Below are 55,791 nucleotides of genomic sequence, written 5' to 3' on the forward strand. Positions count from 1 at the left end.
CAAACCGCCGACCCGCTGCGCGATCTGCGATTGCCGCTTGCGTTATTTTTGACAATGCGGGCAGAAGAACGTGGAGCGCTGCCCTTGCACGATCTGCCGGATCGGGGTGCCACACACGCGACAGGGTTGCCCGGCACGATCGTAGACGAAATATTCCTGCTGGAAATAGCCGCGATTGCCGTCGCTGCCGACGAAGTCGCGCAACGTGCTGCCGCCCTTCTCGATCGCCGCGGCAAGCACGTCCTTGATGGCTTGGGCGAGCTTCTCGGCCCGGGGCCGCGAGAGTTTGCCCGCCGCCATGCGCGGCGCGATGCCCGCGCGGAAGAGGCTCTCCGACGCATAGATGTTGCCCACACCGACAACGATGCTGCCCGCGAGCAATGCCTGCTTGATGGCGACGGTCCTGCCGCGCGTACCTGCGTAAAGCCATCGGCCGTCGAAAGCGTCCGTCAGCGGCTCGACACCGAGACCGGCCAGCAGGGGATGTGCCAGCACGTCGCCCGCCGAGCGCGGATGGAACAACACCGCGCCGAAACGACGCGGATCGCGATAGCGCAGCGCGCATCGCTCGAAAACGAGATCGATATGGTCGTGCACCCCGGCCGCCGGCAGCGCCTGCGGCTCGGGCAGGACACGCAACGTGCCGGTCATGCCCAGATGCACCAACAGCCAGCCGGGCGCGTATTCCAGCAACAGGTACTTGCCGCGACGGGTCACGCCGACGAGCGTTTCGCCGCGCAGGAGCGTGTCGAGTCCGTCGGGCACCGGCCAGCGCAATGAGGCGTTGCGCACGTCGATGCGGGCAACGCGTGTGCCCGCCACGTGCGGCGCAATCCCGCGACGGGTGACTTCGACTTCTGGGAGTTCAGGCATGCCTGCGAACGTTTGCTGAGGATTTAGACTCTATTGTATCGGGCGCGCTACAATCGCTCGAAACCTGTCGTGGATCCCTATGCCGAACACCCGATTCCAGTCCATCCCCGCCGCGACCAGCACGGCGCTCACCGTGGCACCCGTGGTTTTGCGCCTGCGCGGCGCCCTGGCACGCGGGGCGTGGGCCGGCGCAACGGCGCTTGGCGTAACCTGCGCCAGCGCCATCATGGCATTCCTGCCTTCGTCGAACGCGCATGCACAGTCCCGGCCGACGGCGCAAGCCGCGCCAGCGAGCGCGCCGGCAGGCGCGAGCGACGCCAGCGCAGACGTCGGCAGCGAAGCCGGGGCGTCCGCGGCGTCAGATGCGAGCGTCCCGCGCGAAAAGCTTCCGAACGTCGCGCTCTCCAGCGAGATCGTCTTCGAGGTGATGGCCGCCGAGTTGAGCCTGCAACAAGGCAGCCTGGCGCCCGCCTTCAACACCTATGTCGCACTGGCCAATCGCACGAAGGACCCGCGCATGGCCCGCCGCGCGGTCGAGATCGCGCTCGGCGCCCGCCAGCTCGGAGACGCGCTCATTGCCGCCCGACTCTGGCACGAACTCGATCCGACCTGGCGTCCTGCATCGCAGTTGCTCGCGAGCCTCGAGGTCGGCACCGGCCATCTGTCCGACGCCGAACCGCTGCTCGTCGACGAACTGAACAAGGTGCCGGAAGCACGCCGCGGCCAGGCCATTCTCGAACTGCAGCAGATGATTGCGCGCAGTCCGGAGCGCGCCACGGGGATCGCGTCGCTCAAGCGGATGCTGGCGAACGACATGCAACGCCCCGAGGCGCAACTGGCCATCGCCCGCTCGCAACTCGATGCCGGCGACACCGCCGGCGCACGCGCGTCGCTGGAAAAGGCCCTCAGTCTCAAGCCCGATTACGAGGCCGCCGCACTGCTTTACGGTCAGATGGGGCCGGAAGAGCGCAGCAGCGCCATTGCCGGATTGAAGACGTTCCTCGATCGCAATCCGAACGCCAAGGAAGCGCGCTTCGCCTACGCCAAGCTCCTGCTGGCCGACAACCAGCTCGACGCGGCACAGAAGCAGTTCGAAACGCTGGAAAAGCGTTACCCGCACGAACTCTCGACGCTCATGGCGCTCGCGCTGCTCAACCTGCACGCCAAACATCCTGAGCAGGCCGAACAATATCTGCAGAAGTACGCGTCGGAAGCCGAACAGCAGAACACCGACGGCGCGCAAGCCTATGTCTATCTCGCGCAGATCGCCCAGGACCGCAAGGATTACCCGGCCGCCGACAAGTGGCTTTCGAAGATTCGCGAAGACAGCAACGCGTATCTGCCCGCGCAGATCGGGCGCGCGCAGCTGCTCGCCGATCAGGGCAAGGTCGACGAAGGCCGTGCGCTGCTGCACAGCATCAGCATCAAGACGAGCGATCCGCGTGAGCAACTCGCGCTCAAGCGCGCCGAGTCGGATCTGCTCGTCAAGGCAAAACGCTACGACGAGGCGGAAAAGCTGCTCGCGGTCGAGGTAAAGAATCATCCCGACGATCCGGACCTGCTGTATCAGTACGGCATGGTGGCCGAGTTGAACAAACACTACGACGTCATGGAAAAGACGATGCGTCGTGTGATGGCGTCACAGCCGGAAAACGCACAAGCCTACAACGCGCTCGGCTACTCGCTGACCGTGCGAAATACCCGTCTGCCGGAAGCGCTCAAACTACTGCAAAAGGCGTCGGCGCTCGCGCCGGACGATCCGTACATTCTGGACAGCCTGGGCTGGGTGAAGTATCGCCTCGGCGACAAACCGCAGGCGCTCGAACTGCTGCGCCGCGCGTATGGCATTCAGGCGCAGGCCGAGATCGGCGCTCACTTGGGCGAGGTGCTGTGGGAATCGGGCCAGCAGGACGAGGCACGCAAGACCTGGCGTGAAGCCCTCAAGCTCGACGGCGACGACGACACGCTGCGCGCGACGATGAAACGCTACAACGTGACGCCGTAATGCATATGAGGTCGCCGTTTTCGCTCGTGGCGTCGCGTTCGGCTCGCGCCACGACCCTGGTGCTGGCCTGTGCGCTCGCCGGGCTCGTCGCCGGCTGTGCGAGCCTCGCGCCGCCCACCGCGGTGACGTCGGCGGCGGGCGCCAGCGTCGAACACTACCGTGGCCGCTTCTCCGTGCGTTACGAGCAGAATGGCGAGACGCGCAATACCTACGGCAATTTCGACTGGCAGCAGAATGGCGACAACGCGATCGTCCAGTTGCTCGACCCGCTCGGACAAACCCAGGCGATCGTGCGCGAGAATCCGCGTCGTGCGTCGCTCGAATTACCCGGCAAGGCACCGTTGAGTGGCCCGCGCCTCGAAGATGTCATGCACGACGCCCTGGGCTTCGCGCTGCCGGTGGGCGGCCTGCGCTACTGGCTGCAAATGCAGGGCGCTCCGGGATCGCAGGCGAGCATCGAGCGCGATCCCCAGACACAACGGCCGACGCATTTGAAGCAGGACGGGTGGACGATCGACTATCAGGCCTTTTTCGACGGCGCGCCACTACGCGTCAAGCGCATCGACCTGTCTCGCGATCTCGACGGGTCGCCGCTCGCTGTGCGGCTCGTGATCGACGAGTAAGGTCGAGCGACGCCGATTGGGCCGGGCACCGCCATCGCTTTGGCGACATCGGCGGTATCGACGGCCACTTGGGCGCGCTTGTTGCGACGGTGCTATGCTTGGCGCCGCCCGCTCCAGCGCACGTCGAGTGCCACGCGCGCCTTGCGCAAAGGGATCGAATTGCGCGGGGAAGTCCCGTCTCCAGACACCGACGTTGCGACAGTGCCGCGTCGACGCTCGTTATCCATCGTTTTGCATCGCCATGTACGAAATCCTGCGTGACTGCCCGGCTCCGGCCAAGCTGAACCTGTTCCTGCACATCGTGGGACGCCGGCCGAACGGCTATCACGAGCTGCAGACTGTCTTCCAGCTGATCGACTGGGCCGATACGCTGCATTTCGCGCGTCGCGACGATGGACGGATCGTTCACACGAACCCGCTGCCGGGGGTGCCCCCTGAGACGGATCTGACGGTGCGCGCCGCCCGCCTTCTGCAGCACCATTGCGGCGTGCGCTTCGGGGTGGAGATTGCCATCGAGAAGCGGCTGCCGGCCGGTGGCGGCATCGGCGGCGGCAGCTCCGACGCCGCGACGACGCTGCTCGCACTCAATCGCATGTGGCAACTCGATCTGCCGCGCGCGGAACTTCAGGCGCTCGCCCTGCAACTCGGGGCCGACGTGCCGTTTTTCGTCTTCGGCCGCAATGCGTTCGCCGAAGGGCTGGGCGAGGAATTGCACGCCGTGGATTTGCCGCTTCGGTACTTCCTCGTGGTCAACCCGCGCGTCCACGTCGCGACCGACAAAATATTTCGCGATCCACTGTTGACAAGGGATTCGAAGATCGTCACAATGGCGTTCTTTCTCGAACACACCAGCAAAAACGTGTTAGGAACGGATGAAATTTTCCGTAACGACATGCAAGCGGCAGTGATTCGAGAATACGCGGAAGTCGCTGCGGTGATTGACTGGTTCAGCACCTTCACCACCGCACGTATGACGGGCTCCGGCGCCAGTGTGTTTGCAGCATTCGACACGAAGGCAGAGGCGGAAGCGGCATACCAGCGATTGCCAGAGCGCTGGCTGGGTCAAGTGACCGCCAGTCTGGCCGAACACCCGCTGTTCGCCTTCGCGTGAAGGGTTTTACTTTGTTGCGTTTCCTACGACGCGGCAAGGGCAACGGTTAGTGTAGGGGAGTCGCCAAGTTGGTTAAGGCACCGGATTTTGATTCCGGCATACGAGGGTTCGAGTCCTTCCTCCCCTGCCAATTTCTCTGTCGTGCAGTCTCAGCATCCCAACGTTCCGCAGGTAGCCAGATGAGTAGTGATAACCTAATGGTATTCACCGGGAACGCCAATCCCGCCCTGGCCCAAGCGGTCGTCGACACTCTCGGCATTCCCCTCGGCAAGGCCATGGCGAGCCGGTTCTCGGACGGTGAGATCCAGGTCGAAATCCAGGAAAACGTGCGCGGCAAGGACGTCTTCGTCCTCCAGTCGACGTGCGCGCCGACCAACGACAACCTGATGGAACTGATGATCATGGTCGATGCGCTCAAGCGCGCGTCTGCCGGCCGGATCACCGCTGCCATCCCGTATTTCGGCTATGCCCGTCAAGATCGCCGCCCCCGTTCGGCGCGTGTCGCGATCTCGGCGAAGGTCGTCGCCAACATGCTGCAAATCGCGGGCGTCGAGCGCATCATCACGATGGACCTGCACGCGGACCAGATTCAGGGTTTCTTCGATATCCCTGTCGACAACATCTACGCCTCGCCGCTGCTGCTGGCCGATGTGCGCGCGCAGAACCACGAAAACCTGTTGGTGGTCTCGCCGGACGTTGGCGGTGTGGTGCGTGCGCGTGCGCTCGCCAAGCAACTGCATTGTGATCTGGCGATCATCGACAAGCGTCGTCCGAAGGCCAACGTCGCCGAAGTGATGAACATCATCGGTGAAGTCGAAGGCCGCACCTGCGTCATCATGGACGATATGGTCGACACGGCCGGTACGCTGTGCAAAGCCGCGCAGGTGCTGAAGGAGCGTGGCGCACAGAAGGTCTATGCGTACTGCACGCACCCGGTGCTTTCCGGCGGTGCGGCGGCGCGCATCAACGCGTCGGAACTCGACGAAGTAGTCGTGACGGACACGATCGCGCTGCGCGACGACTCGAAGGGTGGCAAGATCCGCCAGTTGAGCTGCGCCAATTTGCTCGCCGAGACGTTCTCGCGTATCCGTCGTGGCGACTCGGTAATGTCGCTGTTCGCGGAATAAGCGTTCGGTAAATTTTTGCGACGGCGCCTGTGTGGCGCCGTTGTTGTGTCGGCGGGGAGCGTCTCCCCGCCTTTGTCATTCCTGAAGCCGATGTTTTTTGCACGGCATTTGGGAAGCTATCGCTGCCTGGTCGCGGGCAGTCCAAGGAGTTGTTATGAAAGTCGTCGCTTTTGAGCGTAATCTGCAAGGTACGGGTGCGAGCCGCCGCCTGCGCAATGCCGGTAAGACCACGGGCATCGTGTACGGTGGAAACGTTGATCCGAAGATGATCGAACTCGATCACAATGCGCTGTGGCATGCCCTGCGCAAGGAAGCGTTCCACTCGTCGATTCTCGAGCTGGAAGTTGCCGGCCAGACCGAACAAGTGCTGCTGCGCGATGTGCAGTACCACCCGTTCAAGCAATTGGTTCTGCACGTGGATTTCCAACGTGTCGATCCGAACAAGTCGATTCACGTGAAGGTGCCCCTGCACTTCCTGGGTGCTGAGAACGCCCCGGCCGTGAAGCTGGCGTCGAACGTGATCAGCCACACCGTGAACGAACTCGACGTGAACTGCCTGCCGGGCAAGCTGCCGGAATTCCTGGAAGTCGACCTGTCGACCCTGGAAGCGGGCAAGACGGTGCACGCCAAGGACGTCAAGCTGCCCGCCGGCGTGACGCTCACGCTGCACGTCGAGCAAGAAAACCCGGTGGTCGCGCAAGCCGTCCAACCGGCAGGTGCGGCTGCTGACGAAGCGGCTGCTCCGGCTGCCGAAGGTGCAGCGCCGGCCGCCTAAGGCCCGCGCGTTAGCCTTCAGCGGCGACGCTGGACGCAAGACCCGCCGCGACGTCATGTCCGGCGGGTTTTTTTATGGCGGCGCGCATGCCGATTCGGCGCGCGCCAAGATCGTGATACCGAAATGATCAAGCTGATCGTAGGGCTCGGCAATCCGGGCGCCGAATACACAGCAACGCGTCACAACGCCGGTTTCTGGTTCGTCGACGCGTTGGCGCAGCAATGCGGTGCGTCGCTCACGAACCAGAAGAACTTCCACGGCTATGCAGCGCGCACACGCATTGCCGGCCAGGAAGTCTGGTTGCTCGAGCCGCAGACCTTCATGAACCGCTCGGGGCAGTCGGTTGTGGCGCTCGCACGCTTCTACAAGATCCTGCCGGATGAAATCCTCGTCGTGCACGACGAACTCGATCTGCTGCCCGGCACGGTGAAACTCAAGCGTGGTGGGGGCAGCGGTGGTCACAACGGACTGAAGGACATCGCCGCGCATCTGACGACGCCCGAGTTTTGGCGTCTGCGTCTGGGCATCGGCCATCCGCGCACGCTTCAGCCGACGGGCAGCCAACAGCAGGTCGTGGACTTCGTGCTCAAGCCGCCGCGCAAGGAAGAGCAGGCGCAGATCGACGACGCGATGTCGCGCTCGCTCGACATCGTCGATCAGGTCGTCAAAGGCGAGATGGAAAAGGCAATGATGCGCCTGCACGCCGCACCGGGGAAATAAGCGGCGCTGCCGCGCACAGTGCGCGGCTGGCTTGGCCGGCACGCCGCTCAGGCCGTCTTGGCCGCTTGCAGATGGGTGTACTTCTCGAGCAGTTGCTCGGGCGTCTCGACGTGTTCGGGGTTGATGGGAATGCACTCCACCGGACACACCTGCACGCACTGCGGTTCATCGAAGTGCCCCACACATTCGGTGCACTTGTTCGGATCGATCTCGTAAATCTCGACCCCCATCGAAATCGCGTCGTTCGGGCACTCCGGCTCGCACACGTCGCAATTGATGCATTCATCGGTAATCATCAAGGCCATACGGCACCTCCAGCCGTATCGCAACGCCGGTCAGCCGCAAGGGCCGGGCCGGCGTACGCGATACTCATCCGTTCGTCGGCAGGCTGCCGACTTTCGTCATCAGCCATTTTTCGACGGAAGGAAACACGAACTTGCTGACGTCGCCGCCCAGTTGCGCGATCTCGCGCACGATCGTGCCCGAGATGAACTGGTACTGGTCAGACGGCGTCATGAACATCGTTTCCACATCGGGCAACAGATAGCGGTTCATCCCGGCCATCTGGAACTCGTACTCGAAGTCGGACACGGCGCGCAGGCCGCGCACGATCACACGGGCCTGGTGCTTGCGCACGAAGTCCTTGAGCAGCCCGGAAAACCCTTCCACGCTGACGTTCGGATAGTGACCCAGCACTTCGCGCGCGATGTCGATGCGCTCTTCCAGCGAGAAGAACGGCTTCTTGTTTCGGCTATCCGCCACGCCAACGACGAGCTTGTCGAAAATCCCTGCCGCACGGCGGACCAGATCTTCATGTCCTCGGGTCAACGGGTCGAACGTCCCCGGATAAATCGCCACTACCATGCCAACGTCTCCTCGCGGCTGGGGACCTGTGCTGCGTACTTGTTCATTGTGGTCTCTAGGTTTTCGGTATCGATTCAAGCAAATGATAATGCACGGCCCCGGCTTTCGCCCGTCGCAGGCATGCGAGGTCGAGCACCGCCAGTGCGTCGTCCTCCAGCGCGATGTCCGATTCGGCGTAGATCACCCCGCCAGGGGCGAGCAGACGGGCCGCAGGCGCCAGCAGGTCGTTCATCCAGCCGCTCGCAAACGGCGGATCGAGAAACACCACGTCAAAAGCCCCGGGCGGGAGTGTGGTTATCAGGCGACGGGCATCGGCCTGCACGATCTCGATCTGATCGGCCCCGAGTTTGTCCTGATTGGCACGCAGTTGCCGAACGGCCCGCGCGGCGTGCTCAACCATCAGCACGCGGGCGGCACCCCGCGAGGCGGCCTCGAATCCCAGCGCGCCGCTGCCCGCGAACGCGTCGAGGCACCGCATGCCGCCCAGATCCTGACCCAGCCAATTGAACAGGGTTTCCCGCACACGGTCAGGCGTGGGCCGCAGGCCTTCGCCCGACGGCACCGGCAGCGGCGTGCGCTTCCACTGGCCGCCAATGATGCGCACCTGCTGCGGCGCGCCGCGTGCCACGTTTCCCGAACCGGACTTCATCGTGTTCCCCGCAGGACAGCCTTGCCGGAGACACCGTCACCCGTGCAAAAATGAGTTCGCGCGCGCGGCTGCGCACGCCAGGAATCCAAAATCATGACAATTCACGCTACATTGTTGAGGCGAAACATACCACATCGCCCGCAAGACCTGCCCCATCAAGGCATACGATGGCAGACGATGCGTCGATCCCGAGCGGCGAGCGTCTGCCTCGACGCCAATGGCACAACGACGACGCGCCCGGCAGGACATCACAGGAAACCGCCCGATTCGCCATGACCGACGCCGCCATCGAGGTAATTGAGCTGTGCAAGGCCTATGACGGCCGTCCCGTGGTCGACCATCTTTCGCTGCGCGTCGCGCCGGGCGAGTGTTTCGGCTTGCTCGGGCCCAACGGGGCCGGCAAGACCACCACGTTGCGCATGCTGCTGGGCCTGGTCACGCCCGACAGCGGTGAAATCCGTCTCGGTGGCCTGTCCGTGCCGCGACAGGCGCCACAGGCGCGACGCCGCGTCGGTGTCGTGCCGCAATTCGACAACCTCGATCCCGACTTCACCGTGCGCGAGAACCTCGCGGTCTTCGGACGCTATTTCGGACTCTCCTCTGCCGAGCTTCGGGAACGCGTGCCCGCCCTGCTCGCGTTCGCGCGACTCGAGTCGAAGGCAGATGCCCGCGTCAGCCAACTCTCAGGCGGCATGAAACGACGTCTCACACTCGCCCGGGCGCTCATCAACAATCCCGATGTGCTTGTACTCGACGAGCCCACGACGGGCCTCGATCCGCAAGCTCGCCACCTGATCTGGGAACGGCTCAAGTCGCTGATGAACGAGGGCAAGACGATTCTGCTCACGACGCACTTCATGGAAGAAGCCGAGCGCCTGTGCCATCGTCTGTGCGTGATCGATGCCGGCCGCAAGATCGCCGAGGGCACGCCGCCCGAACTTGTTGCGCGGGAAATCGGCTGCGATGTCGTGGAGGTGTTCGGCGACGTGCCGCAAGCCCTGCTCGCGCGCCTGACGCCACTGGCCGACCGCATCGAGACGAGTGGCGAGACCCACTTCTGCTATGTGCGCGACGCGGTGCCGGTCGTTGCAGCGCTGCAAGAACAGCCCGGCGTTCGATATCTGCATCGGCGAGCCAATCTGGAAGACGTCTTTCTCAAACTCACCGGCCGGGAGATGCGCGATGACTGAGCGTGACCATCCCATGCCCGACACACCGGAAACACGCGACACCGGCGATACCGGTGATACCGGCGACAGCGCGGCAGTCGCGACGGCGGGCGCGCACCGCGCTGGCCCACCCCACGAACGCACCCCGGAGACGCCTCGCTACCTGCCCGGCATCTCGCCGTGGATGGGCGTCTGGCGGCGCAACTTCCTTGTCTGGCGCAAGCTCGCCATCGCGTCGCTGTTCGGCAATCTGGCTGACCCGATGATCTACCTCTTCGGGCTGGGGTTCGGCCTCGGCATGATGGTCGGCGAAGTCGACGGCACGTCATACATTGCGTTTCTTGCCGCCGGGACCGTTGGCTCAAGCGTGATGTTCTCCGCCAGCTTCGAATCGATGTACTCGGGCTTCTCGCGCATGCATGTGCAGCGCACGTGGGAAGCGCTCATGCACACGCCGCTTACGCTGGGCGACGTAGTGCTCGGCGAAGTCGTGTGGGCTGCGAGCAAGGCCGTACTCTCAGGTGTCGCAATCCTGCTGGTGGCCAGCGCGCTCGGCTACGCGCGCATCGACAGCATGCCTGTCGTACTGCCGGCGATCCTGCTGGCGGGGCTCGCGTTCGCCAGTCTGGCGATGGTGATGACGGCGCTCGCGCCGAGCTATGACTTCTTCATGTTTTACCAGACGCTGGTCATGACACCGATGCTGCTGCTCTCGGGGGTGTTCTTCCCCTTGGCGCAACTGCCGGCGGCAGCCCGTCACGTCACTGAATGGCTGCCCCTGGCCCACGCGGTAGCGCTGATCCGCCCCGCCATGCTCGGACGCCCCATCGACCTGCCATGGCTGCATGCAAGCGCGCTCGCCATCTATGCGGTCGTCGGGTTCGCCGCGGCACTCGTACTGCTGCGCAGGCGCATTCTTCGGTAACGCCGCGTCGTACCTTTCGGCCCGCTCACGCAAGCCAACGAAAAACGGCACCGAAAGCTGTCGGTGCCGTCTGTCGTATGTCGTATGTCGTATGTCAATACGTCGCGTCAATCCCACGACGATGCGATGATTATTTCGTTTGCGTGCGTACCGAAGATTTTCCGCTGGGCGCCGCCGCGCCTGCGCTTGCGCCGCCGAAGACGTCACTCGGCCCCACGACGACCGTGACGAGCCGGTCCGGCGCCACGTGACGCGCGAAGGCGCTCTTTACCTGCGCAGCGGTCACGGCCTCAACGTTGCGGGTCCACGTATCGAGGTAGTCCAGCGGCAGGTGATAAAAGCCGATAGCGGCCACGTTCGCCAGCAGCTTTCGATTACTGTCGAGTCGCAGCGGAAAGCCGTTGGTCAGGTTGTCCCTGGCGGCCTGCATCTCCGCGTCGGTCGGCCCGTCCTGGACGAACTTGGCGAGCGTTTCACGCACGACCTTGAGCGCCTCCGGTGCCTGCTCACGGCGCGTCTGCAAACTGATCTCGAACGGCCCCTCCTGCAACTGCGGCATGAAGCCACTCGACACGCCGTACGTCAGACCGCGTTTTTCGCGCACCTCCGTCGTCAAGCGCGACACGAAGCCCCCGCCGCCCAGGACATAGTTACCCACGAGCAACGGGAAGTAGTCGGGATCACTGCGCGCCACCGACGCCTGCCCCGTCACAATGTGCGCCTGCTCGGCCGGGTGCGGCAGATCGATCTGCACGGCACTGCTCAACGACGCGACCGACGGCATCGCCGGCGGCGTCACGCCCACGGGCATGGCGTCGGTCAGCGTGGCGACGAGCGCCTCCGCCTGCGCTCGATCGATGTCGCCGACGATCGTCACGACCGCCCGCTTCGGGCTGTACATGTCGCGGTAGAAACGCACCAGATCGTCGCGCTTCACGGCGTTCACACTCGCCACCGTCGGGCTGACACCATACGGATGGCTGCCGTAGATCGCGCGGCGAAATGCCTTCTCGGCAATCGCCTCGGGCTTCGTATCGGATTCCGCAATCGCCGCCGACAGACGCGCCGCTTCCCGCTTGAGCACCGCATCGGGGAACGTAGGATGTTGCAGGAACTGCGCCATCGCGCCGACCGCCGCATCGCGTTCGGTCGCTGACGACAGCGTGCGCAGGGTGACGGTCGCGGCATCGCGTCCGGCACTTGTCGCTTCCATCGCGCCCACGTCGGCAAAGCGATCGGCAATCTGCGCCTCGGTCAGCGCGGGGCGCCCGGCTGCGGCGGACGCGCCCGCGTCGAGCAAGCCCGCCGTGAGCATCGCCAGACCGGACTTCCCCGGCGGATCGTAGCGACTGCCGGCATCGAAGTCGATGTTCAGGTCGATCATCGGGATCGAACGACTCTCGACGAACATCACCTTGGCGCCCGACGGCGCCACCCAGCTTTGAATCGGCAGCGCCGCGCGAGCACTCAGCGGCGTGACGGCAATAATCGCACCCGCGGCAACGGCAGCAACGCTCGCCGTAAAGCCCGTGCGCGCAGGCACAGAGAACGCACGCAACAGTGCGGAAATTTTCATCATCGTGTGGCCCTCTCAGCGCATGTTCTTCAAGTCTTCCGCCCCTTGGGCGCGGCGCTTTCGTGTCGCTTCGTCGATGGGCTGGGGAACCAGCGTCGCCACAGTCAGGGACGCATCGCCGAAGTACTTGCCGGCCACCGCCTGCACCTGTGCCGGCGTGACCGCCTTCACCTTGTCGAGCATGCGATCGATCTGCCGCCACGAGATGCCCGACATTTCGTTCAGACCGATCTCCATCGCCTGGCCGAACACCGAGTCGCGTTTGTAGATTTGCGAGGCAACGACCTGCGCCTTCACCCGCCCAAGTTCCGCCGCGGTCACACCATGCGCCGCAATATCGGCCACCTGCGCGCGAAGCGCTTTCTCGAGCTGCTCAGGCGTCTTGTCCTTCGCGGGGGTGCCGTCGAGAAGGAAGAATTGCGGGCCACGGCCCACGCCATCGTAGTTGGCACCAACATCGTTCGCGATGCGTTGCTCGCGCACGAGACGGCTCGTCAGACGCGCATTGCCATAGCCGTCGAGCACGGCAGCGAGCACCTGCAACGCATAGACGTCGTCGTCCTTTTCGACGTCGGTCAGACGGGGCGCACGCCACGCGAGCATCACGTGTGGATTCTCGGCCGGCGCTTTCACGAACACCCGGCGCACGCCGAGTTGTGCCGGCTCGTTCTGAGGACGCCGATCGGGCAACGCATGCGGCTTGAGCGAGCCGTAATAGGTCTCGGCGAGTTGCTTGACCTGCGCGGGATCGACATCGCCGCTCACGACCACCACCGCATTGTTCGGCGCATACCAGCGCGCATACCAGTCGCGTGCGTCCTGGACGGTCATGTGCTGAAGGTCGTCCATCCAGCCGACGATTGGGCGACGATAGGGATTGGCAACGAGCGCCGAGGCCATCAGTTGCTCGTAGAGCAATGCGCGCGGCTGATCGTCCGTGCGCAGCCGGCGCTCCTCCATGACCACCTGAATCTCTTTGGCGAACTCGTCGCCGGAGAGCGTGAGGTTGGCCATGCGGTCGGCCTCGAGACGCATCATCTCCGGCAGACGCGACTTCTCCGTCTGCTCGAAGTAGCCGGTGTAGTCCTTGCTGGTGAACGCATTTTCGCGGCCACCCAGCGCCGCCACCTGACGCGAAAACTGGCCCGGCCCGACAGCCTTGGTGCCCTTGAACATCATGTGTTCGAGCACGTGGGCCACACCTGTCGTGCCGTTGAATTCGTCGAGCGAGCCCGCGCGATACCAAACCACATGGGCCACCGTCGGTGCCCGGTGGTCTTCGCGCACGATCAGCCGCAACCCGTTCGATAACGTGAATTCCGACGTGTTATCCGCCGTTTTGCTGCCGGCGGTGTCGGCCGCCTGGCTCAGGCATGCCACACTGGCCAGGATGAGTCCGGCCAAGGTATGTCGCCAGCGCATGGTTCCCGTCATGGATCCCCTTTCGCCCGTCACGGACGTTGATTCGCGTCTGATAAAATACGTCGCATTTCCCGCGTCGGAAATCACGACCCGCCCATTGTAGGGCGTTTTGTGCGACGCGAATGGCAAGACAAATCACAGACGCACGCTGACCGCGTGCGCCCACGTCGAGTTCTTCACCCCATGTTCAGTTTCTTCAAGCGCTTCAAGTCGGGCGGTAACAAAGCCGCCGAGACGAGTCCCGCATCGACCGAATCCCTCGCGTCCGACGCGCTGGCGCCATCGCCGGAAATCCCGGAAACGCCCGCTTCGCCAAGCTTGCCGGTCGAAGACGCTGCAGCGAAGGCCGACATCGCACCGGCCGTCGTGCCCGCTAGCGTGCCGGCCGAAGCCGCGCAGGCACCCACCGCACCCATCGACGCCGCGCCCCCGCCCGTCACCCCGGTCCAAAATGCGGTGCCGTCCGAACCGGCGCAGGCGAATGTCCCATCGCTCATCACGCCGGCGCAGTCCGCGCCCACGTTTGCGCCGCAAATCGCGCCCGAACAGGCGGAACTGGCGGAACCCGTCGAGCCGATTGAGCCCATTGCGCCGATATCGTCGATCGAGCCGGCCGCACCGCCCCCGGCCGTCGTTGTCAAGGATGCCCACGGCGACGCCATCGGCGAGATCGTCGCGGCCCCGGCCCAAGCCCCGGCCGCCAAGCGCTCCTGGCTCACGCGCCTGAAGGCGGGACTGTCGAAGACGAGCGCCGGTCTCACGGGCATCTTCATCGGCGTGAAAGTCGACGAGAACCTGTTCGAGGAACTGGAAGACGCGCTGCTGATGAGCGACGCCGGCGTGGAAGCCACGGCTTTCCTGATCGGCGCCCTGCGCAAGAAGGTCAAGACTGACCGGCTGACCGAAGGCGAGCAGGTCAAGCGCGCGCTGCACGATCTGCTGGTCGAATTGCTGCAGCCGTTGGAACAGAGCCTGGTTCTCGGTCGCGAGTCGCCGATGGTCGTGATGATCGCGGGCGTGAACGGCGCAGGCAAGACGACAAGCATCGGCAAGCTCGCCAAACACTTCCAGCACTACGGCCAGTCCGTGCTGCTCGCCGCCGGCGACACCTTCCGCGCGGCGGCACGAGAACAACTGGCGATCTGGGGCGAGCGCAACAACGTCGCCGTCGTCTCACAGGAGAACGGCGACCCGGCCGCCGTCGTGTTCGACGCTGTGACTGCCGCACGCGCGCGCAAGATCGACATCGTGATGGCCGACACCGCTGGCCGACTGCCCACACAATTGCATCTGATGGAAGAGTTGAAGAAGATCAGGCGCGTGTTGGGCAAAGCTGCCGAGGGCGCACCGCACGAGGTGCTGCTCGTGATCGACGCCAACACGGGACAAAACGCGCTCACGCAGGTCAAGGCGTTCGACGACGCGCTGCAACTCACCGGCCTCATCGTGACAAAGCTCGACGGCACGGCCAAGGGCGGCATTCTCGCCGCCATTGCGCGTCAGCGTCCGGTGCCGGTGTACTTCATCGGCGTGGGCGAAAAGGTCGAGGATCTGCAGCCGTTCTCGGCGCGCGAATTCGCCGACGCCTTGCTCGGCTAACTCAGCCGACTCAGTCAAGCGCATCCGCCGGCCACACTGCCAACGGCCCGCCCGCATCACGCGGCGGGCCGTTACCTTTTCCGGCGACGCAAGACAGCGCCGCCCGATAACAACGCATTACCACTGCTGCGCGACGAGTCCTGCGCAGAGCCCCCACATCATCATGCCGACGATCCCATCGAGGATCTGCCATGCTCGCGCGCGCGCAAACAGCGGCGCAAGCAACCGGGCGCCATAGCCGAGCGTGGTGAACCACAAAACGGAGGCGGTCATCGCGCCCACGGCAAACCACGCATTCCCGGGCGGCACCTCGCGCGCGCCGATGCCGCCCAACAGAATCACCGTGTCGAGATAAACGTGCGGATTGAGTAACGAGAGCATCAACACGAGCACGAACGCTCGCTGCCAGGTCATGTCCTGCGTAGCCGCGCGGCTGCCGTCGGCCTGCAAGGCGCCCGCACCGCGCAACGCGGCACGCCACGCGCGCAGACCGTACCAGAACAGAAACGCGGCGCCGCCCCACGTCACGGCCGTCAGGAAGCGCGGATAGGCGGCGATCAAACCGCCCATGCCCGCGACCCCCGCCGCAATCAAGACCATGTCGCAAATTGCGCAGACAGCCACGACCACGCCGACATGGCGTCGAAGAATGCCCTGACGCAGCACAAACGCATTCTGCGCGCCAATGGCCATGATGAGGCTGGCGCCCAGCGCCATGCCCCGCCAGAACGCGGGATCAACCATCGTGTGGCTTACTCGGCGTCGGGTTGCGCTTCGGGCGCGGCGCGGCGGAAGGCGTCAAGTGTCAGGCAGTGCGCGTTGACGGCGGCAATTCGCGGGAAGCGCGTCATGTCTACCTTGAATCGGTTCGCGTTGTAGACCTGCGGCACGAGGCAGCAATCCGCGAGCGTCGGGGTGTCGCCAAAGGTGAACCTGCCGTGCGGCGACTGCGCCGCCAGGCGGGCTTCCAGCGCCGTGAAACCCTCCACGACCCAGTGGACATACCACGCATCTTTCTGCGCGTCGGTCACCCCCAGGTCGTGCTTGAGGTAACGCAGCACGCGCAGGTTGTCGATCGGGTGGATGTCCGCGGCGATGTCGAGCGCCAGTGCCCGCACCTGAGCGCGCGCCACCGGGTCGGCCGGCAGCAGCGCAGGCGTCGGATGCACGTCTTCGAGATACTCGATGATGGCCAGCGATTGATGAAGGTTCACACCCTCGTCGACGAACGTCGGCACCAATCCGTTGACGTTGAGCGCAAGGTACGCCGGTTTGCGCTGCTCGCCGCCCTCGCGCACCAGATGCACCGGCACGGTCTCGTAATCGAGGCCCTTCAAATTCAGGGCGATCCGCACGCGATACGCGGCGGAACTGCGGAAATAGCTATACAGCGTGGACATGGCTGACCTCGGAGGCGAGATTGGGGAAGGCGCGGCGCCGGCGTCAAGCCTCAGGGGCCGCGTCTGAACACGAAATGGTACTTCAAGCGCTGGTCGCGATGACACTTGATTGCGTATGATGGATGGATATCCGGCGGCAGGATCACAGCGGCTCGCCCGTCCCCTGCACCGCCCCCGCGACCCCAACACCGACGTGCCATGACCTCTGCCGCTCCTTTCGCCTGTGCACCGCTGCTCAAAATCATCGCTCGCGGGGCGAAAGGCGCACGGGCACTCAACGCCGACGAGACGCGTACCCTGTTCGACGCCATCCTCGCCGGCCGCGTGGCCCCGGCTGAGCTGGGCGGGGTTCTGATCGCCTATCGCATCAAGGGGGAAACGCCGGTCGAACTGCGCGCGATGCTCGACGCCGCACACGCGACATTTACGCCGCTCATCGCCCCCACCGACGCCCCGCCACCGGTGCTGCTGCCCAGTTACAACGGCGCGCGCAAGCAACCGAACCTCACGCCGCTGCTTGCCTTGCTGCTCGCCCGCGAGGGGATTCCGGTACTCGTGCACGGTCAGCATCACAGCGGCGCGAATCGCGTGGGCTCCCAGGCGATCTTTACCGCACTGGGTCATGCCGCCTGTCAATCGGCGACCGAGGCCGAGGCGGCACTGCGAACGCGTCGTGTCGCCTATCTGCCGATTGCGGCGCTTTCCCCGGCGCTGGAGCGACTGCTGGAGATGCGTTCGGCGCTGGGTGTTCGCAACTCCGGCCACACCGTGGTGAAGTTGTTGCAGCCGTTTGCCGGTCCCGCGTTGCGGCTCGTGAATTACACGCACCCGGAATATCGCGAAACGCTCAGTGAGATGTTTGCCGACGCGGCCAACAGTCCGGCGCCGGGCGTGCTGCTCGCGCGGGGCACGGAAGGTGAACCGGTCGCGGATGCGCGCCGTCAGGCCGCCATCGACGGCTTTTCGGATGGGGCTTACCAACTTTGGCAGGAAGCGGAAGACGGCGCGACGGGCACGCCGCCGATGCTCCCGGCGGCCGACGCACCGGCAACCGCGCGGTGGATTGAAGCGGTGCTGGCCGGCACCGTTGCCGTGCCCGCGCCGATCGCCCGGCAAGTCGAGGTGATTCGTCAGGCACTGGGGCGCATCCAATAGAAAGCCGTCGCACGCGCTCCAGCGACGCTCGAGCGCAACGGCGAGGCCCCCCCCTGGACTTCGACGCCCCGCACCCGAACACAATCAATAATTTTCGGAACAATTCATTCCGAAATTAATCAAATATGCTGTTTTGAGGCACATATCCAGCGAGTGCCAGGGGAACGCGGGGCCTAATCGGCCTGACGAAATACTGGCGATTCAGTCGGTCGACGCCATGCGAGTCGCCTGCCACGAAATGAGGTGCCATTCGTTGGCCTCAAGCACGTGCACCGCCGTATAAGCCATTTGCGACTCGAGCGAGCCGGTGGCGGTTTCCAGTTCGACCTTCAGCTTGCCCGTGACGACCACGGTGTCGCCGAACTGGCGCAGTTCCTGTGCGCGGATATCGATGTCGAGGTAACGACGGCGGCCCGAGGTGAGCGCGTCGAGAAATTCGCGTTTGCTTTCGCGTTTGCCATTCGAATGAACGTAGTGGAGACCGTCGGCCAAGAGGGCGTCGAGTTGTTCGACGTCCCCTTCGACCATCGCGTCAAAGCGCGCCGACTCGCGTTCGCGTACCGCGTCAATTTGCTTCTCCGCCATGTCGACCTCCCGTCGTCTTCGCCCCAAACGCGCGCGGCTTGGGTTGCAATTTACACCATCCGCGTGACGTTTGCGCCAGTGACTTTCCCCGTTTGATGGGGGGTGCTGGAAAACCCCGAGATTGCGGAAACTTCCCGCCCGGTAAGGGTTCTAACGTCTTTAGCACTCATTCGAAGAGAGTGCTAAAATGCTTTCCAGAGGCTAACCAGGAGTCTGCCACTTGAGTACTGCCGCCACTTTGCATCCGACGACGCCGGCCACCGGCACGGCGCCGACTTCGCGAGCCCTTGCGTTTGCCCCGTCTGCATTGATGCTGCCGGGCAGTCTGGGCAATATCGAAAGCTATATTCAAGCCGTCCATCGTATTCCGCTGCTTACCGCCGAGGAAGAGCAGTCGCTTGCCAAGCGTCTGCGCGAGAACGACGACCTCGAAGCCGCCCGTCAGCTCGTGCTCTCGCACCTGCGCCTGGTGGTGTCGATCGCGCGTAACTACCTCGGCTACGGTCTGCCGCACGCCGACCTGATCCAGGAAGGCAACATCGGCCTGATGAAAGCCGTCAAGCGCTTCGATCCGACCCAGGGGGTGCGACTCGTGTCGTACGCCATGCATTGGATCAAGGCCGAGATTCACGAGTATGTGCTGCGCAATTGGCGCACGGTCAAGGTTGCGACGACCAAGGCCCAGCGCAAGCTGTTCTTCAATCTGCGCAGCCAGAAGCAAGGCCTGCAGGCGTTCACGCCGGACGAGATCGATCAGGTCGCCCGCGATCTGAACGTCAAGCGCGAAGACGTCGTCGAGATGGAAACGCGCATGTCGGGCGGCGATATCGCCCTCGAAGGGCATAGCGACGACAGCGACAGCGCAAGCTTCGCCCCCATCGCGTATCTGGCCGACTCGCACCAGGAGCCGACCGCCGTGATCGCCGCACGCGAGCGCGACCGTCTGCAAAGCGATGGCCTGCAAACGGCCCTCGGCCGTCTCGACGCACGCAGCCGCCGCATCATCGAAGCGCGCTGGCTGTCGGTGGCCGACGACGGCAGCGGCGGCGCCACGCTGCACGAGCTGGCAGACGAATTCGGCGTGTCTGCCGAGCGCATCCGTCAGATCGAAGTCGCCGCAATGAAGAAGATGAAGGGCGCGCTGCAAGCCTCGGCGTAACACCTCGATCGGATTGTCGACGGCAATGCGACACGTTGCCACACGACATCGCCGGCACCGAAACCCCGTGAGATCCACGGGGTTTTTTTATTGGACTTCGAAAGTTCGCGCTTCATTTGCGTCGAACTTGATGCATCGCAATGTCGTCGGCGAGCGCGGTCGATAGAATCAATCTGTCTGTACGTGGCCATGCTACGTGCGAAGGACGGCCCGGGGGCCGTTCGCTGCGCCGGACCCGTGTTTCGAATCCGCATCGAACTGGCGTCGTCGGCGTGTCATCCGCCCCCGCGCCGCGGTTTGACATTTTCAAGCGATGAGGCAAAATGCGGCGAAAGTCGACGCGGTTTCCGACACAACGACTTTCGACGCCAGGAGCCGTCACGGATGGACACCCACTCTCCTAGCAGTCTGAAGCCTCCCGCCACGGCCGCGCCTGTCGCGGCGTCGCGTCCTGCCATCGCCGCCCTGCGTGCCTGGGCGATGCAGCGCTGGCGCAACCGCCCGTCCCGCTTCATGTTCGAAATCCTGATCGTCCTCGCGATCAAGGTAGCACTCCTTTTCATCCTGAAGCACGCGTTCTTCGACGCTCCGATGGCCAAGCACATGCAATTGCCGCCGGATGTCGTGGCGCGCGCCCTGATCGGGCCGCAAGCCGTCGAAGCGCCATCCCCCACCCCAAGTCAAGGTGTCCGCCATGATCAGTAGCGAAGTCGTTGACCTCTCGCGCCTGCAGTTCGCCATAACGGCGTTGTATCACTTCCTGTTTGTCCCGCTCACCCTGGGCCTGTCGTGGCTGCTTGTCATCATGGAATCGGTCTACGTGATGACCGGCAAGCCGATCTACAAGGACATGACCCAGTTCTGGGGCAAGCTCTTTCTGATCAACTTCGCGATGGGCGTGACCACCGGCCTCACGCTCGAATTCCAGTTTGGCACCAACTGGGCGTACTACTCGCACTATGTGGGCGACATCTTCGGCGTGCCACTTGCGATTGAAGGCCTGATGGCGTTCTTTCTCGAAGCCACGTTCGTCGGCCTGTTCTTCTTCGGCTGGAACAAGCTCTCGCGCATCGGCCACCTGGCCACCACGTTCGCGGTGGCACTGGGCTCGAACCTCTCGGCGTTGTGGATTCTCGTGGCCAACGGCTGGATGAACAATCCGGTCGGCGCGCACTTCAACTACGAGACCATGCGCATGGAGTTGACCAGTATCTGGGACGTGATCTTCAACCCCGTGGCCCAGGTGAAGTTCGTGCACACGCTCTCGGCCGGCTACGTCACCGCCGCCATGTTCGTGCTCGGCATCTCGGCCTGGTACCTGCTCAAGCGCCGTGACGTGCCGTTCGCGCTGCGCTCCTTCGCCGTCGCGGCCGGCTTTGGTCTGGCCTCGACGCTGTCGGTCATCGTGCTGGGCGACGAATCGGGCTACACCACGGGCGAAGTGCAGAAGGTCAAGCTCGCCGCCATCGAAGCGGAATGGGAGACGGCCAAGCCGCCTGCATCGTTCACGCTGTTCGGCTTCCCGAACCAGAAGGAAGCGCGCACGGACTATGCGGTGAAGATTCCCTGGGCGATGGGCCTGATCGCCACGCGCTCGATCGACACGCCGGTGATCGGCCTCACGCAATTGCGCGACGAACACGAGGAGAACATCCGGCGCGGCATGCTCGCCTTCGCGGCCCTCGAGAAGCTGCGCGGCGGCGACACGTCGCCGGCCATGCACGCCGAGTTCGACAAATACAAGGACGATCTCGGCTACGGTCTGCTGCTCAAGAAGTACACGCCGAACGTCGTCGACGCCACGCCTGAGCAGATCCGCCTGGCCGCCAACGATACGATTCCGGCCGTCGCGCCCGTGTTCTGGTCGTTCCGCGTCATGGTCGCGCTGGGCTTCCTGTTCCTGTTCACGTTCCTCTGGGCGTTCTGGCTGTGCGCACGTCGTCGTCTGCTCAAGCCTCGCTCGGCGTGGTTCCTGCGCTGGACGGTGTGGGCGATTCCGCTGCCGTGGATCGCCATCGAATTCGGGTGGATCGTCGCCGAGATGGGGCGTCAGCCGTGGACCATCGCCGGCGTGCTGCCGACCCACCTTTCGGTCTCGTCGCTCTCGGCAACCGACCTGTACCTGAGCCTCGCGGGCTTCATCATCTTCTACACCGCGTTGCTCATCGTCGAAATGTTCCTGATGGTGAAGTACGTCAAGCTCGGCCCGTCGTCGCTGCACACCGGCCGCTATCACTTCGAGACCGAAGGGACCGACGGCGCGGCCATGGTTGGCAAGCGTCCGACGGCTTCGGTCTGATCGTCAGGGAGACACCACATCATGATGATCGATTACACCGTACTCAAGCTGGTCTGGTGGGTGCTCATCGGCGTACTGCTGATCGGCTTCGCCTTCTTCGACGGGTTCGACATGGGCACGGCCACGCTGCTGCCCTTCCTGGGCAAGACCGACGCGGAGCGCCGCGTCATCATCAATACGGTCGCGCCCACCTGGGAAGGCAACCAGGTCTGGTTCGTGACGGCGGGCGGCGCCATGTTCGCCGCCTGGCCGCTCGTCTACGCGGCGGCGTTCTCGGGCTTGTACTGGGCGCTGCTGCTCGTGCTCTTCGCGTTGTTCCTGCGCCCGGTCGGCTTCGACTACCGCAACAAACTGCCGAGCGCACGCTGGCGCAATTCGTGGGACTGGGCGCTGTTCGCCGGCAGCGTGGTGCCGTCGCTGGTGTTCGGCGTGGCCTTCGGTAACTTGCTGCTCGGCCTGCCGTTCTCGTTCGACGACACCATGCGCTCCACGTACACCGGCTCGTTCTGGGCGCTGCTCAATCCGTTCGCGCTGCTGTGCGGCCTCGTGAGCCTGCTGATGCTGCTCACGCACGGCGCGGCCCATCTGCGCATGAAGGCCGATCCGATCGTGGCCGAACGTGCCGGACGCATCATGCGCCTCACCGCGCTGGGCACGCTGCTGCTGTTCCTCGTGGCGGGCGTGCTCGTCGCCACGCATGTCGACGGTTTCGCCATCACGAAGATGGCCGCGACCGACTCGCCGGCCAACCCGCTCCTGAAGCAGGTCACGACGGGGCCCGGCCTTTGGCTCTCGAACTATCAGACGTACCCGTGGATGATGGCGGCACCGATCGTTGCCTGTTTGTGCGCCCTGCTCGCGGCCCTGCTGGCGACCAGCCGGGCCTACGCGTGGACGTTCGTCGTCACTGGCCTGATGATGGCTGGCATCATCCTCACCGCGGGCTTCTCGATGTTCCCGTTCGTGATGCCCTCGGCTACTGTGCCCGGCAACAGCCTGACGGTCTGGGACGCCACCTCGAGTCAGCTCACGCTGCAAATCATGCTCATCGCCGTCGTCGTCTTCCTGCCCATCGTCCTGCTCTACACCGGCTGGGTGTATCGCGTGATTCGTGGACGCGTGACGATCGAGACGGTCAACGACAACCCGCACACGATGTATTGATCAAGGAGTCGCGACATGTGGTACTTCTCTTGGATTCTCGGCCTCGGCCTCGCGCTCGCGTTCGGCATCATCAATGTGATGTGGTTCGAAGCGCATGACGACCTCGAACGCCGCAGTCAGGAAGGCAATGGCCCCTGAGCGCTCCCGCTCGGGGCCGGGTCGGCAGAAGTGAAAATCGCGCCCCTCAGGGCGCGATTTTTTTGTACGCCACGCGCGATGCCGACTCAGCTCAGCAACGTGTGCAGATCCTTGGCCATCGCATCGACCGATTCGTCGGGACGCATGAACAGGCGCAACTGACCGCTCGGGTCGAAGACATAGATGCCCGCGGTATGGTCGATGGTGTAGTTGGTCGGCGTGGAGCCTTCCACCTTGTTCACCACGACGCGGAACGACTGGGTAACGGCCTTGAGCGCCGCATCGTCGGCCGGACGCAGCCCCACGAACGTCGGGTTGAACGCAGGCGCATACTGCCCCATCAGTTCCGGCGTATCGCGCTGCGGATCGACGGTCACGAATACGACCTGCACGCGTTGCGCGTCCGGACCGAGCTTCTGCATGACCTGATTGAGCTGCGCCATCGTGGTCGGGCAAACGTCTGGGCAATGCGTGTAGCCGAAGAACAGCACCACCGCCTTGCCCTTATAGTCGGCGAGCGTGCGCGTCTTGCCCTGCGGATCCTGCAGCGAGAAGTTTTGTGCAAACGCCTTGTTGCCGGTGATATCGAGACTCTGGAACGTCGGGCCGTCGTTGCCGCAGGCGGCGAGCAGCACGGTGAGTCCCATCAGCAACAGCGCGCGACGCAACCAGATGACAGCCAGATTCATGAACGAATGCCCCAAAAACGGATGAAAAAATGCGTCGCGCAAAGACAACAGGCGCGCCGGCCAGGAATACCGTAACGCGCCTGTCATCGTGACTCAAACGACTGTGGACCACGAACCCGTGACTGCAACGCCAACGGCAAGGGCTTAGCCGAGCAGGAAGATCTGAACGTAATGATCCACCAGCAGTGCGGCAAACAGCAGCGACAGGTAGATGATCGAGTAGCGGAACATCGATCGCGAGAGCGCATCGGAATAGTGGCGCCACAGCTTGATCGCGTAGCCGAGGAAGATGCCCGAGAGCACGACCGCCGAAATCAGGTACACGTAACCGCTCATGCGATGCGCGAACGGTAGCAGGGACACCGCAAAGAGCACCACACTGTAGAGCAGGATTTGCAGACGCGTGTATTTCTCGCCGTGCGTGATCGGCAGCATGGGCAGCCCCGAATTCACATAATCCTGACGGCGATAGAGCGCGAGCGCCCAGAAATGTGGCGGCGTCCAGACGAAGATGATGAGCACCAGTATCCAGGCATCCGCCGGCACGGCGCCGGTGGCCGCGGCCCAGCCGAGCGCCGGCGGCATGGCCCCCGACGCGCCGCCGATCACGATGTTCTGGGGCGTGGACGGCTTGAGGATGATGGTATAGATCAGCGCATAGCCGACGAATGTGGCCAATGTGAGCCACATCGTCAACGCATTGGTAAACGTATAGAGCACCGCCATGCCGGCTGCGCCGAGGATCGTCGAGAAGACGATGATCTGCCACGGCGCGATCTCGCCACGAGCGGACGGCCGCCACGCCGTGCGGCGCATCAGCGCGTCGACGCGTTGCTCGATCAGGCAATTCACGGCGAAGGCGGATCCAGCCAGCAGCCAGATACCGAGGGTGCCGCCGATCAGCACCTGCAGCGGCACCATGCCCCGCGTGGACAGGAACATGCCGATCACGGCGCAGAACACGGCGAGCTGCGTCACACGGGGCTTGGTCAATGCCCAGTATTGTGCGATACGGCTCGCCGGCGGATGGGGAAGGGTCGTGCTTTTCATACACTCAGAGGCAATGCGCTACGCCGAGCCAGTCGGGGCGCCGGCGAGTGGAGCGGCAGCCGGCTGCGCTGCTGGGAGGGGCTTCTGGCAGGCCGGAAGGTCATCAGCCTGATCGCTCAGGCGGGCCGCCATTAACGCCGTTTTGGCGGCGCGGATGCGGAAGTTTAACATAACGAGCAATAGCAGCAGGATCGCCGCCCCGCCATTGTGGGCGATGGCGTTGAGCAGCGGCCATTGGAAAACGATGTTCGACAATCCGGTCGCGAATTGCACGAACACCAGGATCAATACCAGGATCGATGGCTTTCTGAGCGCGGCAAAACGTCGCAACCGGCTCGCCAGCCAGGCCAGATACGCCACCACCACCACCGCGAACGTGCGGTGCACCCAATGGATCGCGACCAGCGCGTCCATGGGAATCACCTCGCCACCGGCCGTTTTCCCCAGCGCGCGCCAGAGCCTGAAGCCGTTATGGAAGTCCATCGGCGGCACCCATTGGCCCTGACACGTCGGGAAATCGGTACAGGCAAGCACTGCGTAGTTGGTGCTCACCCATCCACCGAGCGCGATCTGGAACACCAGCAACACCAGTCCGAAGAGTGCGGCCCAGCGCCAGCGCAGCGCGCCGGGGTCGGCCGCCACGCTGGCGAGCGGCATCTGGCGCGATGCCAACCAAACGAGCGACGCCAATAAAGTGAGCGCCAACATCAAATGTGTCGAGACGATCACTGGCTGAAGCTTCATCGTGACGGTCCAGGCGCCGAACGCACCCTGCACGCAAACGAGCACAAACAGCCAGGTGGCGAGCCAGGGTGACTGCTTCAGTTCGCGTCGCTTCACCCAGGCCGTCACCATCAGCGCAATGATGAGCACGCCCACGGCCATGGCAAAGTAGCGGTGAACCATCTCGATCCACGCCTTGACGAACGTCACCGGACCGCTCGGCAGCAGCAACTGCGCGGCATGAATGTCCGCATGGGCGGCGAACGGCGACGACGTGCCGTAGCAGCCCGGCCAGTCAGGACACCCGAGCCCCGAATCCGTGAGCCGCGTGAAGCCGCCGAACATGATCAGGTCGAGCGTGAGAAAGGTCGTTACCCAGGCCAGTTTGCGGTATTTGTTCGCGTCGCGGCGCAGCAGCACCCAGCCCAGCGGCAGCACCGCGATACACAGGCCGATAAAGCCCAGTTCCAGAAGGTAAAGCATCGGTTTTACGTCAGGTCTTCGTCATGTCCGGTGCGCCATTGCACACGGTCTCGTTGCGGTTGTCGGGTCTCGCCCCTCAACCCGTTCCCGACCACTTGAGCAGACGCGACAGATCGCGCTTGATCTTGCTCGGGTCGGCGTGCTTCGGGAACGCCATCATCAGGTTGCCCAGCGGATCGACCAGATAGATGTGGTCGCTCACCTGGGTGCCGTCCTGCGTTGGCAGCCAGGCGGCCAGTGCGGCAGGATCGACGCGCAGACGGCGCGTGTCCGGATACGCGCTGTCGATTTTCTGCGGCACGGAGGCGGCATCCGTCACCAGCCAGAGCGTTTCCACGCGCGTGCGCTCATTGCCCTGCAACACGCGAATCTGCCGCATGTAGAAGAGCTTGCTCACGCAATTCTCGTCGCAAGCGGCCGTGTCCGCGCTGATCATCAGCCACTTGCCTTTGAGCGACGACAGCGGCAGCGTCTGCCCCGTCTCGTCGTCGCGCGCCACCAGCGCGGGCAGCGGACGCTGCGGCTCGATCAGCTTGCCGTAGGCCGACGTGCCGCCCTGCGGCTTGAAGACGTAATACATCAGGTACGCCGCCAACGCCGGCGCCGCACACACGACGAACAGCAGCACCAACATACGCCGCGCTCGGCGTCGCTGCGCCGGGTCGATGGCGGGGCCGTCGGCGTGCCCGGGATTCACCTCTGTACTCATGTTCGCCTCATGCCCGCTTGAAGTGGTTGTCGGGGGACGCCGCCAACCGGCGTCCTCGCCGATACGCCAGACGCAAGCCCAGCAGCGCGAGCACCAGCGACATGCCGGCCCACTGCGCCATATACCCGTAGTTGCGATCCGCCCCGCTGGCCGGCGCAGGCCAGTCGCGCAACAGATGATCGCCCGTGTCGTTCGTTTGCATGATCACGAACGGCTGCAGCGGCAGCGCCGATTCGCGCGCGTAATCCGCCACGTCGAGGTTCTGGCGAATCGTCATCCCCGGCGCAGAACCGCCTTTGCCCAACTCGAACGCCCGCGACGGGTCCGGCTGCGCCAGGCCTTCGATGGTGACGTCACCGGCTGGGGTCGCGTACGGCATGATCGACGTGCGATCGCGCAAATCGCGGGGCAACCATCCCCGATTGACGAGCACCACGTGATCCGGTGCGATCTGCAGCGCCATCACCACATAGAAACCGGGCAGTTCGTTGCGGGGACGATTGTCCAGGTACACCACGCGGTTCTGCAGGAAGCGTCCCGTGACGCGCACGCGCCGGTTCGCCACGTCACCGAGCGTGTAAGCCTGTGCACCCAGCACGAGTACCGGCGCGTGTTCGGCCTGCTCGATCTGCGCCTGACGCGCCAGACGCATCTGGGCACGATCGTATTGCCACACACCAAGCGCCGCCGTCAGCATCACGGCCAACAGCACCAGCACCGCCGGCACCGGGCGCATACCGCGCAAAAGGGTTTTCAACACATCCATTCCTTGTCTGACATCGCGACGCAGGCGGGCGATCAACACACCGCATTGCAGCGTGCCAGCGCGTGTTCGTTGCCCGATAATGTCGCATCATTGTGATCGGACACATCATGCGCATTATCGTTGCCATCGCCTTCGTCCTGATTCTCGGCAGTCTGGCGTCCGCATTGTTTTTCATGATGCGGGACAAGGGCGGATCGAATCGCACCGTGCATTCGCTCATGGTGCGCGTCGGCCTGTCGGTGACGCTGTTCCTGCTCATCCTGTTCGCCAACTGGATGGGGTGGATTCACAGCACGGGCATACGATACTGAGTCCCGCGCCGCTTCTCTGCGGCAAAACGCCGCACCCCATGCCCACCCCACGGGTTCGATCCACGTCATGCGACGGGTCATCGCGCGGCGTCATGGCTTGCCGGCCGGCGGCGGTCGTGCGACATAAAGCCGCATTGCGTCCGCATCCGCCTCTCGCCTCGTCCATCCCCGCCATCCCGTCCGTCCGGCCGGCCATCGAGCCGTGAAAGCGCGTGCCGGGCGCGGCCTCGCCTCGCTGCCCTCGCCTCAGCCCCCGCCATCACTGCAAAAGGAAACGCCGCCGGAATCCGGCGGCGTTCCCCCGATGCACAGACGGCTGTCGGCGTCAGAGCCAGTAGACCACCACGTACAGTCCCAGCCACACCACGTCGACGAAGTGCCAGTACCACGCGGCGCCCTCGAAGCCGAAGTGATGCTCCGGTGTGAAGTGCCCCTTCATCATGCGCACCATCATGACGGTCAGCATGATCGCGCCCAACATCACGTGAAAGCCGTGGAAGCCGGTGAGCAGGAAGAACGTCGAGCCATACACGCCCGAGGTCAGCTTCAGGTTCAGCTCGGTGTAGGCATGGTGATACTCGTACGCCTGGAAGCCCAGGAACGTGAAGCCCAACGCGACGGTGGCGAACAGCCAGAAAATCGCGCGGGCGCGATGGTTGGCGCGCAGCGCGTGGTGCGAGATCGTCAGCGTGACGCCCGAGGTCAAGAGCAGTGCCGTATTGAGCGTGGGGATCGGCCACGGGCCCATCGTCTCGAAAGCGTCCACCACGCCGGCCGGGCCGGCGTTCGGCCACACGGCGCTGAAGTCGGGCCAGAGCAGCTTGTTGTCGAGATCGCCGAGCCACGGCATCGCCAGGGTGCGGGCGTAGAACAGTGCGCCGAAAAACGCCGCGAAGAACATCACCTCGGAGAAGATGAACCAGCTCATGCCCCAGCGGTAGGACGCGTCGATGCGCTTGCCGTACAGGCCGCCCTCGGACTCGGCAATCGAGTCGCCGAACCAGCTACGCAGCACCCACAGTACCCACAGCAGGCCGGCCAGCGCCGTCCACGGGGCCCACGGTTGTCCATTGACCCACGCGGCCGCCGAGCCGAGCACCACCAGCAGGCCGACACTGCAGCTCACAGGATGGCGCGACGGGGCCGGCACGAAGTAGTAAGGCGCCGTTTGGTGTTGACCACTCATTCTTATCTCTCCAGGCTTGGTTCTCTTTGTCGATGCCACTCACGTCGCGAGCCGAATGGCGAGCTTCGCCAGCAATACCAGCGCCACGACGAACAGGATGCCTCCGATCAGCCCCGCGACGATCAGATGCACAGGGTTGAGCTGCGCCATGTCGCGGTCATGATCACGCCCCTTGCGCACGCCGAAAAACGACCAGAACACGGCTTTGATGGTCTGGACGAATGACAGCTTGCGCTGGGTCGCCTCCTTCAAGTCATCCATTGCTGCCCTTGCCTCCCCCCGTCGGTCCTGCGTTCAACTCGCCAGCCTGGGCACCGGTTGCGGTATCCGCGCGCGGACTGACGTCGTTCTTGCCGAGATCGAAAAAAGTATAGGACAGCGTAATCGTATTCACATCCTTGGGCAGCTTCGTGTCCACCACGAAGACCACCGGGTATTCCTTGGCCTCTCCGGCCTTGAGTGTCTGCTGCGTAAAGCAGAAGCACTCGATCTTCTTGAAGTAGCTCGCGGCCAGCGCCGGCGCATAGCTGGGAATCGCCTGTGCACGCACCTCATGCGACTGCTGATTCGCCACTTCGTACTCGATGGTCGCGATCTGCCCCGGATGCACCGTCAGACTGCTCTTCGCCGGCTTGAAGCGCAACGGGCCCTGGGCATTGGCGTCGAACTCGACGGTGATCGTGCGGCTTTCGTCGACCTGCGAATTGCGAGCGGTGATCTCGGTCGCGCGATCGCCCAACTGGTTGATACCCACCAGATTGCAGAACGCCCGGTAGAACGGCACCATGGCGTAACCGAAGCCAAACATCACCACGACCATCAGCAGAAGCTTGCTGAAGGTGCGCACATTGATTCGTCGCAAACCGCTCATATTCGCCTTGCCGGTTCCCCGCTTGACGGCCGTCAGTCCTCCGATGCCGTCGGTTGCCGTGTGCTGCCGTGAACCGGCTTCTCGTACCGAGCGTCCCGTCGGTGCGACGGGACGTCCGGATCAGATGCCGCCCACCAGCTTGACCTTGATCATCACCCCGAAGAAGAACACCAGCACGACGGAGCCCAGGATCAGCCCCGTGCGCAGGTTCTTCGCGCGTTGCTCGCGAGTCGCAGCCATGATCAATGCACCTTCGGCGGCGTCTCGAACGTATGGAACGGCGCCGGGCTCGGCACCGTCCACTCGAGGCCCTCCGCACCATCCCACGGCTTCGCTTCGGCCGCCGGGCCGCTGCGCCACGTCGGCAGCGCCACGAAGAACAGGAAGTACACCTGCATCAGGCCGAAGGCGAACGCGCCGATCGTCGCCACCTGGTTGAAATCCGTGAACTGCGCCGGGTAGTCCGCATAGCGACGCGGCATGCCGGCCAGCCCCAGGAAGTGCATCGGGAAGAACGTCACGTTGAACGAGATGAGCGTTCCCCAGAAGTGGAATTTGCCACGCCACTCGTTGTACATGTGGCCTGTCCACTTCGGCACCCAGTAATAGAACCCTGAGAAGAGCGCAAAGAGCGAACCGGCCACGAGCACGTAGTGGAAGTGCGCCACCACGTAGTAAGTACCGTGCATCTGGATATCGAGCGGCGCCATGGCGAGCATGAGGCCGGTGAAGCCGCCCATCGTGAACACGAAGAGGAAGCCGATGGCGAAGAGCATCGGCGTCTCGAACGTGAGCGAGCCCTTCCACATCGTGGCAACCCAGTTGAACACCTTCACGCCCGTCGGCACCGAGATCAGCATCGTGGCGTACATGAAGAAGAGCTGGCCCGTGACCGGCATGCCCGTCACGAACATGTGGTGCGCCCACACCATGAACGACAGGATCGCGATCGACGCCGTGGCGTAGACCATCGAGCTATAGCCGAACAGCGGCTTGCGCGAGAACGCCGGAATCACCTGCGAGACGATCCCGAACGCCGGCAGAATCATGATGTACACCTCCGGATGTCCGAAGAACCAGAAGATGTGCTGATACATGACCGGATCGCCGCCGCCCGCCGCGTTGAAGAACGACGTGCCGAAGTGACGGTCCGTGAGCAGCATCGTGATCGCGCCGGCGAGCACCGGCATCACGGCGATGAGCAGATAGGCGGTAATCAGCCACGTCCACACGAACATCGGCATCTTCATCAGCGTCATGCCCGGCGCGCGCATGTTGAGGATGGTCACGATGATGTTGATCGCGCCCATGATCGACGACGCGCCGAGAATGTGCGCGCCGAAGATCGCCAGATCCTGGCCCGGCCCCATCTGCACCGACAGCGGCGCGTACATCGTCCAGCCGGCTGCCGTGGCGCCGCCCGGCACGAGGAACGACGAGAGCAGCAGCAGGCCGCCGACCGGCAGCAGCCAGAAGCTGAAGTTGTTCATGCGCGCGAAGGCCATGTCCGACGCGCCGATCTGCAGCGGGATCATCCAGTTCGCAAACCCCACGAACGCCGGCATGATCGCGCCGAAAATCATCACCAGCCCGTGCATGGTGGTGAGCTGGTTGAAGAACTCCGGACGAATGAACTGCAGGCCCGGTTCGAACAACTCCGTACGGATCATCAACGCCATCACGCCGCCCGAGAGCAGCATGACAAACGAGAAGATCATGTACATCGTGCCGATGTCCTTGTGATTCGTCGCGAACAGCCAGCGACGCCACCCATGCGGATGGTCGTGCGCGTGATCGTCGTGACCCGCCACGTGATCGTGAGCGATGGAACTCATACCCAATCTCCTTCCTCGAACTGGTCGAACGGCACTTAACTGTTCTTCGCTGCGCCAGCGTCGGCAGCCCCTGCGGCCTTGGCCGACTTGTTGCCACGCGCTTCGCGCACCTGTGCCGGCTGAATCACGTCGCCGGTCTTGTTACCCCACGAATTGCGCTCGAATGTGATCACCGACGCAAGCTCAACATCGTTCAGATGCGACCAGTTAGGCATCGCATTCTTGCCATGCAGCACGATGCTGATGTGATCGGCCACCGGTCCGTTCGCGATCTTCGAGCCGTCGAGCGCCGGGAAGGCGCCGCCGCCCTTGCCGTTCGGCTGGTGACACACCGCGCAATTCGACGCGTAGACCTTCTGGCCGCGCTCCATCAACTCCTGCACGGTGTAGGTCTTGTTCGGATCGTCGGCCGACGCGGCCATCAGCTTCTTCTGCGACTCGACCCACGTGTTGTAGTCCGCTTCCGAGACGACCTTCACCACGACCGGCATGAATGCGTGTTCCTTGCCGCACAGCTCGGTGCAGAAGCCGCGATACTCGCCGACCTTTTCAGCCTTGAACCATGTGTCGCGCACGAAGCCCGGAATCGCGTCCTGCTTGATGCCGAAGGCCGGTACGTAGAACGAATGAATGACGTCGTTGGCCGTGGTGATCAGACGCACCTTCTTGTTGACCGGCACGACCATCGGGTTGTCGACTTCCTGCAGATACGTGTTGCTCTTCGGCGACTCCCCGTCGATCTGGCTGCGCGGCGTGGTGAGCGTGGAGAGGAACTTGATGCCCTCGCCGTCGCCCTTGAGGTAGTCATAACCCCATTTCCACTGATAACCGGTGACCTTGATCGTGAGATCGGCGTTGGTGGTGTCCTTCATGGCGACCACGGTCTTCGTGGCGGGCAGCGCCATCAGAATCACGATGATGAACGGCACGACGGTCCAGATCACTTCGACCGTGGTGCTTTCATGGAAATTCGCGGCTTGATGGCCCTTGGATTTGCGGTGCTTGAAGATCGAGTAGAACATCACGCCGAACACGCCGAGGAAGATCACCAGGCAGATGATCAACATCATGGTGTGCAGGCTGTGAAGCTCTTGCGCGAGTTTCGTGACCGGCGGCTGGAAGTTGAGTTCGTTGACGGCCGGCCCCCCGGGCATGTCCGTGACCGCCGCCAGGGCCGGAACGCAGGCGAGCAGCGAGGCGCCCGCAAGGAAGGCCGCCAAGGCGTGTTTCGTTTTTTTCATAGCTTCCTTACCCAAAATTACCATCCAAACCTCCCTGGCGGTCGCCCGAGATTGTCTCCATCTCTCAGGCCTGTTGGGCAAGACAACGGCGCAGCTCGCGCGCAAACGTTTCGCGGCGATGCGGCGCAAGGTAGGCACCGACAGTGACCGAGCGGCTACCCGAGCGCAAGACAATGCGCAAACGCGGCGGCTTCTCGATGTCGATGCGCACCCAGCGGGGATTGAACTCGTACTGCGTCAACCTCTGTGCTGAACGTTGCTCGACCACAAGGCTCACGGGCGACAACCGAATGACCTCGTAATCTGTGGCATGCCGGGCATGAATGACAAACGCAACGCCCACCACGAGCAAGTCCAGGCCTGTGAACGGCAAGACCAACCACCCACCGCGCCACGCCGCAATCAAGGCAACACCCAGCGACACGGCGGCCAACGACAGGTAGAACAGGACAAACTGGCGCGGCGATATCGCGCAGTTGCGCTTGTGCTTCCATTCCTTCGTCACCGAATCGGCATCGGAAGAAGAGGCTGCGAGCATCGCCGTCACCCGTGGGGCATTTTGGGTCTTTCATGTCCGACGGCCGGGAACTTGCTGCGTCCGGGCCGCGACAAACTGCCGCATTATAGAACGCGCCTTCTCCAAGCGACAACATTGATACCGAGTATTTGGCGCACCATAGCATTCTCCTGAACTCATTGATGCAAAAGGGAAATCCGTTTATTCCCCTAGTCTGAAATCGCGACGGCGAAGCGACTACGGGATACTCCCTATGCGTCATCGGTTTGACACATTGCAGCAACGCGACGACTCGTTGCGGTGTCCTGACTACCCGAAGCGCCCCTCGCCAACGACCGTCACCCCACTAGTCCAGCACCGCGTCACGCCAATCGCGCAACGCGGAGCACTCCGGCCGCCTTCGCTGCGATGCGGGATTCGTCCGATATCCGTCAACCGTCGATACGGCACCATGGGGCGCGTGCGACGTTATGTCGCGCCCTGAGGCGGCGCGCCGCGGCGGCTGCACGGCGGATGCGCGCCGGCCCCTTGGCGACCCTCGATGCGCGCGACGATACAACGCGTGCTAAAACCGAAACCTGTTCCCCACCTCGCCATGCCATGCGTGCCACGCGTTGCGTCACTCCCCGCTCGTTTGCCGACGGTCTGAGCGCCTTGCGCTCCGCCACCGACTTCGATGCCTTGTGCGCCCTGCTGCAAACGTTGTGCGGCTCGCTCAGCCACCGTTATTTCAGCTATCGCGGACATTTCCCTCTGCCAGGCGGGAAACGGGCAACGCCTCGACTCGGCAACTTGCCGCAGGCGTGGCAAGCGCACTACGACGCTCAGCGCTACGCGAACGTCGATCCGGTGCTGGCGCGCGCCAGCCGGCAACTCACCCCCGTCGAATGGACGCCAACGCTCTATACATCGCCCGATGCCCGGCGGCTGCTTCGCGAACAGCGCGCCGCGGGCATGCGCTACGGAGTGACGTATCCGGTATTCACGCCGTCGGGCGCGTCGGGCATGTTAAGCCTCTCATCGACCCGCCCGCCTCCCTGCTATGGGCGGGCACTCGGCGCGCCTGCCTGGAAGCCGCATGCCGGCGCGTTGTTGGCGATGCATGTGCATGAAGCCGTGTGGCGCATCGTGCAACGCGACGCCGTGCATCACGGCGCCCCTGTGCTGACACCGCGCGAGCGCGAGTGTCTGCGGTGGGTGGCGCGCGGCAAGACGTCGTGGGAAATCGGGCGCATTCTCACGCTCTCCGAGCATGGTGTGGTGTTTCATCTGCGCAGCGTCATGCGCAAGTTCGACGTCTCGAGCCGCCATCGGGCCGCGAAGCTGGCGAGCGATTACGGCCTGCTGGACGACTTCGCCGGCAGCGTGTCGCCCGTCATTGGCTCCGCGCCGCAAGATCGGCGAGCGTCTTGTATCGCGTCAACGTGAAGGTGTCGCTCGCGGCATTCACGAACGATCCGCCGCCCAATCGCCCCACGGGACGGAGCGTCTGCAAATCCACGTGATGCGTGACAGGGTCGAGCAACGCGTCGTCGACATGGACCGCAACGACGGTGCCGAGCACGACCCATCCGCCGCCCGGCGCGGCGCTGATCTCGATAATGTCGCGGACCTGGCATTCGTACGCGACCGCAGCCTCCTGAACCCGCGGCGGCCGCACGCGCGACGAGGCAACCGGGGTCATGCCGGTGAGCGCGAACTCAGACTCGCCGGGCGGCAACGGCGCCGCCGAGAGATTCACGGCCTCGATACACGACAGGCTCGCCACGTTCACGACGAACTCCGGCACCGACTCGACGTTGAGCAACGTGTCCTTCTTTCGCTTCGGTGCCGGCGGCACCACCGGGCAGAACAGTACCGTCATCGGCACACAGCACACGCCCATGAAGTACGCATAGGGCGCCAGATTCGGCCGGTCTTGCGCATCGACGGTACTGACCCATGCGATCGGCCGCGGCAGAATCGTACTCATCATGAAGTTGTAGCGACTTGCCTCGTCGAGCGTCGCCGGATCCAGTTCCATGTCGTCTCCCAAGGTTGTCATCCCTCGCCTGCTATCCGAAGGCGGGGGCTAGTTGTGTGATGCCACGCCCGTGAGCCGAAGCACCTCATTGGCGCATCCCCACGACAACGTGAAGCCCCCGCCCCCATGGCCGTAGTTGTGAAGCAGACACGGGTGGTCCGCGTCGCGCGCCACCCGTGTCACCCGTCGCATCGGCCGAAATCCGAGGCGGACTTCAACGACACGCAGCGCGGCGACGCCATCACACAGCCCGGTGCATCGGCGTACGATGTCCTCGACCTGCCGCTCGCCGATCACGGTCGACGTCAGGTCGGGATCGGCGGTGCCGCCCAGTACGATGTCCTCGTTCCGTTCGACCACGTATGTCGGCGCCTGCGGATCGGAATCGTCGATGAAGCAGCCGCGCACGGCGGCGTCGCGCTCTGCCCGAAGCACAATGGCGCGCGACAACGATAAATCGCTGTCGCCAAACGGCCGGCTTCCATAACCGCAGCAATTCACGACGTGCTCGGCGTCACCGAGCAACGACGCCGGATCGCCGACGCGCTGCGCCACATACCGGCCGCCGAGTTCGAGGAACAGCGTCATCAGGTAGCGAAGATAGACCGCTGCGTCGGCCACGGGCACGTCCATGCGGTAAGCGCAGGCGAAACGCGACGGCACGTCCGCTGGCGCCAGACGCTCAAGACCGCTGGCGCATTCCGTCCACCACGGCGGCCCGGCATCGCGTTGAAAATATTCGGTGAGCACGCGCATCCGCACGCCTGACGCCGCGTCGGCGGACAGGCGACGCATCGTCGCGTAGGTTTGCCGGGCGCGTTCGAGATAGACGAGGTCGGGCGCCTGATAAAACGGATGCCAGATGGCCGCCGCGAGCGCCGACGTCGTCTGCGCCGGCCCCTCTGCCGCGTAGATAACGACGTCGCACCCGGCCAACGCCATCGTCACGGCCGTCGTCAGGCCGCTGACCCCGGCACCGAGCACAATGATGCGCGGGCGGATCACGGCTGCGCCTCCGATTGCACGTATCCTGGGTCGTCAGGCATGCGGCGCGGCGCAGCTTCGACATAGCCCCGCAGTTGGCCGGGCGTCACAGCGTCAAAACACTGCGGAGATTTCAGGCCGCTTCCCGTCCCGAGCAGCACCACGCGCGACCGGGGCTCGATGCGCCCCGTCGCGAGACACTCGCCCAATGCGGCGTAGCCGGCGGCCGTCGACGGTTCGAACCACAGGCCGAAGCGCTGCGCGAGATTGCGCGCCGCCACCATGATCCGTGCGTCACTGAGTGCGACGCACGCGCCGCGCGTGGCACGCAAGGCATGCAGGGCCGCGAAATGATCGCGCGGACGACCGACCGCCAGACTGTCGGCCACGGTGTCCGGGCTGACCTGCGTGGGCGACGCAGGCAAGGCCATGGCATCGTCGCAGGCGCGCCAATCGCGCGTGATGCTGCTTGCGCTGTCGGCCTGCGCCGCGAGCAATCGCGGCATGGCGGAGGTAATGCCGAGCGAATAGAGATCGAGAAACCCCGCCGCGATGCCTGACAGAATGTTGCCGTCCCCCGTCGGCACGATGACCCAATCGGGCACACGCCAATCGAACGCTTCCGCCATCTCGAACGCGCATGTCTTCTTCCCCTCGCGCGTGAAGGGATTGATGCCCGTATTGCGACAGCACACGCTGGCGTCGTCGGCCATGCGCTCGGCGATGTCGAAGGCGTCGTCGTAGCTGCCCTCGACCTCGCAGACCTTCGCCCCATATGCGCGAATCTGCGCGAGCTTCACGCGAGGCGTGCTTGCCGGCACGACCACGGTGGCCGACATTCCCTGCGACGCCGCGAGGCACGCCAGCGACGCACCGGCATTGCCGGTCGATGCGGTCACCGCATGCTGGCACCCGGCGCGTTTGGCGACCGCCAGCACCACGTCGGTGGCGCGGTCCTTGAGCGATCCGCTTGGGTTCCGCGCCTCATCCTTCACCCAGAGACGGACGCCGCTGTCGTCGCCGCAATCGACCAACGGCGTGGCGCCCACGACCAACCGGCTCGCCCAGTGCGCTTCAACCGGAAGGAGTGCGCCATATCGCCACATTCCCCGTCCCTGAAACGTATTCACGATGTCCGCGGCGCATGGCGAATCCGCGTCCGCCCGCCGTTGAATGCGAAGATTCTGCCCACACACGGGGCAGCGATAACGGATCGCGCCCCACGCCTGCGGCGTTGCACACCTCACGCACACGTAGTGATACGAAAACGGCGGCCTCACGCGAGGCACCCCGGATTCAGCAGGTGCGCCATCACGGCATTCTGCGCATGAAGTCGATTCGCGGCCTGGAGGAAAACCCACGACGACGGGCCATCGATCACGTCGTCCGTCACCTCCTGCCGCCGGTCAGCGGGAAGGCAATGCAGGTAGCCTGCGTCGGGCGCTGCGCGTCGCATGACGTCGGCGTCGACGCACCAGTCCCGGTACCGCTCGAAGACGTTGTGCATGACGGCCTCGTCGACCGGATCGCCGTGACGTTGCGGAAGATGCGCGAGACTGCACCACGATTTGGCGTAAACGGCGTGCGCATCGGTCACGCCGTCGCGCAGATCGTGGGTCACGCGCAGACGCGCCCCGGTCTGCTCGGCGAACCGCGTGGCCGCGGTCATCACCTGCGGATCGAGGCCGAGCGATGGCGGATGCGCAAGCGTCACGTCCATCCCGGATTTCACTGCGGCGAGCAACAGACTCTGCGGCACGGCCACTGGCTTGTGCCAGCTACCGGAATACGCCCAACTGATGCACAGCCGCCGGCCGGCCAGCCCGCCCAATTGCTCACGCATCGTCATCACATCGGCAAGCGCCTGACACGGATGAAAGCGGTCGCACTCCATGTTGATGACGGGCACCCGACTCGACTGAGAAAAAGCTTCGAGATGACGATGCGCCGCACCGTACACCCACCCGGCCGGTGCGCCATACATGCGAATGGCAATCGCGTCGCCATAGGATGAGAGCACGCGCGCCACGTCGGCCACGCGCTCCGTTGAGTACGGAATCTCCGCCTCGGGTAGCGCGGGCGTATAGATCCCGTTCAGCGGATCGAGGACGATCGCATGGCCGCCCATTCGCGACAGTCCGGTCTGGAAGCTACTGCGAGTGCGTAACGACGCGTTGTAAAACAGAAAGTAGATCGTTCGGCCGCGCAGCGCAGATTCCGTGTGCTGCGGATAGCGGCGCTTGAAGGCGAGCGCCGCCTCAAGGAGTGCGCGATACTCCGCCGCACTCATGGTCAGATCGGGGGCTAGCCAGTGGCAATTCACAGATCTCTCCTGGTGGTGTATCGGCGAAGCGCGGGGACAGCACAACGTTGCCCGCCGGGTTGAACCGGTTCGGCCGCATGATCGCGTGCGTCGCCACGTCAGCGGCTCGACCGGCCGACGCTCAAGGCGGCCGCCAGCGACTCGCTTGTTGCGCGAAGCGTTCCGCGCAGGCCATGCCCAATCGCTCGAACAAGCGCCGTGGCACCCGCGCCGCTTCCATCATCTGCACGCCCACTTCGAGCGGGTCGATGCTCTCGCGGATCACACGATCGGCTTCAGTGGCATCCAGCCCGACGGCACATAGATGCGCTCGCAACACCGGCAATTCAGGCGCAAGAAACGCGGTCATCAGGTCCGGAAGCAGAGTGTCGAGAAACGCGCGGTCCGCTGGGGATAACGACGGAATCCACTCGCTGGAAAAGCGGACAAACGCCGCCTGATGACGTCGTTCGTCGGCGCCATGTTCGCTCAGCATTGCGCGCACGGGCGGGTAGATATCGTCACCGGCCCCCGCCTGCCGCAGCGTGCCTGTGATCAATGTCTCGGTCACCGTTGCCGCTGCGACGATGGCCATCTCGCGATGCGTTTCGGGCACCGCCGCACACAACGCCAGCACGCGTACGACACTCAGCGATGGCGTTCGCGCCAGCTCATACCCCGCCTGTTTCAACAGATGTCTGCGGAATCGCTCCATCATCCACGTGTGAAATCCCTCGTCCGTGTAGATGGCGAGCAGATCGTCACGGCTGACCGACGCGATGCCAGGCATGTCGAGCATTTGCTCGATGGCGCGATTCACGATGTGTAGTTCGACACGTTCCGTCTTGTTCAGGTAATCGGCCAGACGGCGCGCACTCAACTGCTGCCGAGCCGCCTGACCGCGTTCACAGACCAGCGGATGCGTGGCATACGGCATGAGCGACAGGTTGAAGAACAGGTGCTCGGGCCGCAGCGGCGGGAACGGTGCCTCCCCGCCGCCGCGGGTCACGGCGGCGACGTCTCGCCACGGCCGCTGCCCATGCTCGACCGATCCGCCATCGCCGGGCAGGCACGTTGCAACGCTGCTCCCCGTATGCCGGTCAGACATGCGGGGACGCTGCGACGACAAGCGCCGGTTGATGCGCGCTCAGCGATACCAGGCTGGCCCGTTCCGGCCCCAGTCCGATGCCGGCCAGCGGCGCGCCGATTTGCCGCTCGACGAAATCGACGAAGCCATGCATGGCGGCGTCGAGCTTGCCTTCGCGTCCGAGTGTGAGTGAGTGCTCGGACAGTCCGGGATAGATCAGCACGTCGGGCATGACGTCGCTGGACAGCACGTCGCGATTTACACGCATCGGCACGCCCTGATAAGTCGAATGGAAGTAGTGGGCCAGGCAGTCGACCTTGTTGAGGTAGACGCAGTCGATAGCGTGGGCCTTGACGACCTCTCGCAACTGCGCGAGATCGAGCATGCCGATACGACGCGGGCGCCCCGTCCCCGTGCCGTACTCGCCGGTGAGCATGCGAAGCGCGGTGCCCACGTCGAACGGATCGTTGGAGCGCAGCAGTTGTTCCGGCGAAAAGCGTACCTGCTCGTCGGTCACGCCGAGGTGAGACTGGGACGCGTCATCGCAATATTGCGCAGAGCGCTCGCCCCCCAACTCCGACGGAAACGGGCCACGCCCCACGCGCGACATGATGGCCTTCGCCACGCCGATGGTCCGACGGTGGTACTTCGGCGACAGATCGCCCCCCACATACGCATATGCCGGCACCGTGTGGCTCGACGTGACATACGGCTGACAGCCGTCAACGACATCGAGCAACACCGACTGCGCCCCTTCGAACAACACCCTGGCGCCTTGCTTCACGCGATTCGCAAGCCATCCTCGATCGGGTTCGATGTAGGCGCGCAAGGTGTCGGCGACTTTCGGCAGGCTCAACAACAGATCCGACATTTCGGCGACCCAGGGCGACGTTCCCCCGTCCGCGTTGATCATGTGCGTGAAGACATCGCGCATCGAAGCTACGGTGTCCGCCTCGCTATTGAGCAGATCGCCGAGCATCAGATTGACGCGTTTGTCGTTGCGCACACGCAGGGCGCGATCCGCGTAGCACGGCCCGATGCCGTTACCCGTGGTACCGATCGTGCCGCCGCCGCGTCGATCCAGCGCAATGTGGTGGGGCTGCACGAGCGCGGCTCGCGCACTGATGCGTAGCCGGCCCTCGAGCGAGACGCCCATCTCGCGGAGTTGTTCGATCTCGTCAGCCAGCTTCCACGGGTTGAGCGCGCACCCAGACCCGATGTACAGCGTGGCGTGGGGATGAAACACGCCTGAGGGCAGTTGCTTGAGCGCGATGCGGCCGAAGGGCGTGTCGATGGTGTGGCCGGCGTTGGCGCCGCCATTGAATCGGGCGATCACGTCGTACCCCGCAGCGAGGGCATCGATGATCTTCGCTTTGCCTTCGTCGCCATATTGCAGACCGACAAGGACGTCGGCGAAGCCTTCGGCGGGAGGCGAAGCGAGGTGAGCGGCGGGGAAGGAGGCGCTACAGGTAACGGAGGTCATGCGCGTTGCATATCGTGGAAAAAATGGGGGATGGGCGCCTGCTGCGCAGCCAACTGTTCATAGACCCAACGCCCGACGGCAATGTCCAGGATGCCCAGACCGAACGGCGAAAACACAATCGGTCGATCACGCACCGGCGCCTGTCCGCCACAGAGCAAATGCGGCAGCGACGTCGTGACGAAGCGCCGATGACCGGTCTCGACTTCAGCGAGATGAAGCGAGGTCATCGCCCGCAGACAATGATCGATGTCGTCGACGACATTGTGGGACGCAAGAACGACCGCTGGCGCAAGGTCGCGAAGCGAGAGGTGCAGCACGACAGGGCAGTGAGAGAACCATTCCGGGTCGTTCACATAGGGCGAGGGCGCCGTCGTGGTGAATACGATCACGTCCGACGCACGAACGGTGCGTTCGAGCGAGGCTTCGGTACGCGCGTCGTAGCCGAGGCGCGTACTCATGCGGGCGGCAAGTGCCGTGGCGTAGTCCGGGTTCAGGTCGTGCACCGTCACGTCACCAATGGGCAGTGCCGCGAGCGGCAGACACTCGGCCACATGGCGTGCGATCACGCCGGCGCCGACAAATGCCACGCGCAGGCTTCGCGCTGAGGTCTTGGCCGTCGCCTTCGTGGCGAGCGCGTCGCTGGCGAGACACCGTAGCGCGCTGATCGCGCTCGCCGCCGTGCGCGCCGCGCTGATGAGGCTCGCTTCCATGCACGCCATCGGATAGCCCGTCGCCCCATCGTTCAGAATGAGGACGGCCGACGCGCGCGGCATGCCACGTTCGATGTTCGCGGGAAAGCTCGATATCCACTTGATGCCGGTCACCGCCTCGCCGCGGTCATCGCGAAGGTGCGCAGGCAACGCGATGATGCGATTGCGTTGCGCGTCGGGAAAGCGGAGAAACTGACTCTCCGGATTGACGGTGCGCCCGGCGTGATGCGCGCGATACGCCGCTTCGACCGTTTCGAGAACGGCAGCCTTCCGCGTCCCGAGAGTCGAACTGACCTGCGCTCCGGTGAACACACGAAATTGCGGTAGCGGTAGTGCGTTCATGGCAATGAAGGATCGACGGTATCGACGAGTGGCGACGGTCCGCATGGCGAACGCGGGCGGCCATCGATACAGGTGGCGGCCCAATCGGGGTCGTAGAGGGTGTCGAGATATTTGTCGCCCATATCGGGAGCGACGGCGACGACTGTGTCGCTGGCGGCGATCTCGACCGACGACAACTGCACGGCACGCAACACGCTGCCCGTGGACCCGCCCGCGAGCAAACCGCGCGCGGCCAGCGTGTGGCACATGCGGAGGGTTTCGGCCTCGTCAACGTAGACGATGGCGTCCGGCGGCTCGGCCTGCGACGCTTCAGACAACGCCGGGCGGCAACTCATGCCCAGTCCGGGGATGCGGCGAGGCCCGGGCGGGCCGCCGAACGTCACCGAACCGACGGCATCGACCGCAATGACACGGGTCGGCAGTCGATGGGCGCGCACGTAACGCAAGCAGCCCATCAATGTGCCGGTGGTGCCCGCGCCGACAAACAAGTGGTCGACGTTGCGATAGGCCGCGAAGATTTCCGGCGCCGTCCATCGATAGTGCGCACGCCAGTTGCCTGGGTTGGCGTACTGATTGACCCACACCCAACGCGGGTTACGCGCCACTTGCTCACGGATCCACGCGATGCGTGTGCCGAGATACCCCCCCTGCGCATCGCGACGTTCAACGCGCACCACGTGCGCGCCCGCCGCCTGCATGGCACGGATCGCATGACCCGACGTGTTGGGATCCGTGACGCAAGTGAACGGGTAGCCGCGATTTGCGCACACCATCGCCAGCGCCATCCCGAGATTTCCCGAGGACGATTCGACGATCCGCGTATTCACGTCAACGCGGCCCGCATCCTCCAGATCCTCGATGAGTTGAAGCGCAGGCTTCAGCTTGATGGAGCCGGCTGGGTTCAGACCTTCGAGCTTGAGGTGAACCGTGGCGCGACACAGCCCGTCAATCGCCGTGAAAACGGGGGAGGTCGGTCGCAGAAAGGCGCCATCGACGCGCAGCCCCTGGCGATCGCGCGTTGTTTCGCGTTGCGCAGGTTCGACCTGCGGCGACGCCACCCACGTTTCGTGCTGGTTCCCCACCCCGACCTCCCAATGTCTCGCCCGAAGGCGATTCGATGGCGTGGCGTAGCGAAGGCAATCCGCAAGGCCCTGTGCTCATGCACGCCGTGAAGCGCCATTTAAGCGAATCGGGCGTGCGCAGAACACCTGCAAGGTCGTGTAGGACGCAGGATACGGTGGGGTGTCAGGGCGCCAGCGGGAGGGGCCGGGTCCGCGAAACTCAGCGAAACTCAGCGAGGCCGGCCGCCGCGTCCGATGTCCTGAAGGCGAACGACGGCATTGCCGGCCGCATCGGTCTTCTCGGGAATTTTCCAGGCGTGCCCGTAGACGAGTTCGAACGTCAATGCGATCGTGCCGTCCGCACCGCGCTGACGTTCCAGCGCCGCACGCAAAGCCGCAAGACGCGCCCGCCCGGTAAGGCCCCTACGACGCTCGGGTCGTGGATTCACGCCGAGCAAACGCACGTCGCGCAGCAATGTGTCAGGCGTTTCGAACGTCAGCGTGAGGCGCTCCATGTCCGTGACGGGGGTATCGAATCCACTCGCCACCATCATGTCGCCCAAGTCATGCATGTCCGTCGGCTCAAGGGCATGCGGCGCGTCATCGACTTCCGCCCACGCCGCTCGCAACTCCCGCAGGGTATCGGGACCATAGGCCGAAAACATCAGCAAACCGTCGTTGCCAAGCACGCGATGCCATTCGGGAATGACGCGATGCGGCTCGCGATACCAATGGAGCGCGAGGTTCGACCAGACGAGATCGAAGGTGCGCGGCGCGAACGGCAGCGCGGAGAAATCGGCCTGCACGACGCCATAGGGCGGCGCACTGCGCAGCAGTCGGCGCCAACCGGTTGCTGCGCCTGCCGCCGCGGCGGCCTTGACCATCGCGAGCGACGCATCGAGCCCCACGCGATAGGCCTCGGGGTAACGCTCGCCGAAGCTCAGCAAATCGCCGCCCGTGCCGCATCCGGCATCGAGCACGCGGGTCGGCTTCAGCTTGATGTAATCGAGTCGGCTCGCGAGCCGCGATGCCACCTCCCGCATCAGGAAGTCGGCCTGCGGCCAGTTCGGCGCTCGGCGGTCGAACGCAGTGCGCAAAAAGCGAGCGGAGAACGCGGCGGACGGGGTCGGGGGAGCGGCGGAAGGCTTCATGGGACGGGCGAAAAGGCGAGTCGGCAGTATACTCGTTGCTGTCCGAATGCATCGTGCACCGCCACGCGCCCCGGCGCACGCCGTTCCATGCCGAGCATCGACGATGTCGACCGCCCCGCCTTCCCACCACTTCATCGCCGCTATCACCTTGCCCTTCCTCCCTGCCACCTTGCCAACGCTCGCCAAGCTTGCTGGCGGGTGGCTGCGCATGGCGTTGCCCGATCACTGCGCGCTTTGCCACCGGCGCGCACCGCGGCAGATCTGTGCCGATTGCGCACACGCCTTCGACGCCGACCGGCCTGATGCGCCGTTGCGCTGTCGCCAATGTGCGGTCGCATTGCCATCGCGGCCCACTTACGCGGACGAAACGGACTCGCAAGGCATCGGAGGTGCGACAATTTGCCGCACCCCACCCCCGCTCGTGTGCGGACAATGTCTGCGGTTGCAACCTGCGTTCGACACGACACTGACGCTCGCAGACTACGTGGCACCGCTCGATGCGCTGATGATTCGTCTGAAATACCATGGCGCCCTGCCATTCGCACGCGAGTTCGGCGAACGCCTCGGCAACGCCCTCTCGAATTGCCGAGACGAGGCTGCGCTGCTGGTGCCCGTACCGCTTGCGCCGTCGCGACTCGCGACGCGGGGTTTCAACCAGGCGTGGGAACTCGCGCGGGTCGCGTCGCGGCGGGCGCATCTGCCCGCCAGCGCCCACGTGCTGCACCGTGAGCGAACGACCGCCGCGCAGCGACGCCTGTCGCGCGATGAACGCCGACGCAACCTGCGCGGCGCCTTCGTCGCGAGCGACCAAGTCCGTGGGCGTCGGATTGTGCTTATCGACGACGTGATGACGACGGGTGCGACGTGCGACGCCGCGGCCGCCGCCCTCAAACGCGCCGGCGCAGCGCATGTGATTGCGGCAGTCGCATTGCGCACGCCGCTCACCTCATAACTCTGTCTCAACGCTCATGTTCAACGTCGTTCTCGTCAGCCCCGAAATTCCGCCGAACACCGGCAACGTCATTCGCCTGTGTGCCAATACGGGCGCGCGCCTGCACCTGATCGAACCGCTAGGCTTCCCGCTCGACGACGCGCGTATGCGCCGCGCCGGGCTCGACTATCACGAGTATGCCGAGATGAAGGTCCACCGGGATTGGGCCGCGTTTCTGAGCGCAGAAGCGCCGGATCCCACGCGCATGTTCGCGTTGACGACGCGCGGTTCGCGCCCCTTCGGCGAGCTGTCGTTCGCCAAGGGCGATTGGTTTGTGTTCGGATCGGAAACTCGCGGCCTCGCCCCGGAACTGCTCGATACATTCGCCGCGACGCAGCGCGTGCGACTGCCGATGCGCCCGGGCAATCGCAGCCTCAATCTTTCGAATACGGTTGCCGTCGTGGTCTTCGAGGCGTGGCGTCAACAGGGTTACGCCGGCGGGTCCTGACTCGCCAGTTCGGCGCGATAACGCGCCAGCATCGCACCGTCGAAACAAACGAACTCGACGTGCTCGATGCTCGGGAAATGCGGCAGCGCGTCGCGCACGGCGAAGACAGCCAGCGGCACGGCCAGCTCGGGGGGATAACCGTAGATGCCGCAACTGATGGCCGGAAACGCTACGCTGCGACAGCCGTGCGCCGCCGCCAGACGCAAGCTCTCGCGATAGCAGCTCGCGAGCAGCGCAGGCTCATCGTTCGCGCCGCCGTGCCATACCGGCCCCACCGTATGAATCACGTATTTCGCCTTGAGTCGAAATCCCCGTGTGAGCTTGGCCTGTCCCGTCGCGCAACCCTGCAGTTTGCGACAGGCGTCCAGCAATTCCGGGCCGGCGGCACGATGGATCGCCCCGTCGACACTGCCGCCGCCCAGCAGCGATTCGTTCGCGGCATTCACGATGGCATCGACCGACGATTGCGTAATATCGCCTTCGGAGGTGTGGAGATGGGCAACTGGCGACATGGGTTCGACTCCCTTGTGCGAGTGCCGACGACGGGATTCCGCCATCGGGGAAACGGCGCGCCGACTATCCTGCGAAGCATCGCAGGCCGGTCATGCTGCGCCGGGCGAGACCGGACAACGTCGCAACGTGCCAGTGAAGCGTCAGGGTGACGCCTCACCCCGCAGGGGTGTCGTCCTCTCGTTCCGCGCGGGCATCGCGCCGCAGCAGGGATTCCACCGCCGCACGGGCCGGTAGCCCCTCGAACAGCGTAGCGCATACCGCGTCGGTAATGGGCATTTCAACACCGTGCGCGCGGGCCAGATCGCGCACCGCACGTGCACATCGTACGCCTTCCGCGACGTGCCCCAACGATGCCAGCACGTCGTCGAGCGACTTGCCCGACGCCAGTTGCAGACCGACGGTACGATTGCGCGACAGATCGCCCGTTGCCGTCAGGATCAGATCACCCATGCCGGCCAGCCCCATGAACGTCTCGGGCTTGCCGCCCAGCGCGACGCCCAGGCGGGTCATTTCGGCCAGACCCCGCGTGACGAGCGCCGCGCGGGCATTGAGTCCCAGACCGAGTCCGTCGCTGACACCCGTGGCGATGGCGAGCACGTTCTTCACGGCGCCGCCGACCTCGACGCCGACCACGTCGTCACTCGAATAGATGCGCAGCGCGCCGAAGTGACACGCGGCGATCGTCAGTTCGCACAGCGACGGCACCGCGCTCGCAATGGTCAGCGCCGCCGGCAGTCCCTGGGCGACTTCGCGGGCGAAACTCGGCCCGGAGAGCGCGCCGCCCGCCACCTGAGGGAAGACCTCGGCAACGATCTGGTGTGGCAGCAGTCCGGTATCGGACTCGAAACCCTTGCACAGCCAGATCAGGTTGTGCGGCGCATCGGCCGCAAGCGCCATATGGCCGGCCAGTGCCCGCAGGCCGGCCACGGGCACAGCCGCTACGCACAAGGCGCGTTCACCCGTGCCATGCGTGAGCGCCGTTGCGAAGTCGGCTTCGAATCGCAGACGAGGCGACAGCGGCGAACCAGGGAGGTAGAGGGAATTTTCGTGCGAGGCGTTCAGTTGCTTCACGAGCGCCGCATCGCGCGCCCAAAGGACAACCTCATGGCGTGCCGCCATGTGACTCGCCATCGCGGTGCCCCAGGCACCTGCACCGAATACGGCAATCTTCATGAGAGAGGCCTCGACGCGAAGGCCGACGCCGGGCCGGCCGTCGCGTCGATCAAGCGCAAGCGCTTAGTGGGTCTGGGCGGCCGAGCCGTCGGGCATCACGATGCCCGGGGCCGGCGTTTCGCCGTTGGCCGCTTGTTGCTCGGCCAGTTGCGCCAGTCGCTGTTCGTACAGTGCCTGGAAATTCACTTCGGCCAGATGGATCGGCTGGAACCCGGCACGGCTGATGGCATCGGCCACGTTGGCGCGCAGGTACGGGTAGACGATCGTCGGGCAAGCAATGCCAATGAGGGGGTCGAGTTGTTCGACGGGCACGTTGCGAATCTCGAAGATACCGGCTTGCTTACCTTCGACCAGGAACGCGACCTTGTCCTTGATCTTGGCCGTCACGGTGGCAATCACGGCGACTTCGAAGATTTCCTCGGCCAGGCGTTCGGCGGCGACGTCCAATTGCACTTCCACGGTCGGCATCTCTTGCTCGAGGAAGATCGCGGGCGAATTCGGCTGCTCGAGCGACAAATCTTTCAAGTAAGCGCGCTGGATGCTGAAAAACGGCTGATTCTGGTCGGACATTTTGTTTCCTTGGGATAAGACAGCCGCGCAGACACGCGGCTGGGCGCACTATTTTGCGGGCGGTATCAGGCGGCTTGCAAGAGCGGCACGAGGCCGCCGGCACGGTCGAGTGCCGACAGATCGTCGTAACCGCCAATGTGGCGCTCGTCGATGTAGATCTGCGGCACGGTGCGGCGCCCTGTGCGCGTCATCATTTCCTCGCGGCGGGCGGGTTCCTTGTCGATCAGAACCTTCTCGATTTCCTGAACGCCACGCTGACGCAGCAGTCGCTCCGCCATCTGGCAATACGGGCACACTTGCGTGCTGTACATCACGATCTTCGGCATGACTGGCGATTCCTCGATTACTTCACGACCGGCAGGCCGGCTTCCTGCCAGGTGGCAATGCCGCCCTGGAGGCTGAACGCCTCGGCGTAGCCGAGACCGCGCAGCAACGTCTGGACGCGCGCGGCGCCCTGCCCGTTCTTGCACACGATCAGGACCGGCGCGGCCTTGTTCTTGATGACCTGCCCGACCTTTTGTTCGACGTCGTCGAGCGGCAGATTGCGCGCGGAGGGCAAGTGGCCTGCGGCGAACTCTTCGCCAGAACGCACATCGAGCACCACGGCGCCTTTACGGTTGATGAGCTGGGTCGCTTCCACAGTCGACAGACCGCGCCCGCCACGCTTGAATACGGGCCATGCCAGCATGCCCCCCGAAACGAGGGCAATGGCGATCAGCGCGAGGTTGGTGTAATCAGTAAAGAACGTCACAAACCACCTGAAAAATATCAAAAGAATCCGATCATTATAAAATAATCCGTGATTGCGCCGACGGGTTGCGTTGCCAATCGCTGCGCCGGACGTCGGCGGCCCCCTCGCCGCGCCCCCGAACGTCTCTGAATTGTTGCCGCAAATCCCCTTGCCGGGCCTTGCTGCGCAAGGCGCGGCGTGTAGCAATGCGCTCGCCGGCTGCCCCCGCTTTCCAACTCTGACTGACGTTTTCTCATGTACAAGCTCGTTCTCATCCGCCACGGCGAATCGACGTGGAACAAGGAAAATCGCTTCACCGGCTGGGTCGACGTCGACCTGACCGAGAAGGGCGCCGCCGAAGCCATTCAGGCCGGCAAATTGCTCTCTGACGCCGGCTACGCGTTCGATCTCGCCTATACGTCGGTCCTCAAGCGGGCGATCCGCACGCTCTGGCATGTGCAAGACGCCATGGACCAGATGTGGATTCCCGTCATCCATAGCTGGCGCCTGAACGAGCGTCACTACGGTGCGCTCGCCGGCCTGAACAAGGCCGAGACCGCCGCCAAGTACGGCGACGATCAGGTGCACGTCTGGCGGCGCAGCTACGACACGCCGCCGCCGCCGCTGGCCGCGGATGACGAGCGCAGTTCGTACCGCGACCCGCGTTACGCCAAGCTCAAGCGCGACGAGATTCCGCTCACGGAATGCCTGAAGGACACTGTGGCGCGCGTGCTGCCGTTGTGGAACGAGTCGATCGCCCCGGCCGTGCGCGCCGGCAAGCAGGTGCTCGTCGCCGCGCATGGCAATTCGCTGCGCGCGCTCATCAAGCATCTCGACAACATTTCGGACGACGATATCGCCGGCCTGAACATCCCGAACGGCACGCCGCTCGTGTACGAGCTGGACGCCGACCTCCAGCCCATCCGGCATTACTACCTGGGCGACGCGGAGAAGATCGCCGGCGCGTTGGCCGCCGTGGCCGCGCAAGGCAAGTCGAAGTAATCGTCGATCCTCGCCTGCGCCAATTGATGACACCGAGCGCGCCGCCCCCTTGCGGCGCGTTCGCCCCCCGTTTGGCGCGCCGCTACGTCTCTCCCTTCCGCCGCTTTCGCGGCACTTCCCCCCAGCACGTCCCCCGCTGCCCCCTCCAGTAACGCGCCGTAACACGATTTCCATCGCTTTCGGGCATCCTGCCCCGCGAGGTCCAATCCTCGCCAATGCTCGCTCCGCCAGCGAAAGCCCGCCGTTATCGAGCCGCGTGCCGGAAACATCCCCCACAAAGTCGCCGCAACCGGAACTTTTCGTAGAACCACTCAGGAAAACTCCCTGTCGAATGGGCAATGCCCGCCCTGCGGGCAAACGGTTATACTTCGCCAAAGTGCGCGCGCCCCTTGGCGGGCGCCCCGAAAAATCCGGAATTTCCACGCCTATATGCGCCAAACCCTCAAACACATCGGCCTGATCGTGCTGGGCCTCGCAACCGGTGCGGCTGCCACCCTCGCGTTCTCGCAGGCTTCCGCACAAACCGCTACCACGCCGTTGCCGCTCGAACAGCTCCGGCTGCTGGCCGAAGTGTTCGGTCAAATCAAGCGCGAGTACGTGCAGCCGGTCGACGACAAGAAGCTGCTGACCGCAGCCATCAAGGGCATGGTATCCAGCCTCGATCCGCATTCGTCCTATCTCGACAAGGACGAATACAAGGAGTTGCAGGAACAGACGCGTGGCCGCTTCGCCGGTCTTGGCATCGAGATCTCTCAGGAAGACGGCCTCGTGAAGGTCATCTCGCCGATCGAGGACAGCCCGGCCTTCAAGGCGGGCCTGAAGCCCGGCGACCTCATCACCCGCATCGATGACAAACCCGTGCGCGGCATGACCCTCGATCAGGCGGTCAAGCGCATGCGTGGCGCACCCGGCAGCAAGGTCACGCTGACCATCTACCGCAAGTCGGACGAGCGCACGTTCCCGGTGTCCATCGTGCGTGCGGAAATTCGCGTCCAGAGCATCAAGGGCAAGATGCTCGAGCCGGGCATCGCTTACGTGCGCATCACGAGCTTCCAGGAACGCACGGTGCCGGATCTGGCCAAGAAGCTGCAGGAGCTGGCCAAGGATCAACCGATCAAGGGTCTCGTGCTCGACCTGCGCAACAACGGTGGCGGCATTCTGCAGTCGGCCGTCGGCGTGTCGGCAGCCTTCATGAAGGAAGGCGCCACGGTCGTGACGACCAACGGCCAGATCGAAGACGCCAAGCAGAAGTACACGGCCACCTTCGACAACTACCGCCTGTCGGCGAGCCCGGACGATCCGCTCAAGGGCGAAGCCGCCTTCTGGAAGACGGTGCCGATGGTCGTGCTGGTGAATGCCTACTCGGCCTCGGCCTCGGAGATCGTGTCCGGTGCGCTGCAGGATTCGAAGCGCGCGCTGATCATGGGCAAGACGACCTTCGGCAAGGGCTCCGTGCAGACCGTGCGTCAACTGTCGCCGGACACAGCGCTGCGTCTGACCACGGCCTACTACTACACGCCGAGCGGCCGCTCGATCCAATCCATCGGCATCACGCCGGACGTGCCGGTCGACCAGAATCCGAAGGGCGATCCGGAAGACGTGCTGGTTACGCGTGAAATCGACTACCAGAACCATCTGCACAACACGCAGAAGCCCGACGAGCAGAAGGCCATCGACGCCCGCGAAGCCCGTCGCCTGGAAGAATTGCGCCGCCTCGAGGAAGAAAACGCCAAGAAGACGCCGGAAGAGCGCAAGAAGGAGCGAGACGCGCGCCTGCCGGATCTGGGCAGCGCCGACGACTTCATGCTCCAGCAGGCCGTTCATCAGCTCAAGGGCGAGCCGGTCCAACGCACGAAGTCCCGTCTGGAAGCCAACGCCGGCCCGATGCCGAAGGACGCGTCCAAGGCTGCCAGCCCCGCCGCGACGCCGGCCAAACCGTCGGACAAGAAGTAAGCATCGGCTTTACACTACAAACCGTGCCCGCGAAAGCCGGCACGGTTTTTTTATTCTTTTCCGTTTTGCGATGAACGACGACCAGTTGCTGCGTTACTCCCGCCACATCCTGCTCGACGAACTCGGTATCGAGGGTCAGGAGCGTCTGCTCGCGGCCCACGCCGTGATCGTGGGCGCAGGCGGTCTCGGCTCGCCCGCCGCGCTTTACCTCGCGGCCTCCGGCATCGGACGCATCACGCTGATCGACGACGACGACGTCGATCTCACCAACCTGCAACGCCAGATTCTTCACGACACCGACAGCGTCGGTCGGCCCAAGGTGGTCTCCGGACGCGACCGCATTGCGCAGATCAACCCCGGCGTGGTCGTCGACGTCGTCACCGCACGGGTGGACGAAGCGCAGCTCACAGCGCTCGCCCGCGGCGCCACCGTGGTGCTCGATGGGTCGGACAACTTCACCACGCGTCACGCCGTCAATCGGGCTTGTGTCACGGCGAGGGTGCCGCTCGTGTCCGGCGCGGCCCTGCGCTTCGACGGGCAGATCAGCGTATTCGACGTGCGCGACGACGCGTCGCCGTGCTACGAATGCATCTTTCCCGCCGACGAACCTTTCCCCGAGCAGGCCTGCGCCACGATGGGGGTTCTCGCCCCGCTCGTAGGCATTATCGGCAGCATGCAGGCGGCCGAAGCGATCAAGCTCATCACGGGCATCGGGAAGCCGCTCGTTGGGCGCCTACAGATGCTCGACGCCCTCAGAATGAGCTGGCACACCATGCACTGCGCCCGCAATCCGGAGTGCAAGGTCTGCGGCCAGCGCCACTGAAGGCATAGGGTCCGGCCGACGTTGACCGGGCGTCGCACGAACCCTCAAATCGCGCTCAACGCCCGCTGAGCGCGGGCGAAAAAAACGGGCCCCCTGTGACAGGACGCCCGCTTTTTCGTACTTGTGGGGGATGCGCGACGCCCCGGCCTGCCCGTCAGGCCGCCGCCAGGCGCGCCAGCGCCGCCTGCATCTCCTCGGGTTCAGTGGCGGCGAGCAGCTCCTGGACCGGCCGTTCCAGATCCGGCAGATGCGCCCGCAGGATTTCCTGCTTGACCTGCAGCAGTTGGCTCGGATGCATTGAAAACTCGCGCAGGCCCATGCCGAGCAGCAGACGGGTCGCCGTCGGATCGCCCGCCATCTCCCCGCACACTGCCACCGGCACGCCGAACGCATGCGCTTCGCGAATGGTCATGGCGATCAGTCGCAGCACCGCCGGATGCAGCGGGTCGTACAGATGGGCGACGGCGTTGTCCGCGCGATCGATCGCAAGCGTGTATTGAATCAGGTCGTTCGTGCCAATGGACAGGAAGTCGAGCCGCTTCAGGAACATCGACACCGTGAGCGCCGCCGCCGGCACTTCGATCATTGCGCCCAGCTTCACGCCCGGGTCGTAGAGCAGGCCCGCCGCGTCGAGCTGCGCCTTCGCTTCGCGAACGAGTTCGAGTGTCTGGTCGATTTCCTGCGCATGCGCGAGCATCGGGAACAAAACCTGCACCTTGCCGAAAGCCGACGCGCGCAAAATGGCGCGCAACTGCGTGAGGAACATGCGCGGCTCGGAGAGGCTCCAGCGAATGGCCCGCAGCCCCAGAGCGGGGTTCGGCGCCGTCTCGTACGACTCATGACTGTCGAGTGGCTTGTCGGCGCCAACGTCGATGGTCCGGATCGTCAGCGGCAGACCTCGCATCGATTCGACGGCGCGCTTGTACGCCTCGAATTGCGCCTCTTCCGCCGGCGCCTCCTTTTCGTTCATGAAGAGGAATTCCGTGCGAAACAGCCCCACGCCCACCGCGCCGGCGGCGACCGCCGTCGCAGCGTCCTCCGGCAATTCGATGTTGGCCAGCAACTCGATGTGGGTACCGTCGATCGTCTGCGCGGGCGAATGCTTCAGACGCTGCAGACGGCGCTCCTCGAGCGCACGCTCGCTTTGGCGGTAGCTGTACTCCTCGAGCACGATCGGCGCCGGGTCGACGATGACGATACCGTGATCGCCGTCGATGATGATGATGTCGTCCTGCTTGATGAGCAGGCTGGCCTGCGCGACACCGACCGCCGCCGGAATGCCCAGGCTGCGCGCGACGATGGCCGTATGCGACGTCTTGCCGCCAAGATCCGTGACGAAGCCTTTGAACGTCTGCGACTTGAACTGAAGCATGTCGGCCGGCGCGATGTCGCGGGCCACCACGATCATATCGTCGCGTGGCGTCTCAGCCACCACATGGCGAATGCCGGGCGCACCGGCGAGCGCCTTGAGTACGCGCTCGGTCACCTGTTCGATGTCGGCGCGGCGCTCTCGCAGATACTCATCGTCGATCTCCTCGAAACGGGCGACGAGCACCTCGAGCTGTGTGGTCAGCGCCCATTCCGCGTTGTAGCGGCGCTCGCGAATCAGCTTGATGACGGCGTCGGCGAGCAACGTGTCGTTGAGGATCAGCGAGTGAACGTCCAGGAATGCGCCCATCTCGCCCGGCGCATCGTGGGGCAGTTCAACCTTGAGGGTATCGAGTTCGTGCTGGACAGTCGCCTGCGCGCCGTGAAAGCGCGCGATTTCTTCATCGACCTGGGTGGCGTCAAGCAGATAGTGCGGGACATCGAGCGTGGCGGGCGCGAGCAAGTAGGCGCGTCCGATTGCGATGCCGCGGGAAACGGGAATGCCGTGCAGGGTGAAAGACAAGGAAGTCTCCCGGTTCAGAGGCGGATGATTCGACCGAAGTCCGTGTATTTTGCCGCGTACGGGCGGCGCTCGGCACGGTGAGTCGCCATTGGGCACAGGCGCGATCGACGCTCGCGGCGCACCGCGACTCACCGCAACGGCGTGTTACTCCCCTTCGCCGAACTTGCTCGCGATGAGCGCCAGGATTTCATCCATGGCTTGTTGCTCGTCAGCGCCTTCGGTCTCCACTTCGACCGTCGCGCCAATCCCGGCAGCCAGCATCATGACGCCCATGATGCTCTTCGCGTTGATGCGCCGACCATTCCGGGTCAGCCAGACCTCACTCTGAAATTTCGCCGCCAATTGCGTCAGCTTTGCCGATGCCCGGGCATGCAAGCCCAATTTATTTACGATCGTCGTTTCTTGTCGAAGCATGTTTCAGTGTGACGTAGTGTGTGTGGCCGGCGCACCCGCGCCGACTTCCAGAATACCTTTAGATCCGCCCGAAAGCACCTTCTCCACCAGCGTGTCGAGCGGCACCGAGCGATAGCACACCGCCTTGATGAGCATCGACAGGTTCACCCCCGAGAGCACGCGCACCTTTGGATCGACAAGTTGCGCAGCAACATTCGACGGCGTGGCCCCGAACAGATCGGTGAGGACCAGCACGCCGTTGTCTTCGTGCAACTGCGCGAGGCGTTCACGCGCCGTGACGACGAGTGCCGCCGTGTCCTGGTCGGGCACAACGTCGATCGCGCCGATGTGCGCCGGACAACCGCCGTAGATATGCGAAACACACTCGCGAAGTGCCGAGGCGAGCGGTGCGTGAGCAATAATCAGAATTCCAGCCATGATG

59 protein-coding genes, 1 tRNA gene and 1 pseudogene are annotated in these 55,791 nt (G+C 64.3%); 23 read left to right on the forward strand and 38 right to left on the reverse strand.

Annotated elements, in window-relative coordinates; all coding sequences use genetic code 11:
* Positions 1–42: 42 nt before the first annotated feature.
* On the reverse strand, positions 43–873 hold the full coding sequence (mutM, locus tag A985_RS0106835) for a bifunctional DNA-formamidopyrimidine glycosylase/DNA-(apurinic or apyrimidinic site) lyase (protein ID WP_017232654.1): 831 nt from the start codon (positions 871–873) through the stop codon (positions 43–45).
* Between the two features lie 79 nt (positions 874–952).
* On the opposite strand from mutM, the gene A985_RS0106840 reads away from it, so the two are divergent.
* From A985_RS0106840 to pth, 7 genes are all read left to right on the forward strand, one after another.
* Positions 953–2,878 carry a tetratricopeptide repeat protein gene (locus A985_RS0106840; RefSeq protein WP_017232655.1) on the forward strand — a complete coding sequence of 642 codons (1,926 nt, stop codon included), beginning with the start codon at positions 953–955 and terminating at the stop codon, positions 2,876–2,878.
* 5 nt (positions 2,879–2,883) lie between these two features.
* A complete protein-coding gene (locus tag A985_RS0106845; RefSeq protein ID WP_026131717.1) occupies positions 2,884–3,501 on the forward strand; it encodes an outer membrane lipoprotein LolB in 618 nt (205 codons plus the stop codon).
* A gap of 241 nt (positions 3,502–3,742) precedes the next feature.
* Positions 3,743–4,612: a 4-(cytidine 5'-diphospho)-2-C-methyl-D-erythritol kinase gene (gene ispE, locus A985_RS0106850; RefSeq protein ID WP_017232657.1), complete on the forward strand. Its 870-nt coding sequence runs from the start codon at positions 3,743–3,745 to the stop codon at positions 4,610–4,612.
* A 53-nt stretch (positions 4,613–4,665) separates the two neighbouring features.
* Positions 4,666–4,742, forward strand: a tRNA-Gln gene (locus tag A985_RS0106855).
* A gap of 49 nt (positions 4,743–4,791) precedes the next feature.
* The gene (locus A985_RS0106860; RefSeq protein WP_026131718.1) at positions 4,792–5,739 is read left to right on the forward strand and encodes a ribose-phosphate pyrophosphokinase; all 948 of its coding nucleotides are present in this window, start codon (positions 4,792–4,794) and stop codon (positions 5,737–5,739) included.
* A gap of 154 nt (positions 5,740–5,893) precedes the next feature.
* Positions 5,894–6,514, forward strand: coding sequence for a 50S ribosomal protein L25/general stress protein Ctc (locus A985_RS0106865; protein WP_017232659.1), 621 nt, complete (start codon positions 5,894–5,896; stop codon positions 6,512–6,514).
* Between the two features lie 123 nt (positions 6,515–6,637).
* Positions 6,638–7,234, forward strand: a complete 597-nt coding sequence (gene pth, locus A985_RS0106870; protein WP_017232660.1) for an aminoacyl-tRNA hydrolase — start codon at positions 6,638–6,640, stop codon at positions 7,232–7,234.
* Between the two features lie 47 nt (positions 7,235–7,281).
* Here pth and A985_RS0106875 read toward each other — a convergent pair whose 3' ends face one another.
* The 3 genes from A985_RS0106875 to rsmD form a co-directional block, all read right to left on the reverse strand.
* A complete protein-coding gene (locus tag A985_RS0106875; protein WP_017232661.1) occupies positions 7,282–7,539 on the reverse strand; it encodes a YfhL family 4Fe-4S dicluster ferredoxin in 258 nt (85 codons plus the stop codon).
* A gap of 64 nt (positions 7,540–7,603) precedes the next feature.
* Positions 7,604–8,098: a pantetheine-phosphate adenylyltransferase gene (gene coaD / locus A985_RS0106880; protein ID WP_017232662.1), complete on the reverse strand. Its 495-nt coding sequence runs from the start codon at positions 8,096–8,098 to the stop codon at positions 7,604–7,606.
* Positions 8,099–8,153: 55 nt separating this feature from the next.
* Complete coding sequence (rsmD, locus tag A985_RS0106885) at positions 8,154–8,747, reverse strand: 16S rRNA (guanine(966)-N(2))-methyltransferase RsmD (RefSeq protein WP_017232663.1); 594 nt, start codon at positions 8,745–8,747, stop codon at positions 8,154–8,156.
* A 272-nt stretch (positions 8,748–9,019) separates the two neighbouring features.
* On the opposite strand from rsmD, the gene nodI reads away from it, so the two are divergent.
* Positions 9,020–9,937, forward strand: a complete 918-nt coding sequence (gene nodI / locus A985_RS0106890) for a nodulation factor ABC transporter ATP-binding protein NodI (protein WP_026131719.1) — start codon at positions 9,020–9,022, stop codon at positions 9,935–9,937.
* Between the two features lie 13 nt (positions 9,938–9,950).
* Positions 9,951–10,841: an ABC transporter permease gene (locus A985_RS0106895; RefSeq protein WP_017232665.1), complete on the forward strand. Its 891-nt coding sequence runs from the start codon at positions 9,951–9,953 to the stop codon at positions 10,839–10,841.
* 130 nt (positions 10,842–10,971) lie between these two features.
* Here A985_RS0106895 and A985_RS0106900 read toward each other — a convergent pair whose 3' ends face one another.
* Both A985_RS0106900 and A985_RS0106905 read right to left on the reverse strand, forming a co-directional pair.
* A complete protein-coding gene (locus A985_RS0106900; RefSeq protein ID WP_017232666.1) occupies positions 10,972–12,420 on the reverse strand; it encodes a pitrilysin family protein in 1,449 nt (482 codons plus the stop codon).
* A 12-nt stretch (positions 12,421–12,432) separates the two neighbouring features.
* Positions 12,433–13,851, reverse strand: a complete 1,419-nt coding sequence (locus tag A985_RS0106905; protein WP_017232667.1) for a pitrilysin family protein — start codon at positions 13,849–13,851, stop codon at positions 12,433–12,435.
* A gap of 171 nt (positions 13,852–14,022) precedes the next feature.
* Here A985_RS0106905 and ftsY point away from each other — a divergent pair, with 171 nt between their 5' ends.
* Positions 14,023–15,438 (forward strand): signal recognition particle-docking protein FtsY, encoded by a 1,416-nt coding sequence (gene ftsY / locus A985_RS0106910; RefSeq protein WP_017232668.1) that lies wholly within the window; start codon positions 14,023–14,025, stop codon positions 15,436–15,438.
* A gap of 117 nt (positions 15,439–15,555) precedes the next feature.
* Here the strand turns inward: ftsY and A985_RS0106915 are convergent, their stop codons facing one another.
* Both A985_RS0106915 and maiA read right to left on the reverse strand, forming a co-directional pair.
* Entirely contained in the window at positions 15,556–16,182 is a 627-nt protein-coding gene (locus tag A985_RS0106915) for a LysE/ArgO family amino acid transporter (RefSeq protein ID WP_017232669.1), read from the reverse strand.
* Positions 16,183–16,190: 8 nt separating this feature from the next.
* Entirely contained in the window at positions 16,191–16,838 is a 648-nt protein-coding gene (gene maiA / locus A985_RS0106920; RefSeq protein WP_017232670.1) for a maleylacetoacetate isomerase, read from the reverse strand.
* A gap of 198 nt (positions 16,839–17,036) precedes the next feature.
* Between maiA and ybiB the strand changes: the two genes are divergently transcribed.
* Positions 17,037–17,993, forward strand: a complete 957-nt coding sequence (gene ybiB / locus A985_RS0106925) for a DNA-binding protein YbiB (RefSeq protein WP_017232671.1) — start codon at positions 17,037–17,039, stop codon at positions 17,991–17,993.
* 201 nt (positions 17,994–18,194) lie between these two features.
* Here ybiB and A985_RS0106930 read toward each other — a convergent pair whose 3' ends face one another.
* On the reverse strand, positions 18,195–18,578 hold the full coding sequence (locus A985_RS0106930) for a nuclear transport factor 2 family protein (RefSeq protein ID WP_017232672.1): 384 nt from the start codon (positions 18,576–18,578) through the stop codon (positions 18,195–18,197).
* 220 nt (positions 18,579–18,798) lie between these two features.
* Here A985_RS0106930 and rpoH point away from each other — a divergent pair, with 220 nt between their 5' ends.
* The 5 genes from rpoH to cydX all read left to right on the forward strand — a co-directional run bounded on the left by rpoH (position 18,799) and on the right by cydX (position 23,338).
* Positions 18,799–19,737 (forward strand): RNA polymerase sigma factor RpoH, encoded by a 939-nt coding sequence (gene rpoH / locus A985_RS0106935; protein ID WP_026131720.1) that lies wholly within the window; start codon positions 18,799–18,801, stop codon positions 19,735–19,737.
* Positions 19,738–20,121: 384 nt separating this feature from the next.
* Positions 20,122–20,442, forward strand: coding sequence for a cytochrome oxidase putative small subunit CydP (gene cydP / locus A985_RS0106940; RefSeq protein ID WP_017232674.1), 321 nt, complete (start codon positions 20,122–20,124; stop codon positions 20,440–20,442).
* Positions 20,432–22,036 (forward strand): cytochrome ubiquinol oxidase subunit I, encoded by a 1,605-nt coding sequence (locus A985_RS0106945; protein WP_017232675.1) that lies wholly within the window; start codon positions 20,432–20,434, stop codon positions 22,034–22,036. The genes cydP and A985_RS0106945 overlap by 11 nt, the downstream gene beginning before the upstream one ends.
* A gap of 27 nt (positions 22,037–22,063) precedes the next feature.
* Entirely contained in the window at positions 22,064–23,200 is a 1,137-nt protein-coding gene (cydB, locus tag A985_RS0106950) for a cytochrome d ubiquinol oxidase subunit II (RefSeq protein ID WP_026131722.1), read from the forward strand.
* 15 nt (positions 23,201–23,215) lie between these two features.
* Positions 23,216–23,338 carry a cytochrome bd-I oxidase subunit CydX gene (cydX, locus tag A985_RS27390; protein WP_017232677.1) on the forward strand — a complete coding sequence of 41 codons (123 nt, stop codon included), beginning with the start codon at positions 23,216–23,218 and terminating at the stop codon, positions 23,336–23,338.
* 86 nt (positions 23,339–23,424) lie between these two features.
* On the opposite strand, the gene A985_RS0106960 is transcribed toward cydX, so the two are convergent.
* From A985_RS0106960 to A985_RS0106980, 5 genes are all read right to left on the reverse strand, one after another.
* Complete coding sequence (locus A985_RS0106960; RefSeq protein ID WP_026131723.1) at positions 23,425–24,027, reverse strand: SCO family protein; 603 nt, start codon at positions 24,025–24,027, stop codon at positions 23,425–23,427.
* Positions 24,028–24,171: 144 nt separating this feature from the next.
* Entirely contained in the window at positions 24,172–25,077 is a 906-nt protein-coding gene (gene cyoE / locus A985_RS0106965) for a heme o synthase (protein WP_017232679.1), read from the reverse strand.
* A gap of 18 nt (positions 25,078–25,095) precedes the next feature.
* Complete coding sequence (locus A985_RS0106970; RefSeq protein ID WP_017232680.1) at positions 25,096–26,283, reverse strand: heme A synthase; 1,188 nt, start codon at positions 26,281–26,283, stop codon at positions 25,096–25,098.
* Positions 26,284–26,359: 76 nt separating this feature from the next.
* A complete protein-coding gene (locus tag A985_RS0106975) occupies positions 26,360–26,992 on the reverse strand; it encodes a hypothetical protein (RefSeq protein WP_039829973.1) in 633 nt (210 codons plus the stop codon).
* Positions 26,993–26,999: 7 nt separating this feature from the next.
* Positions 27,000–27,728, reverse strand: a complete 729-nt coding sequence (locus A985_RS0106980) for an SURF1 family protein (RefSeq protein WP_017232682.1) — start codon at positions 27,726–27,728, stop codon at positions 27,000–27,002.
* A 137-nt stretch (positions 27,729–27,865) separates the two neighbouring features.
* On the opposite strand from A985_RS0106980, the gene A985_RS0106985 reads away from it, so the two are divergent.
* Positions 27,866–28,069, forward strand: a complete 204-nt coding sequence (locus tag A985_RS0106985) for a twin transmembrane helix small protein (protein ID WP_026131724.1) — start codon at positions 27,866–27,868, stop codon at positions 28,067–28,069.
* A gap of 325 nt (positions 28,070–28,394) precedes the next feature.
* On the opposite strand, the gene A985_RS0106990 is transcribed toward A985_RS0106985, so the two are convergent.
* The 7 genes and pseudogenes from A985_RS0106990 to A985_RS0107020 form a co-directional block, all read right to left on the reverse strand.
* The gene (locus tag A985_RS0106990; protein ID WP_017232684.1) at positions 28,395–29,255 is read right to left on the reverse strand and encodes a cytochrome c oxidase subunit 3; all 861 of its coding nucleotides are present in this window, start codon (positions 29,253–29,255) and stop codon (positions 28,395–28,397) included.
* 39 nt (positions 29,256–29,294) lie between these two features.
* Complete coding sequence (locus A985_RS0106995) at positions 29,295–29,516, reverse strand: DUF2970 domain-containing protein (RefSeq protein ID WP_017232685.1); 222 nt, start codon at positions 29,514–29,516, stop codon at positions 29,295–29,297.
* Positions 29,509–30,126, reverse strand: coding sequence for a cytochrome c oxidase assembly protein (locus A985_RS24505; RefSeq protein WP_017232686.1), 618 nt, complete (start codon positions 30,124–30,126; stop codon positions 29,509–29,511). Before A985_RS24505 ends, A985_RS0106995 begins: the two co-directional genes overlap by 8 nt.
* Positions 30,127–30,246: 120 nt before the next feature.
* Positions 30,247–30,366 carry a cytochrome oxidase small assembly protein gene (locus A985_RS29020; protein WP_017232687.1) on the reverse strand — a complete coding sequence of 40 codons (120 nt, stop codon included), beginning with the start codon at positions 30,364–30,366 and terminating at the stop codon, positions 30,247–30,249.
* 2 nt (positions 30,367–30,368) lie between these two features.
* A complete protein-coding gene (ctaD, locus tag A985_RS0107010; RefSeq protein WP_017232688.1) occupies positions 30,369–31,961 on the reverse strand; it encodes a cytochrome c oxidase subunit I in 1,593 nt (530 codons plus the stop codon).
* A gap of 47 nt (positions 31,962–32,008) precedes the next feature.
* Positions 32,009–33,226, reverse strand: a pseudogene (gene coxB, locus A985_RS24510) (cytochrome c oxidase subunit II); the annotation flags it as partial.
* 40 nt (positions 33,227–33,266) lie between these two features.
* Positions 33,267–33,740 carry a DUF2244 domain-containing protein gene (locus A985_RS0107020; RefSeq protein WP_017232690.1) on the reverse strand — a complete coding sequence of 158 codons (474 nt, stop codon included), beginning with the start codon at positions 33,738–33,740 and terminating at the stop codon, positions 33,267–33,269.
* Between the two features lie 579 nt (positions 33,741–34,319).
* Between A985_RS0107020 and A985_RS0107025 the strand changes: the two genes are divergently transcribed.
* The gene (locus tag A985_RS0107025) at positions 34,320–35,147 is read left to right on the forward strand and encodes an autoinducer binding domain-containing protein (RefSeq protein WP_017232691.1); all 828 of its coding nucleotides are present in this window, start codon (positions 34,320–34,322) and stop codon (positions 35,145–35,147) included.
* Here A985_RS0107025 and A985_RS0107030 read toward each other — a convergent pair.
* The 9 genes from A985_RS0107030 to A985_RS0107070 form a co-directional block, all read right to left on the reverse strand.
* The gene (locus A985_RS0107030) at positions 35,095–35,742 is read right to left on the reverse strand and encodes a flavin reductase family protein (RefSeq protein WP_017232692.1); all 648 of its coding nucleotides are present in this window, start codon (positions 35,740–35,742) and stop codon (positions 35,095–35,097) included. The two genes, A985_RS0107025 and A985_RS0107030, sit on opposite strands and share 53 nt — an antisense overlap.
* A 48-nt stretch (positions 35,743–35,790) precedes the next feature.
* Entirely contained in the window at positions 35,791–36,747 is a 957-nt protein-coding gene (locus tag A985_RS0107035) for an FAD-dependent oxidoreductase (RefSeq protein ID WP_017232693.1), read from the reverse strand.
* Positions 36,744–37,856: a threonine synthase gene (locus A985_RS24515; protein WP_157211376.1), complete on the reverse strand. Its 1,113-nt coding sequence runs from the start codon at positions 37,854–37,856 to the stop codon at positions 36,744–36,746. Before A985_RS24515 ends, A985_RS0107035 begins: the two co-directional genes overlap by 4 nt.
* Before the next feature lie 146 nt (positions 37,857–38,002).
* Entirely contained in the window at positions 38,003–39,049 is a 1,047-nt protein-coding gene (locus tag A985_RS24520) for an ornithine carbamoyltransferase (protein ID WP_157211377.1), read from the reverse strand.
* A gap of 121 nt (positions 39,050–39,170) precedes the next feature.
* Complete coding sequence (locus tag A985_RS0107050) at positions 39,171–40,136, reverse strand: diiron oxygenase (RefSeq protein WP_083902220.1); 966 nt, start codon at positions 40,134–40,136, stop codon at positions 39,171–39,173.
* The gene (locus A985_RS26950; protein ID WP_017232697.1) at positions 40,129–41,598 is read right to left on the reverse strand and encodes an adenylosuccinate synthetase; all 1,470 of its coding nucleotides are present in this window, start codon (positions 41,596–41,598) and stop codon (positions 40,129–40,131) included. Before A985_RS26950 ends, A985_RS0107050 begins: the two co-directional genes overlap by 8 nt.
* A complete protein-coding gene (gene sbnB, locus A985_RS0107060) occupies positions 41,595–42,650 on the reverse strand; it encodes a 2,3-diaminopropionate biosynthesis protein SbnB (protein ID WP_017232698.1) in 1,056 nt (351 codons plus the stop codon). Before sbnB ends, A985_RS26950 begins: the two co-directional genes overlap by 4 nt.
* Entirely contained in the window at positions 42,647–43,732 is a 1,086-nt protein-coding gene (gene sbnA / locus A985_RS0107065; protein WP_157211378.1) for a 2,3-diaminopropionate biosynthesis protein SbnA, read from the reverse strand. The genes sbnB and sbnA overlap by 4 nt, the downstream gene beginning before the upstream one ends.
* 209 nt (positions 43,733–43,941) lie before the next feature.
* Complete coding sequence (locus A985_RS0107070) at positions 43,942–44,862, reverse strand: methyltransferase domain-containing protein (RefSeq protein ID WP_017232700.1); 921 nt, start codon at positions 44,860–44,862, stop codon at positions 43,942–43,944.
* A gap of 442 nt (positions 44,863–45,304) precedes the next feature.
* Between A985_RS0107070 and A985_RS28495 the strand changes: the two genes are divergently transcribed.
* Entirely contained in the window at positions 45,305–45,814 is a 510-nt protein-coding gene (locus tag A985_RS28495; RefSeq protein ID WP_017232701.1) for a ComF family protein, read from the forward strand.
* Positions 45,815–45,830: 16 nt separating this feature from the next.
* A complete protein-coding gene (trmL, locus tag A985_RS0107080; RefSeq protein ID WP_017232702.1) occupies positions 45,831–46,301 on the forward strand; it encodes a tRNA (uridine(34)/cytosine(34)/5-carboxymethylaminomethyluridine(34)-2'-O)-methyltransferase TrmL in 471 nt (156 codons plus the stop codon).
* Here the strand turns inward: trmL and A985_RS0107085 are convergent.
* From A985_RS0107085 to A985_RS0107105, 5 genes are all read right to left on the reverse strand, one after another.
* Complete coding sequence (locus A985_RS0107085; RefSeq protein ID WP_017232703.1) at positions 46,283–46,813, reverse strand: O-acetyl-ADP-ribose deacetylase; 531 nt, start codon at positions 46,811–46,813, stop codon at positions 46,283–46,285. The genes trmL and A985_RS0107085 overlap by 19 nt on opposite strands.
* Before the next feature lie 154 nt (positions 46,814–46,967).
* Positions 46,968–47,987 (reverse strand): NAD(P)H-dependent glycerol-3-phosphate dehydrogenase, encoded by a 1,020-nt coding sequence (locus A985_RS0107090; protein ID WP_017232704.1) that lies wholly within the window; start codon positions 47,985–47,987, stop codon positions 46,968–46,970.
* A gap of 63 nt (positions 47,988–48,050) precedes the next feature.
* Complete coding sequence (gene secB, locus A985_RS0107095; protein ID WP_017232705.1) at positions 48,051–48,557, reverse strand: protein-export chaperone SecB; 507 nt, start codon at positions 48,555–48,557, stop codon at positions 48,051–48,053.
* A gap of 65 nt (positions 48,558–48,622) precedes the next feature.
* Positions 48,623–48,883 (reverse strand): glutaredoxin 3, encoded by a 261-nt coding sequence (gene grxC, locus A985_RS0107100; protein ID WP_017232706.1) that lies wholly within the window; start codon positions 48,881–48,883, stop codon positions 48,623–48,625.
* 17 nt (positions 48,884–48,900) lie between these two features.
* On the reverse strand, positions 48,901–49,308 hold the full coding sequence (locus A985_RS0107105; protein ID WP_017232707.1) for a rhodanese-like domain-containing protein: 408 nt from the start codon (positions 49,306–49,308) through the stop codon (positions 48,901–48,903).
* A gap of 234 nt (positions 49,309–49,542) precedes the next feature.
* Here A985_RS0107105 and gpmA point away from each other — a divergent pair, with 234 nt between their 5' ends.
* The 3 genes from gpmA to A985_RS0107120 all read left to right on the forward strand — a co-directional run bounded on the left by gpmA (position 49,543) and on the right by A985_RS0107120 (position 53,065).
* Positions 49,543–50,289, forward strand: a complete 747-nt coding sequence (gpmA, locus tag A985_RS0107110) for a 2,3-diphosphoglycerate-dependent phosphoglycerate mutase (protein WP_017232708.1) — start codon at positions 49,543–49,545, stop codon at positions 50,287–50,289.
* Positions 50,290–50,718: 429 nt separating this feature from the next.
* The gene (locus A985_RS0107115; RefSeq protein ID WP_017232709.1) at positions 50,719–52,242 is read left to right on the forward strand and encodes a S41 family peptidase; all 1,524 of its coding nucleotides are present in this window, start codon (positions 50,719–50,721) and stop codon (positions 52,240–52,242) included.
* A gap of 70 nt (positions 52,243–52,312) precedes the next feature.
* Positions 52,313–53,065, forward strand: coding sequence for a molybdopterin-synthase adenylyltransferase MoeB (locus tag A985_RS0107120; RefSeq protein ID WP_017232710.1), 753 nt, complete (start codon positions 52,313–52,315; stop codon positions 53,063–53,065).
* Positions 53,066–53,219: 154 nt separating this feature from the next.
* On the opposite strand, the gene ptsP is transcribed toward A985_RS0107120, so the two are convergent.
* The 3 genes from ptsP to A985_RS0107135 all read right to left on the reverse strand — a co-directional run bounded on the left by ptsP (position 53,220) and on the right by A985_RS0107135 (position 55,787).
* Positions 53,220–54,956, reverse strand: coding sequence for a phosphoenolpyruvate--protein phosphotransferase (gene ptsP, locus A985_RS0107125; protein ID WP_017232711.1), 1,737 nt, complete (start codon positions 54,954–54,956; stop codon positions 53,220–53,222).
* A 144-nt stretch (positions 54,957–55,100) separates the two neighbouring features.
* Entirely contained in the window at positions 55,101–55,370 is a 270-nt protein-coding gene (locus A985_RS0107130) for an HPr family phosphocarrier protein (protein WP_017232712.1), read from the reverse strand.
* A gap of 3 nt (positions 55,371–55,373) precedes the next feature.
* Positions 55,374–55,787, reverse strand: a complete 414-nt coding sequence (locus tag A985_RS0107135; protein ID WP_017232713.1) for a PTS sugar transporter subunit IIA — start codon at positions 55,785–55,787, stop codon at positions 55,374–55,376.
* Between the last annotated feature and the right edge of the window lie 4 nt (positions 55,788–55,791).

Origin of the sequence: Pandoraea sp. B-6, assembly GCF_000282835.1 — a bacterium.
Lineage (GTDB): Bacteria > Pseudomonadota > Gammaproteobacteria > Burkholderiales > Burkholderiaceae > Pandoraea > Pandoraea cepalis.

Coding starts and splice junctions, on each gene's coding strand:
- mutM (WP_017232654.1), bottom strand. CDS start 873: ATGCCTGAACTCCCAGAAGTCGAAGTCACCCGTCGCGGGATTGCGCCG.
- A985_RS0106840 (WP_017232655.1), top strand. CDS start 953: ATGCCGAACACCCGATTCCAGTCCATCCCCGCCGCGACCAGCACGGCG.
- A985_RS0106845 (WP_026131717.1), top strand. CDS start 2,884: ATGAGGTCGCCGTTTTCGCTCGTGGCGTCGCGTTCGGCTCGCGCCACG.
- ispE (WP_017232657.1), top strand. CDS start 3,743: ATGTACGAAATCCTGCGTGACTGCCCGGCTCCGGCCAAGCTGAACCTG.
- A985_RS0106860 (WP_026131718.1), top strand. CDS start 4,792: ATGAGTAGTGATAACCTAATGGTATTCACCGGGAACGCCAATCCCGCC.
- A985_RS0106865 (WP_017232659.1), top strand. CDS start 5,894: ATGAAAGTCGTCGCTTTTGAGCGTAATCTGCAAGGTACGGGTGCGAGC.
- pth (WP_017232660.1), top strand. CDS start 6,638: ATGATCAAGCTGATCGTAGGGCTCGGCAATCCGGGCGCCGAATACACA.
- A985_RS0106875 (WP_017232661.1), bottom strand. CDS start 7,539: ATGGCCTTGATGATTACCGATGAATGCATCAATTGCGACGTGTGCGAG.
- coaD (WP_017232662.1), bottom strand. CDS start 8,098: ATGGTAGTGGCGATTTATCCGGGGACGTTCGACCCGTTGACCCGAGGA.
- rsmD (WP_017232663.1), bottom strand. CDS start 8,747: ATGAAGTCCGGTTCGGGAAACGTGGCACGCGGCGCGCCGCAGCAGGTG.
- nodI (WP_026131719.1), top strand. CDS start 9,020: ATGACCGACGCCGCCATCGAGGTAATTGAGCTGTGCAAGGCCTATGAC.
- A985_RS0106895 (WP_017232665.1), top strand. CDS start 9,951: ATGCCCGACACACCGGAAACACGCGACACCGGCGATACCGGTGATACC.
- A985_RS0106900 (WP_017232666.1), bottom strand. CDS start 12,420: ATGATGAAAATTTCCGCACTGTTGCGTGCGTTCTCTGTGCCTGCGCGC.
- A985_RS0106905 (WP_017232667.1), bottom strand. CDS start 13,851: ATGACGGGAACCATGCGCTGGCGACATACCTTGGCCGGACTCATCCTG.
- ftsY (WP_017232668.1), top strand. CDS start 14,023: ATGTTCAGTTTCTTCAAGCGCTTCAAGTCGGGCGGTAACAAAGCCGCC.
- A985_RS0106915 (WP_017232669.1), bottom strand. CDS start 16,182: ATGGTTGATCCCGCGTTCTGGCGGGGCATGGCGCTGGGCGCCAGCCTC.
- maiA (WP_017232670.1), bottom strand. CDS start 16,838: ATGTCCACGCTGTATAGCTATTTCCGCAGTTCCGCCGCGTATCGCGTG.
- ybiB (WP_017232671.1), top strand. CDS start 17,037: ATGACCTCTGCCGCTCCTTTCGCCTGTGCACCGCTGCTCAAAATCATC.
- A985_RS0106930 (WP_017232672.1), bottom strand. CDS start 18,578: ATGGCGGAGAAGCAAATTGACGCGGTACGCGAACGCGAGTCGGCGCGC.
- cydP (WP_017232674.1), top strand. CDS start 20,122: ATGGACACCCACTCTCCTAGCAGTCTGAAGCCTCCCGCCACGGCCGCG.
- A985_RS0106945 (WP_017232675.1), top strand. CDS start 20,432: ATGATCAGTAGCGAAGTCGTTGACCTCTCGCGCCTGCAGTTCGCCATA.
- cydX (WP_017232677.1), top strand. CDS start 23,216: ATGTGGTACTTCTCTTGGATTCTCGGCCTCGGCCTCGCGCTCGCGTTC.
- A985_RS0106960 (WP_026131723.1), bottom strand. CDS start 24,027: ATGAATCTGGCTGTCATCTGGTTGCGTCGCGCGCTGTTGCTGATGGGA.
- cyoE (WP_017232679.1), bottom strand. CDS start 25,077: ATGAAAAGCACGACCCTTCCCCATCCGCCGGCGAGCCGTATCGCACAA.
- A985_RS0106970 (WP_017232680.1), bottom strand. CDS start 26,283: ATGCTTTACCTTCTGGAACTGGGCTTTATCGGCCTGTGTATCGCGGTG.
- A985_RS0106975 (WP_039829973.1), bottom strand. CDS start 26,992: ATGAGTACAGAGGTGAATCCCGGGCACGCCGACGGCCCCGCCATCGAC.
- A985_RS0106980 (WP_017232682.1), bottom strand. CDS start 27,728: ATGCGCCCGGTGCCGGCGGTGCTGGTGCTGTTGGCCGTGATGCTGACG.
- A985_RS0106985 (WP_026131724.1), top strand. CDS start 27,866: ATGCGCATTATCGTTGCCATCGCCTTCGTCCTGATTCTCGGCAGTCTG.
- A985_RS0106990 (WP_017232684.1), bottom strand. CDS start 29,255: ATGAGTGGTCAACACCAAACGGCGCCTTACTACTTCGTGCCGGCCCCG.
- A985_RS0106995 (WP_017232685.1), bottom strand. CDS start 29,516: ATGGATGACTTGAAGGAGGCGACCCAGCGCAAGCTGTCATTCGTCCAG.
- A985_RS24505 (WP_017232686.1), bottom strand. CDS start 30,126: ATGAGCGGTTTGCGACGAATCAATGTGCGCACCTTCAGCAAGCTTCTG.
- A985_RS29020 (WP_017232687.1), bottom strand. CDS start 30,366: ATGGCTGCGACTCGCGAGCAACGCGCGAAGAACCTGCGCACGGGGCTG.
- ctaD (WP_017232688.1), bottom strand. CDS start 31,961: ATGAGTTCCATCGCTCACGATCACGTGGCGGGTCACGACGATCACGCG.
- A985_RS0107020 (WP_017232690.1), bottom strand. CDS start 33,740: ATGCTCGCAGCCTCTTCTTCCGATGCCGATTCGGTGACGAAGGAATGG.
- A985_RS0107025 (WP_017232691.1), top strand. CDS start 34,320: ATGCGTGCCACGCGTTGCGTCACTCCCCGCTCGTTTGCCGACGGTCTG.
- A985_RS0107030 (WP_017232692.1), bottom strand. CDS start 35,742: ATGGAACTGGATCCGGCGACGCTCGACGAGGCAAGTCGCTACAACTTC.
- A985_RS0107050 (WP_083902220.1), bottom strand. CDS start 40,136: ATGTCTGACCGGCATACGGGGAGCAGCGTTGCAACGTGCCTGCCCGGC.
- A985_RS26950 (WP_017232697.1), bottom strand. CDS start 41,598: ATGACCTCCGTTACCTGTAGCGCCTCCTTCCCCGCCGCTCACCTCGCT.
- sbnB (WP_017232698.1), bottom strand. CDS start 42,650: ATGAACGCACTACCGCTACCGCAATTTCGTGTGTTCACCGGAGCGCAG.
- A985_RS0107070 (WP_017232700.1), bottom strand. CDS start 44,862: ATGAAGCCTTCCGCCGCTCCCCCGACCCCGTCCGCCGCGTTCTCCGCT.
- trmL (WP_017232702.1), top strand. CDS start 45,831: ATGTTCAACGTCGTTCTCGTCAGCCCCGAAATTCCGCCGAACACCGGC.
- A985_RS0107085 (WP_017232703.1), bottom strand. CDS start 46,813: ATGTCGCCAGTTGCCCATCTCCACACCTCCGAAGGCGATATTACGCAA.
- A985_RS0107090 (WP_017232704.1), bottom strand. CDS start 47,987: ATGAAGATTGCCGTATTCGGTGCAGGTGCCTGGGGCACCGCGATGGCG.
- secB (WP_017232705.1), bottom strand. CDS start 48,557: ATGTCCGACCAGAATCAGCCGTTTTTCAGCATCCAGCGCGCTTACTTG.
- grxC (WP_017232706.1), bottom strand. CDS start 48,883: ATGCCGAAGATCGTGATGTACAGCACGCAAGTGTGCCCGTATTGCCAG.
- gpmA (WP_017232708.1), top strand. CDS start 49,543: ATGTACAAGCTCGTTCTCATCCGCCACGGCGAATCGACGTGGAACAAG.
- A985_RS0107115 (WP_017232709.1), top strand. CDS start 50,719: ATGCGCCAAACCCTCAAACACATCGGCCTGATCGTGCTGGGCCTCGCA.
- A985_RS0107120 (WP_017232710.1), top strand. CDS start 52,313: ATGAACGACGACCAGTTGCTGCGTTACTCCCGCCACATCCTGCTCGAC.
- A985_RS0107130 (WP_017232712.1), bottom strand. CDS start 55,370: ATGCTTCGACAAGAAACGACGATCGTAAATAAATTGGGCTTGCATGCC.
- A985_RS0107135 (WP_017232713.1), bottom strand. CDS start 55,787: ATGGCTGGAATTCTGATTATTGCTCACGCACCGCTCGCCTCGGCACTT.